Annotated in this window: 48 protein-coding genes, 2 tRNA genes and 3 pseudogenes (1 of these 53 cut by a window edge); 26 read left to right on the top strand and 27 right to left on the bottom strand. The window is 61.7% G+C overall.

Annotated features, from left to right (window positions below; translation table 11 throughout):
• Positions 1 to 1,402, bottom strand: the 5' portion of a protein-coding gene (gene nhaB, locus AB7E19_RS06645; protein WP_010674907.1) for a Na(+)/H(+) antiporter NhaB. 173 nt of this gene lie to the left of the window's left edge; the window shows 1,402 of its 1,575 coding nt (coding positions 1-1,402); the start codon lies at positions 1,400 to 1,402; its stop codon lies beyond the left edge, outside the window.
• Positions 1,403 to 1,735: 333 nt separating this feature from the next.
• On the opposite strand from nhaB, the gene fadR reads away from it, so the two are divergent.
• The gene (gene fadR, locus AB7E19_RS06640) at positions 1,736 to 2,449 is read left to right on the top strand and encodes a fatty acid metabolism transcriptional regulator FadR (protein ID WP_010674906.1); all 714 of its coding nucleotides are present in this window, start codon (positions 1,736 to 1,738) and stop codon (positions 2,447 to 2,449) included.
• 59 nt (positions 2,450 to 2,508) lie between these two features.
• On the opposite strand, the gene AB7E19_RS06635 is transcribed toward fadR, so the two are convergent.
• The 4 genes from AB7E19_RS06635 to AB7E19_RS06620 all read right to left on the bottom strand — a co-directional run bounded on the left by AB7E19_RS06635 (position 2,509) and on the right by AB7E19_RS06620 (position 9,754).
• A complete protein-coding gene (locus AB7E19_RS06635) occupies positions 2,509 to 4,029 on the bottom strand; it encodes a SpoVR family protein (RefSeq protein ID WP_316287595.1) in 1,521 nt (506 codons plus the stop codon).
• A gap of 10 nt (positions 4,030 to 4,039) precedes the next feature.
• Positions 4,040 to 5,311 carry a YeaH/YhbH family protein gene (locus AB7E19_RS06630; RefSeq protein ID WP_109422195.1) on the bottom strand — a complete coding sequence of 424 codons (1,272 nt, stop codon included), beginning with the start codon at positions 5,309 to 5,311 and terminating at the stop codon, positions 4,040 to 4,042.
• Positions 5,312 to 5,335: 24 nt separating this feature from the next.
• Positions 5,336 to 7,258 (bottom strand): PrkA family serine protein kinase, encoded by a 1,923-nt coding sequence (locus tag AB7E19_RS06625; RefSeq protein WP_010674903.1) that lies wholly within the window; start codon positions 7,256 to 7,258, stop codon positions 5,336 to 5,338.
• 573 nt (positions 7,259 to 7,831) lie between these two features.
• Positions 7,832 to 9,754 (bottom strand): RecQ family ATP-dependent DNA helicase, encoded by a 1,923-nt coding sequence (locus AB7E19_RS06620; protein WP_427934758.1) that lies wholly within the window; start codon positions 9,752 to 9,754, stop codon positions 7,832 to 7,834.
• Between the two features lie 332 nt (positions 9,755 to 10,086).
• Between AB7E19_RS06620 and sstT the strand changes: the two genes are divergently transcribed.
• A complete protein-coding gene (sstT, locus tag AB7E19_RS06615) occupies positions 10,087 to 11,337 on the top strand; it encodes a serine/threonine transporter SstT (RefSeq protein WP_151027679.1) in 1,251 nt (416 codons plus the stop codon).
• Between the two features lie 739 nt (positions 11,338 to 12,076).
• Here the strand turns inward: sstT and AB7E19_RS06610 are convergent.
• The 3 genes from AB7E19_RS06610 to pabB all read right to left on the bottom strand — a co-directional run bounded on the left by AB7E19_RS06610 (position 12,077) and on the right by pabB (position 15,571).
• Positions 12,077 to 13,375, bottom strand: a complete 1,299-nt coding sequence (locus tag AB7E19_RS06610) for a serine/threonine transporter (protein WP_029314600.1) — start codon at positions 13,373 to 13,375, stop codon at positions 12,077 to 12,079.
• A 215-nt stretch (positions 13,376 to 13,590) separates the two neighbouring features.
• On the bottom strand, positions 13,591 to 14,157 hold the full coding sequence (locus AB7E19_RS06605; RefSeq protein WP_322131747.1) for a CoA pyrophosphatase: 567 nt from the start codon (positions 14,155 to 14,157) through the stop codon (positions 13,591 to 13,593).
• A gap of 43 nt (positions 14,158 to 14,200) precedes the next feature.
• Positions 14,201 to 15,571, bottom strand: coding sequence for an aminodeoxychorismate synthase component I (gene pabB / locus AB7E19_RS06600; RefSeq protein ID WP_322131744.1), 1,371 nt, complete (start codon positions 15,569 to 15,571; stop codon positions 14,201 to 14,203).
• 210 nt (positions 15,572 to 15,781) lie between these two features.
• Here pabB and AB7E19_RS06595 point away from each other — a divergent pair, with 210 nt between their 5' ends.
• Positions 15,782 to 17,305, top strand: a complete 1,524-nt coding sequence (locus AB7E19_RS06595; protein ID WP_039040872.1) for a fumarate hydratase — start codon at positions 15,782 to 15,784, stop codon at positions 17,303 to 17,305.
• A 117-nt stretch (positions 17,306 to 17,422) separates the two neighbouring features.
• Here the strand turns inward: AB7E19_RS06595 and AB7E19_RS06590 are convergent, their stop codons facing one another.
• A complete protein-coding gene (locus AB7E19_RS06590) occupies positions 17,423 to 17,545 on the bottom strand; it encodes a hypothetical protein (protein WP_256094329.1) in 123 nt (40 codons plus the stop codon).
• A 73-nt stretch (positions 17,546 to 17,618) separates the two neighbouring features.
• The gene (locus AB7E19_RS06585) at positions 17,619 to 18,098 is read right to left on the bottom strand and encodes a cell division inhibitor (protein WP_201888295.1); all 480 of its coding nucleotides are present in this window, start codon (positions 18,096 to 18,098) and stop codon (positions 17,619 to 17,621) included.
• Positions 18,099 to 18,332: 234 nt separating this feature from the next.
• On the opposite strand from AB7E19_RS06585, the gene AB7E19_RS06580 reads away from it, so the two are divergent.
• Together AB7E19_RS06580 and AB7E19_RS06575 are read left to right on the top strand one after the other, a co-directional pair.
• Entirely contained in the window at positions 18,333 to 18,530 is a 198-nt protein-coding gene (locus tag AB7E19_RS06580) for a DUF4250 domain-containing protein (RefSeq protein ID WP_045524559.1), read from the top strand.
• Positions 18,531 to 18,923: 393 nt separating this feature from the next.
• A complete protein-coding gene (locus AB7E19_RS06575) occupies positions 18,924 to 21,398 on the top strand; it encodes a glycogen/starch/alpha-glucan phosphorylase (RefSeq protein ID WP_045524561.1) in 2,475 nt (824 codons plus the stop codon).
• A gap of 64 nt (positions 21,399 to 21,462) precedes the next feature.
• Here AB7E19_RS06575 and AB7E19_RS06570 read toward each other — a convergent pair whose 3' ends face one another.
• The 3 genes from AB7E19_RS06570 to trxC all read right to left on the bottom strand — a co-directional run bounded on the left by AB7E19_RS06570 (position 21,463) and on the right by trxC (position 24,214).
• Entirely contained in the window at positions 21,463 to 22,029 is a 567-nt protein-coding gene (locus AB7E19_RS06570) for a cytochrome b/b6 domain-containing protein (RefSeq protein WP_080770075.1), read from the bottom strand.
• Between the two features lie 201 nt (positions 22,030 to 22,230).
• Entirely contained in the window at positions 22,231 to 23,619 is a 1,389-nt protein-coding gene (locus tag AB7E19_RS06565; RefSeq protein WP_045524563.1) for an SLC13 family permease, read from the bottom strand.
• A 154-nt stretch (positions 23,620 to 23,773) separates the two neighbouring features.
• Entirely contained in the window at positions 23,774 to 24,214 is a 441-nt protein-coding gene (gene trxC, locus AB7E19_RS06560) for a thioredoxin TrxC (RefSeq protein ID WP_010674892.1), read from the bottom strand.
• Between the two features lie 153 nt (positions 24,215 to 24,367).
• Here trxC and AB7E19_RS06555 point away from each other — a divergent pair, with 153 nt between their 5' ends.
• From AB7E19_RS06555 to AB7E19_RS06545, 3 genes are all read left to right on the top strand, one after another.
• Positions 24,368 to 27,166: a response regulator gene (locus AB7E19_RS06555; RefSeq protein ID WP_427934752.1), complete on the top strand. Its 2,799-nt coding sequence runs from the start codon at positions 24,368 to 24,370 to the stop codon at positions 27,164 to 27,166.
• 139 nt (positions 27,167 to 27,305) lie between these two features.
• Entirely contained in the window at positions 27,306 to 29,042 is a 1,737-nt protein-coding gene (locus AB7E19_RS06550; RefSeq protein WP_427934750.1) for an ABC transporter transmembrane domain-containing protein, read from the top strand.
• A 109-nt stretch (positions 29,043 to 29,151) separates the two neighbouring features.
• A complete protein-coding gene (locus AB7E19_RS06545) occupies positions 29,152 to 30,903 on the top strand; it encodes an ABC transporter transmembrane domain-containing protein (protein WP_103261909.1) in 1,752 nt (583 codons plus the stop codon).
• Positions 30,904 to 30,957: 54 nt separating this feature from the next.
• On the opposite strand, the gene AB7E19_RS06540 is transcribed toward AB7E19_RS06545, so the two are convergent.
• Entirely contained in the window at positions 30,958 to 32,139 is a 1,182-nt protein-coding gene (locus AB7E19_RS06540) for a hypothetical protein (protein WP_322131746.1), read from the bottom strand.
• Positions 32,140 to 32,568: 429 nt separating this feature from the next.
• On the opposite strand from AB7E19_RS06540, the gene AB7E19_RS06535 reads away from it, so the two are divergent.
• Together AB7E19_RS06535 and AB7E19_RS06530 are read left to right on the top strand one after the other, a co-directional pair.
• Positions 32,569 to 33,042 carry a DUF4442 domain-containing protein gene (locus AB7E19_RS06535; RefSeq protein ID WP_010674883.1) on the top strand — a complete coding sequence of 158 codons (474 nt, stop codon included), beginning with the start codon at positions 32,569 to 32,571 and terminating at the stop codon, positions 33,040 to 33,042.
• 81 nt (positions 33,043 to 33,123) lie between these two features.
• Positions 33,124 to 33,246, top strand: coding sequence for a hypothetical protein (locus tag AB7E19_RS06530; RefSeq protein ID WP_427934749.1), 123 nt, complete (start codon positions 33,124 to 33,126; stop codon positions 33,244 to 33,246).
• Between the two features lie 56 nt (positions 33,247 to 33,302).
• On the opposite strand, the pseudogene AB7E19_RS06525 reads toward AB7E19_RS06530, so the two are convergent.
• The 5 genes and pseudogenes from AB7E19_RS06525 to AB7E19_RS06505 form a co-directional block, all read right to left on the bottom strand.
• Positions 33,303 to 33,377: pseudogene (locus AB7E19_RS06525) on the bottom strand (ribosome-associated protein); the annotation flags it as partial.
• Positions 33,378 to 33,413: 36 nt separating this feature from the next.
• A complete protein-coding gene (gene ybcJ / locus AB7E19_RS06520) occupies positions 33,414 to 33,647 on the bottom strand; it encodes a ribosome-associated protein YbcJ (protein ID WP_010674882.1) in 234 nt (77 codons plus the stop codon).
• Between the two features lie 165 nt (positions 33,648 to 33,812).
• The gene (locus AB7E19_RS06515) at positions 33,813 to 34,217 is read right to left on the bottom strand and encodes a MaoC family dehydratase (RefSeq protein WP_045524572.1); all 405 of its coding nucleotides are present in this window, start codon (positions 34,215 to 34,217) and stop codon (positions 33,813 to 33,815) included.
• A complete protein-coding gene (locus AB7E19_RS06510) occupies positions 34,214 to 36,001 on the bottom strand; it encodes a class I poly(R)-hydroxyalkanoic acid synthase (RefSeq protein ID WP_200163669.1) in 1,788 nt (595 codons plus the stop codon). Before AB7E19_RS06510 ends, AB7E19_RS06515 begins: the two co-directional genes overlap by 4 nt.
• A gap of 95 nt (positions 36,002 to 36,096) precedes the next feature.
• Entirely contained in the window at positions 36,097 to 36,447 is a 351-nt protein-coding gene (locus AB7E19_RS06505) for a phasin family protein (RefSeq protein WP_041211496.1), read from the bottom strand.
• A 303-nt stretch (positions 36,448 to 36,750) separates the two neighbouring features.
• Between AB7E19_RS06505 and AB7E19_RS06500 the strand changes: the two genes are divergently transcribed.
• The 3 genes from AB7E19_RS06500 (at position 36,751) to pdxY (ending at position 39,539) form a co-directional block, all read left to right on the top strand.
• Positions 36,751 to 37,314: a VC2662 family protein gene (locus tag AB7E19_RS06500; RefSeq protein WP_427934748.1), complete on the top strand. Its 564-nt coding sequence runs from the start codon at positions 36,751 to 36,753 to the stop codon at positions 37,312 to 37,314.
• Between the two features lie 77 nt (positions 37,315 to 37,391).
• Entirely contained in the window at positions 37,392 to 38,147 is a 756-nt protein-coding gene (locus AB7E19_RS06495) for a DUF429 domain-containing protein (protein WP_427934747.1), read from the top strand.
• Between the two features lie 528 nt (positions 38,148 to 38,675).
• Positions 38,676 to 39,539 carry a pyridoxal kinase PdxY gene (pdxY, locus tag AB7E19_RS06490; protein WP_214003572.1) on the top strand — a complete coding sequence of 288 codons (864 nt, stop codon included), beginning with the start codon at positions 38,676 to 38,678 and terminating at the stop codon, positions 39,537 to 39,539.
• Positions 39,540 to 39,579: 40 nt separating this feature from the next.
• Here pdxY and AB7E19_RS06485 read toward each other — a convergent pair whose 3' ends face one another.
• The 4 genes and pseudogenes from AB7E19_RS06485 to AB7E19_RS06470 all read right to left on the bottom strand — a co-directional run.
• Positions 39,580 to 39,888: an antibiotic biosynthesis monooxygenase family protein gene (locus AB7E19_RS06485; protein WP_010674876.1), complete on the bottom strand. Its 309-nt coding sequence runs from the start codon at positions 39,886 to 39,888 to the stop codon at positions 39,580 to 39,582.
• Between the two features lie 104 nt (positions 39,889 to 39,992).
• Positions 39,993 to 40,499, bottom strand: a complete 507-nt coding sequence (locus AB7E19_RS06480) for a GNAT family N-acetyltransferase (protein ID WP_010674875.1) — start codon at positions 40,497 to 40,499, stop codon at positions 39,993 to 39,995.
• Positions 40,500 to 40,600: 101 nt separating this feature from the next.
• On the bottom strand, positions 40,601 to 40,993 hold the full coding sequence (locus AB7E19_RS06475; protein ID WP_010674874.1) for an NUDIX hydrolase: 393 nt from the start codon (positions 40,991 to 40,993) through the stop codon (positions 40,601 to 40,603).
• 30 nt (positions 40,994 to 41,023) lie between these two features.
• Positions 41,024 to 41,572: pseudogene (locus AB7E19_RS06470) on the bottom strand (class IV adenylate cyclase); the annotation flags it as partial.
• 267 nt (positions 41,573 to 41,839) lie between these two features.
• Here AB7E19_RS06470 and AB7E19_RS06465 point away from each other — a divergent pair.
• The 3 genes and pseudogenes from AB7E19_RS06465 to AB7E19_RS06455 all read left to right on the top strand — a co-directional run bounded on the left by AB7E19_RS06465 (position 41,840) and on the right by AB7E19_RS06455 (position 43,761).
• Positions 41,840 to 42,685 carry a DUF5718 family protein gene (locus AB7E19_RS06465; RefSeq protein WP_069784645.1) on the top strand — a complete coding sequence of 282 codons (846 nt, stop codon included), beginning with the start codon at positions 41,840 to 41,842 and terminating at the stop codon, positions 42,683 to 42,685.
• Positions 42,686 to 42,802: 117 nt separating this feature from the next.
• Positions 42,803 to 43,287 (top strand): annotated as a pseudogene (locus AB7E19_RS06460) (GNAT family N-acetyltransferase).
• A gap of 36 nt (positions 43,288 to 43,323) precedes the next feature.
• Positions 43,324 to 43,761, top strand: coding sequence for an acetyltransferase (locus tag AB7E19_RS06455; RefSeq protein WP_010674870.1), 438 nt, complete (start codon positions 43,324 to 43,326; stop codon positions 43,759 to 43,761).
• Positions 43,762 to 43,830: 69 nt separating this feature from the next.
• Here the strand turns inward: AB7E19_RS06455 and AB7E19_RS06450 are convergent, their stop codons facing one another.
• Together AB7E19_RS06450 and AB7E19_RS06445 are read right to left on the bottom strand one after the other, a co-directional pair.
• Positions 43,831 to 45,219 carry a DEAD/DEAH box helicase gene (locus tag AB7E19_RS06450; protein ID WP_336592122.1) on the bottom strand — a complete coding sequence of 463 codons (1,389 nt, stop codon included), beginning with the start codon at positions 45,217 to 45,219 and terminating at the stop codon, positions 43,831 to 43,833.
• 250 nt (positions 45,220 to 45,469) lie between these two features.
• A complete protein-coding gene (locus tag AB7E19_RS06445) occupies positions 45,470 to 45,946 on the bottom strand; it encodes a glutathione peroxidase (RefSeq protein WP_039038588.1) in 477 nt (158 codons plus the stop codon).
• Positions 45,947 to 46,154: 208 nt separating this feature from the next.
• On the opposite strand from AB7E19_RS06445, the gene AB7E19_RS06440 reads away from it, so the two are divergent.
• The 4 genes from AB7E19_RS06440 (at position 46,155) to AB7E19_RS06425 (ending at position 50,153) form a co-directional block, all read left to right on the top strand.
• The gene (locus AB7E19_RS06440; RefSeq protein ID WP_041211488.1) at positions 46,155 to 46,763 is read left to right on the top strand and encodes a 2OG-Fe(II) oxygenase; all 609 of its coding nucleotides are present in this window, start codon (positions 46,155 to 46,157) and stop codon (positions 46,761 to 46,763) included.
• Between the two features lie 200 nt (positions 46,764 to 46,963).
• Positions 46,964 to 47,953, top strand: coding sequence for a D-alanine--D-alanine ligase (locus tag AB7E19_RS06435; RefSeq protein WP_010674866.1), 990 nt, complete (start codon positions 46,964 to 46,966; stop codon positions 47,951 to 47,953).
• A gap of 191 nt (positions 47,954 to 48,144) precedes the next feature.
• Positions 48,145 to 48,894 carry a tRNA-uridine aminocarboxypropyltransferase gene (locus tag AB7E19_RS06430; protein ID WP_322131982.1) on the top strand — a complete coding sequence of 250 codons (750 nt, stop codon included), beginning with the start codon at positions 48,145 to 48,147 and terminating at the stop codon, positions 48,892 to 48,894.
• A gap of 479 nt (positions 48,895 to 49,373) precedes the next feature.
• The gene (locus AB7E19_RS06425; RefSeq protein ID WP_102948517.1) at positions 49,374 to 50,153 is read left to right on the top strand and encodes a TSUP family transporter; all 780 of its coding nucleotides are present in this window, start codon (positions 49,374 to 49,376) and stop codon (positions 50,151 to 50,153) included.
• Between the two features lie 53 nt (positions 50,154 to 50,206).
• On the opposite strand, the gene AB7E19_RS06420 is transcribed toward AB7E19_RS06425, so the two are convergent.
• Both AB7E19_RS06420 and AB7E19_RS06415 read right to left on the bottom strand, forming a co-directional pair.
• Positions 50,207 to 51,139, bottom strand: coding sequence for a LysR family transcriptional regulator (locus AB7E19_RS06420; protein WP_102948516.1), 933 nt, complete (start codon positions 51,137 to 51,139; stop codon positions 50,207 to 50,209).
• 51 nt (positions 51,140 to 51,190) lie between these two features.
• Entirely contained in the window at positions 51,191 to 52,108 is a 918-nt protein-coding gene (locus tag AB7E19_RS06415) for a DMT family transporter (protein ID WP_041215090.1), read from the bottom strand.
• Between the two features lie 178 nt (positions 52,109 to 52,286).
• Here AB7E19_RS06415 and AB7E19_RS06410 point away from each other — a divergent pair, with 178 nt between their 5' ends.
• The 6 genes from AB7E19_RS06410 (at position 52,287) to AB7E19_RS06385 (ending at position 56,370) form a co-directional block, all read left to right on the top strand.
• On the top strand, positions 52,287 to 53,174 hold the full coding sequence (locus AB7E19_RS06410; protein WP_042016580.1) for a helix-turn-helix domain-containing protein: 888 nt from the start codon (positions 52,287 to 52,289) through the stop codon (positions 53,172 to 53,174).
• Between the two features lie 62 nt (positions 53,175 to 53,236).
• A complete protein-coding gene (locus AB7E19_RS06405; protein WP_256094327.1) occupies positions 53,237 to 53,359 on the top strand; it encodes a hypothetical protein in 123 nt (40 codons plus the stop codon).
• Between the two features lie 76 nt (positions 53,360 to 53,435).
• Positions 53,436 to 55,070: an ATP-dependent endonuclease gene (locus AB7E19_RS06400; protein ID WP_039038583.1), complete on the top strand. Its 1,635-nt coding sequence runs from the start codon at positions 53,436 to 53,438 to the stop codon at positions 55,068 to 55,070.
• 106 nt (positions 55,071 to 55,176) lie between these two features.
• Complete coding sequence (locus AB7E19_RS06395; RefSeq protein ID WP_201888306.1) at positions 55,177 to 55,896, top strand: hypothetical protein; 720 nt, start codon at positions 55,177 to 55,179, stop codon at positions 55,894 to 55,896.
• Between the two features lie 224 nt (positions 55,897 to 56,120).
• Positions 56,121 to 56,197, top strand: a tRNA-Met gene (locus tag AB7E19_RS06390).
• Between the two features lie 96 nt (positions 56,198 to 56,293).
• A tRNA-Met gene (locus tag AB7E19_RS06385) sits at positions 56,294 to 56,370 on the top strand.
• Positions 56,371 to 56,372 lie beyond the last annotated feature (2 nt).

The following is a 56,372-nucleotide window of genomic DNA, read 5'->3' as shown; positions in this document are numbered from 1 at the left end:
GCAGCAGGGGAGCGAGGGCCGAGGTGAGCATGAACAGGAATGCGGCCTGGCCATTGGGGGTGGCGACCGACGGCAGGTTGGTGCCGGTATTGATGGCCACGGCCAGCAGATCAAAATGCTCCCGGCTGATGGCGCCGTTGATCAGGGCGGTCTTCACCTCGTTGATGTAGACGGTGCCGACGAAGACGTTGTCACTGACCATGGAGAGCAGACCGTTTGCCAGGTAGAAGAGGGCAAGCTGATCCTCCGGCTTGGCCGCCAGTACCCACTGGATCACCGGCTTGAACAGCTGTTGATCGATGATGACCGCCACCACGCTGAAAAAGACGGTGAGCAGGGCGGTGAACGGCAAAGCCTCCTGGAATGCCTTGCCAAGCGCGTGTTCTTCGGTCACGCCGGTGAACGCCGTCGCGAGCACGATGACCGTCAGGCCGATTAGCCCAACAGCAGCCAGATGGAGGGCAAGACCCGTGATAAGCCAGGTGGCAATCAGCGCCTGGACGATCAGCTTGGCCTTGTCCTGCGGGGTACGTTGTGCGTCTTCGTCGCGCTCGTAGGATTCCATGATGTGACGCACGGGCTCGGGCAAGCGGGCGCCATAACCGAACCAGCGGAATTTTTCGACCAGGATGCAGGTCAGCAGGCCGCAAATGAAGACCGGAATGGTGACTGGCGCCATGCGAATGGCAAATTCACCGAAGTGCCACCCCGCCTGTTCACCGATGATGAGGTTCTGGGGTTCGCCGACCAGGGTGCAGACGCCCCCCAGGGCGGTACCGATGGCGGCGTGCATCATCAGGCTGCGCAGGAAGGCACGAAACTCGTTCAGATGCTGGCGGGAGAGCTCGTCAATCTCTTCGTCATCATGATGCAGATTGCCGGACTCATCCCGGGAGGCCACCTTGTGGTAGATGGCGTAGAAGCCGGTTGCGACGCTGATGACCACGGCGATCACGGTCAGGGCATCAAGGAACGCGGAGAGGAATGCAGACACCAGGCAGAAGGCGAGAGAAAGCAACGTCTTGGAGTGGATGCGCACCAGCATCTTGGTAAAGACGTAGAGCAGCAACTGCTTCATGAAGTAGATGCCGGCCACCATGAAGACCAGCAGCAGAAGCACTTCGATATTGGCCACCAGCTCATGTTTTATCTGGTTGGCGGAGGTCATGCCGATGAGCACGGCTTCGATGGCCAGGAGTCCGCCCGGTTGCAGCGGATAGCACTTGAGTGCCATGGCCAGGGTGAAAATAAACTCGACAACCAGCAGCCAGCCGGCCAGGAAGGGATCAACGTAGAAAATGATCGGGTTGATCAGCAGGAATAGAACGATGGCAATTTTGTACCATCGCGGAGCATTGCCCAAAAAGTTCTTTGTAAACGCGCGCCCTAGGCTGATTGGCATAATGATGGTTCTCTGTTCTGTTGTTGATATCTGCGTCTATGCAGTCGAGCCCGACCCGAGCCGAACATCCGGATATTCACCTGTATCAGATTGATTGCACATGATTTTAATCAAGGGAGCGATAACTATAAATAAGCTCGCTGAACTTGCCCAGCGAGCAAACGCTTATATCCCCATCATTTGGTGTTGGTTGACTCCCCACTTGTTGCTGTATACATATTTTTAACAAAAAGATCGGGGTAATGTGAGCAGAGGACCGACCTTCTGCTTGCCAGCATGACCGGCTTTGCTATTATTCGGGGGCCTTTTTACGCACTACAACAGAGTCATTACATGGTCATTAAAGCGCAAAGCCCTGCCGGGTTTGCCGAGGAATACATCATCGAGTCCATCTGGAACAATCGCTTTCCTCCTGGATCCATTCTGCCGGCGGAGCGCGAGCTGTCCGAATTGATCGGCGTGACTCGCACTACCTTGCGTGAAGTGTTGCAGCGCCTTGCCCGTGATGGCTGGCTCACCATCCAGCATGGCAAACCGACCAAGGTCAACAATTTCTGGGAAACCTCCGGTCTCAACATCCTGGAGACCCTGGCGCGTCTCGATCAGGACAAGGTGCCTGATCTGGTGGCACAACTGCTCTCCGCCCGGACCAACATCTGCACCATCTTCATCCGTGGCGCCATTCGCAACAACCCGGAACAGGCCGCCGAGATCTTGCGTGGTGCCGATGATGTGGAGAACACGGCCGAGGCCTATGCGGACTTCGACTATCGTTTGCATCACCAGCTTTCGTTTGCCTCTGGCAACCCCATCTATGCCTTGATCCTCAACGGTTTCAAGGGCTTGTACAGCCGGGTTGGCCGCTACTACTTCTCGGACAAGCAGGCGCGGGAAACCGCAGATGCCTACTACAAGACGCTGCGCAAGCTGGCCGAAACCAAGGATCACGAAGCCGTGTTCATGACGGTACGCCAGTACGGTATCGAGTCTGGCAAGCTTTGGACCCGTCTGCGTCAGGACATGCCAAGCAACCTGTGTGACAATTGATTGCCCTGATCCAAGAAAAACGCGCCTGATGGCGCGTTTTTTTATGCCCGGCACTGACGTCAGGTCATGCTCTTGCGGTCCGGACAACGGCCGATGATATCTGCGGATAGCTCGCCATTGTCCTGCTCCAGCACCACATCGAAGCCCCACAGCTGATGAAGATGCTTTAGCACCTCGTGGCGTGACTCGCCAAGGGGGATGCGGTTGTGGGGAACATAGCGCAGGGTCAGGGAGCGATCGCCTTTCACTGCCACGTTGTAGACCTGAATGTTGGGCTCCAGGTTGCTCAGGTTGTATTGAGCGGACAGGGTGCTACGCACCAGCCGGTAGCCCTCTTCATTGTGAATGGCGGACACCTTGAGGTAGTTCTTCAGATCGTCGTCATCGATGGCAAAGAGCTTCATGTCTCGCATCACCTTGGGACTGAGGAACTGGCTGATGAAGCTTTCGTCCTTGAAGTTCTGCATGGCGAAATGCAATGTCTCGACCCAGTTGGTGCCAGCGTAATCGGGGAACCAGTATCTGTCCTCCTCGGTCGGGTGTTCGCAGATGCGACGCAGGTCCGTGAACATGGCAAAGCCAAGGGCGTAGGGGTTGATCCCCGAGTAATACCGGCTGTTGTAGGGGGGCTGATAGACCACGTTGGTGTGGCTGTGCAGCACCTCCAGCATGAAGCGATCGCTGATTTTTCCCTCGTCATAGAGGTGGTTGAGAATGGTGTAGTGCCAGAAGGTGGCCCAGCCCTCGTTCATCACCTGCGTCTGCTTCTGCGGGTAGAAGTACTGACTGATCTTGCGCACGATACGTACCACCTCGCGCTGCCAGGGCTCGAGCAGGGGGGCATTCTTTTCGATGAAATAGAGGATGTTCTCCTGAGGCTCGGCAGGATAGCGCCTGTCTTCCACCCCGGCAATCTTGTGCTGCTTGGGCAGGGTACGCCACAGCTCATTGACCTGGGTTTGCAGATAATCTTCCCGCGCCTTCTGGCGTCGCTTCTCCTCGGCCAGAGAAATCTTCTGGGGCCGCTTGTAACGATCCACCCCGAAGTTCATCAGGGCATGGCAGGAGTCGAGCAGTTTCTCCACCGCATCGATGCCGTGTTTTTCCTCGCACTCGGTGATGTAGTTCTTGGCAAACAACAGGTAGTCGATGATGGAGGAGGCATCGGTCCAGGCCTTGAACAGATAGTTGTTCTTGAAGAAGGAGTTGTGACCATAGCAAGCGTGGGCCATGACCAGCGCCTGCATCGGCATGGTGTTCTCTTCCATCAGATAGGCGATGCAGGGGTCCGAGTTGATGACGATCTCGTAGGCCAGTCCCATTTGGCCGCGCTTGTAGTTGCGTTCGGTGTGGATAAAGCGCTTGCCGAATGACCAGTGTTGATAACCGATGGGCATGCCCACGCTGGAGTAGGCATCCATCATCTGCTCTGCAGTGATCACCTCGATCTGGTTGGGATAGGTGTCGAGCTGATAGAATTTGGCGACCCGGGCTATCTCCTGGTGATAAAGCTCCAGCAGATCGAAGTTCCAGTCAGGACCATCGTCCAGCGGCGCTATCTTTCTTGCGGTTTCTACCATATGTGATCCCTCAAGCCGCTTGCTTCTTGAACAATTCCCGGAACACCGGATAAATGTCCTCGACCTTGCGAATGTGCTCCATGGCGAAGTGTGCGTATTGCTCTGCCACCGCCTCATATTCGTGCCACAGGGTCTGGTGGGCGCGGGTAGTGATCTCGATGTAGGAGTAGTAACGCACCCGCGGCATGATGTCGCGCATCAGGATCTCCCTGCACTGGGGTGAGTCATCGGCCCAGTTGTCACCATCAGAGGCCTGCGCCGCGTAGATGTTCCACTGGTTGGCGGGATAACGTTCGTTGATGATGTCGTTCATCATCTTGAGCGCACTGGAGACGATGGTGCCGCCGGTCTCCTGGGAGTAGAAGAACTCGTGCTCGTCCACCTCCTTGGCCTGGGTGTGGTGGCGAATGTAGACCACCTCGACATTCTTGTAAGTCCGGCTCAGGAATAGATAAAGCAGGATATAGAAACGCTTGGCCATCTCCTTGGTAGCCTGATCCATGGAACCGGAGACGTCCATCAGGCAGAACATCACCGCCTGGCTCGAGGGGACGGGCCGTTTGACAAAGTTGTTGAATTTGAGGTCGAAGGTGTCGATAAAGGGGACCGCATCGATCCGCCGTTTCAGCTCCCTGATCTCTTTTTCAAGTTGCGCCATTTCGGCGAAATGGTCGTTGGGCTCGCAGGCCAGCCGGGCCAGGCGCTCCTCCAGTTCACGCAACTGACGCTTCTTGCCTGCCTGCAGCGCCATGCGCCGCGCCAGCGAATTTTGCAGGGAGCGCACCACGTTGATGTTGGCAGGCACCCCGTTGGAGGTGTAGCCGGCCCGGTAGGTCTTCATCTCCATCAGCTGGTTGAGCTGGGTCTTTTGCAGCCGCGGCAGTTCCAGATCCTCGAACAACAAGTCCAGATACTCGTCTTTGGAGATCTGGAAGACGAAATCATCGACGCCCTCTCCTTGATCCGAGGCCTGGCCCTCGCCACTCCCCTGGCCGCCGCCACCCCCTTTGGGCCGGTCAATCTTGTCACCGGAGACAAACTGGTCGTTGCCCGGATGCACCATCTCCCGTTTGCCGCCATGACCCTGATGAAAATGGGGTTCCCCGATGTCCTTGGTCGGGATGCTGATGCTCTCGCCCTTGTCCACGTCCTGAATGCTGCGCTTGGAGACAGCATCCGAGACCGCTTGTTTTATCTGCTTCTTGTAGCGGCGGATGAAGCGCTGCCGATTGACAGCGCTTTTGTTTTTGCCGTTGAGCCTGCGGTCGATAAAATGCGCCATAACTCCCCCTTGAACACGGCAGGGTCAGGATGACTTGCGTACCCTGAGATACCACTCGGAGAGCAGCCGCACCTGTTTACGTGTGTAGCCTTTCTCCATCATCCGTTCGACAAAGTTATCGTGCTTCTTCTGCTCCTCAGCCGAGGTTTTGCTGTTGAAGGAGATAACCGGCAGCAGCTCTTCCGTGTTGGAGAACATCTTCTTCTCGATCACGGTGCGCAGCTTCTCGTAACTGGTCCAGTTGGGGTTACGGCCTGCATTGTTGGCCCGGGCACGCAGCACGAAGTTGACGATTTCGTTGCGGAAATCTTTCGGGTTGCTGATCCCGGCAGGTTTTTCAATTTTCTCCAGCTCGCTGTTGAGAGACGCTCTGTCAAACAGCTGGCCGGTTTCTGGGTCACGATACTCCTGATCCTGGATCCAGAAGTCGGCGTAGGTGACGTAGCGATCGAAGATGTTCTGACCGTACTCTGAATACGACTCGAGGTAGGCGGTCTGGATCTCCTTGCCGATGAACTCGACGTAGCGCGGAGTCAGGTAACCCTTGATGAACTCCAGATAGCGATCGTGCAGCTCTTGCGGGAACTGCTCGCGCTCTATCTGCTGCTCCAGCACGTAGAAGAGGTGCACCGGGTTGGCAGCCACTTCCGCGTGGTCGAAGTTGAAGACGCGGGAGAGGATCTTGAACGCGAATCGGGTGGAGAGGCCGTTCATGCCCTCGTCGACACCGGCATAGTCGCGATACTCCTGGTAGCTCTTCGCCTTGGGATCCGTGTCCTTGAGACTCTCGCCGTCATAGACCCGCATCTTGGAATAGAGGCTGGAGTTTTCCGGCTCTTTGAGTCGCGACAGCACCGAGAACTGGCCCAGCAGCTCCAGAGTACCCGGTGCGCATTTGGCCTCGGTCAGCTCGCTGTTGAACAGCAGTTTTTCATAGATCTTCACCTCTTCCGACACCCGCAGGCAGTAGGGCACCTTGACGATGTAAACCCGGTCGAGGAAGGCTTCGTTGTTCTTGTTGTTGCGGAACTGCTGCCACTCGGATTCGTTGGAGTGGGCCAGCAGGATACCGTCGAAGGGGAGGGCGGAGAGCCCCTCGGTACCGTTGTAGTTCCCCTCTTGCGTCGCCGTCAGCAGCGGGTGCAGCACCTTGATGGGGGCCTTGAACATCTCGACGAACTCCATCATCCCCTGGTTTGCCTTGCATAGCGCACCGGAGTAGGAGTAAGCATCGGCATCATCCTGGGCGAAGTGTTCCAGCATGCGGATATCGACCTTGCCAACCAGGGAGGAGATGTCCTGGTTGTTGTCGTCCCCCGGTTCGGTCTTGGCGATGGCGATCTGATCGAGGATGGAGGGGTTTACCTTCTCCACCTTGAATTTGGTGATGTCGCCGCCAAACTCGTGAAGGCGCTTGGCGACCCAGGGAGACATGATGGGGCGCAGATAACGGCGAGGGATGCCGTACTCCTTCTCGAGGATTTCGCCATCTTCGTCGATGTCAAACAGGCAGAAGGGGTGATCGTTCACCGGTGAGCCCTTGATGCGATAGATGGGCACTTTTTGCATCAGGGATTTGAGTTTCTCTGCCAGCGAGGATTTACCGCCGCCAACCGGTCCGAGCAGATAGAGGATCTGTTTCTTCTCTTCCAGGCCCTGAGCGGAATGTTTGAGGTAGGAGACAATCTGTTCGATGGCTTCTTCCATGCCATAGAAGTCTTTGAAAGCGGGATAACGCGCGACGACGCGGTTGGAAAAGAGACGGCTGAGACGTGGATTGGTCGAGGTGTCGATCATTTCCGGCTCGCCGATGGCGGTCAGCAGACGTTCGGCGGCAGAGGCGTAGCAGGATTTGTCCTGTTTGCACATATCCAGAAACTCCTGGATGCTGTACTCCTCCTCTCTGGCCTTCTCATACCGCTGTTGATAGTGCTCGAAGATGCCCATAACTTAGCCCTCGTTATAGTCGCTTGCCCTGAAAAAGAGTGGATCACTACTTTTGTTCTGTTTACCTCTTAAGCCTAGTCAACAGCCCCCAGTAATCCATCGCCATCATTGGTTTAAGTTTGTGCGGGAGCTTCCCGATCCTCGTGCGGGAAGAAGCAGTAAGTGACATACCTATGTTACTGACTGTTAAATTATTTTTGCCACGACAGTGATGCAAATGTCAAAGACATAAAAAATAAATCTTTGTGTGCCAGAGGGAGAAAATGGTGACGCTCTGTTTTGTCAGGGGGCGGTGCCAGCAAGGGCAAGGGCGGCAGGGAATAGAGGGTGAAAAGACGTGTCGCTTACGTCAACGTAATGCTATTTGTTTGGTGTTTTTGCTCTAATTTTTACATTGACGCTACATTCTGGCTGCTCTAGATTGAGCCCTGTGTCGAGCAGTCATCGCTTTAGCAAGAGAGTGGGTGATTGTGCAGATACTAAGCTCTGTTTAAGCACGTTTCCGTTGGCTTGACCCTCGCATCCGCGAGGGTCTTATTTTTTCAGCGCCTGAACGGCGCCAAACCTGCAAGCTCAGGATTCGGCGGGATAGAGGGCTGACACCGCCGCCAGCACCTCGGCGAAGGGATGGTTCGCCAACTGGCCAAAACCGGCCAGATCCCTGGCCTTGAGACGGGTGGTCAGCGGGGTGGCGATGCCACACAGGAAACGGGCCAGGATCCTGGGATGGCGCTGATGGCACAGGACGATCAGCGGATCGCACCAGGCGCGCAAACCGTGCTCGTTGGGTAAGCCCGGTGATGGCAACGGCGGCAACACTGCGATCTCTCCCCGGCAGATGGAACAGTGCCCGCACCGCTCGGGGGCCGCGTCGTCGGCAAAATAGCGGGCAAGCTCATGGCTGAGGCAGGTGGTCGAGGTGAAAAAGGCCAGCAGCGCCTGAAGGCGGGCCAGCTCGCTCTGCTCTTTCTTTTCAAACAATCCATGCAGCTCTTCGGCCAGGGTCGCGGTATCGATTTGTTGGCTCAGCACCCGATAGACCTCGGTCATCTGCTTGCTTTCAAGCTCGATCCAACCCTGCTGCTGCAGGTAGTCCAGCGCCGTCGCGGCGCGCTGGCGTTCCCCCTGGTATCCCTGCCACAGCGCTTCGAAGTCCATGGTGCACCAGGTGCGCGCCTGTGGCGCGCAGGCAAAGACCTGCTCCAGGAACTGGCGGCGTTCGGAATTGAAACGAGCGAGGATCGCCTGTTTTTCCAGTACGAACCTGAAACGGTACTCGGCAAAGTAGCTGTAGGCCGGTGCAATGACCCCCGCCATCTCCAGATAGACCAGCAGGGTCTTGAGGGGCAGTTGGCGAATGTTGGTCTCGTTGGAGAGGCGCAGCAGGCTGAATTCCCACTCGGCGCCGCTCTGGCGCACGATATCGAGCAAGTGCGCGATGGCATCCCTGTCCGGCGTATCCCCATAGACGAAGTTTTCCAGTACCGGCAACTGGGCGCGGCTCGCCAGCACGGTGCAGCGGGAGGGAAGCCCGTCACGTCCGGCGCGACCTATCTCCTGGCTGTAGTTCTCGATGGATTTGGGTAGGTCGTAGTGAATGACCCGGCGAATGTCGGCCTTGTCGATGCCCATGCCAAAGGCGATGGTGGCCACGATGCAGTCGAGTTTGCCAGCCATGAAGTCATGCTGGATCTGGCTGCGCAGGGCGGGATCGAGCCCCGCATGGTAAGCGCATGCCCGGATGCCGCTGGCCTGTAGCTGCGCGGCGCACTGTTCTGCGCTGTGTTGCAGAGTCACGTAGACGATGGTGGGGGCGGCCGGATCCCGGTGCAGCTCCTCGCGCAGCCAGCCATCGCGGGCCGTGCCGGCCAGCGGGATGACGGCGAGATCCAGATTGGGGCGATAGAAACCGGTCACCACCAGATCCTCTTTTTCTATGCCGAACTTGGCCTGCATGTCTGCCATCACCGCCGGGGTGGCGGTGGCGGTGAGCAGCAGCACCTGGGGAATGGCCAGATCGCGGCGATGGTCCGGCAGCTTCAGGTAGTCGGGCCGAAAGTTGTGGCCCCACTCCGAGATGCAGTGCGCCTCGTCCACCACCAGCAGGGAGAGCGGCACCTGGGCGATAAAGCGGCGGAAGCGTTCGTTCTTGAGGCGCTCCACCGAGATCATCAGGATCTTGAGCTGGCCGTCGCTGGCCTGCTGCATCACCTGCCGACTCTCCTCGGGGGTCTGGCTGGAGTCCAGGGTGGCGGCGGCGATCCCCTTGCTGCGCAAAAAGGCGAGCTGATCGTGCATCAGGGCCAGCAGGGGAGAGATGACCAGGGTCAGGTGGGGCAGTGCGAGGGCGGGCAATTGATAACAGAGGGATTTCCCCGCGCCAGTCGGGAAGATGGCTGCGGCGCTCTTGCCGGCCAGCAGACGACTGATCACTGCTTCCTGCCCGGGCCGCAAGCGATCAAAGCCGAAGTGTCGGGTCAATAAAGAGGTGATCATGGCAAGGCTCCCTGAAAAAGGGCGTCATCATATCACTTCTGGCCCAGTGGTGGCCGATGATCGGACTGGTTTGGTGACATTTTGACCGTGGTTGATATTGTGTTATCACATTGTTGTAGATTTTTTGTGAGGTAACCCTGATATTTTTCAGTGATTATGTGGAAAAAAACCATGGCAGATGGGATATTCCTGTCCGCAACCCCACGCGAACGGGACAGATCCACCAGAAGAGCTGCCCACGGCGTCACCGTCAACGGACCGGTGCCAATGCGCGGGGCTGGTTGCCAACAGGACTAATGATTCACGCACCATGAGTGCACAGGGACTACTTGATGACACAACAACACCCCCTCATTCGACTGGTCAACAGCACCAGTCTGGTTAGCCAGATCCTGGTCGGTCTGGTATTCGGTATCCTTCTTGCGATGTTCATGCCCGAGTGGGCCAAGGCGGCGGGTCTGCTCGGCAGTCTGTTCGTCGGCGCCCTGAAGGCCGTGGCGCCGCTGCTGGTCTTCGTGCTGGTGATGTCGGCGATCATCGGCCACAAGCACGGCCAGAAGACCAACATGAAACCGATCCTGCTGCTCTATGTGCTGGGTACCTTCCTGGCGGCTGCCGTGGCAGTGGTGGCGAGCTTCCTCTTCCCCTCCAACCTGCATCTGGTGGCCGGCGCTACCGAGATCACGCCGCCGGGGGGCATCACGGAAGTGCTGCAGACCCTGCTGTTCAACGTGGTGACCAACCCGGTGAAAGCACTGCTGGAAGCCAACTATATCGGCATCCTGGCCTGGGCCATCGGCCTTGGTATCGCCATGCGTCACGCCAATGAGAGCACCAAATCACTGATTTCCGATGTGTCTCACGGGGTTTCCGCCATCGTCAAGGCCGTGATCCGTTGCGCTCCGCTCGGCATCCTGGGTCTGGTTGCCTCCACCCTGGCTGAAACCGGCTTCGATGCGCTGTTTGGCTATGCCCAGCTGCTGGTGGTACTGATCGGCTGCATGCTGTTCATCGCCTTCGTGGTCAATCCGCTCATCGTCTTCTGGAAGATCAAGCGCAACCCCTATCCCCTGGTGCTGACCTGCCTGAAAGAGAGCGGTGTGACCGCCTTCTTCACCCGCAGTTCCGCCGCCAACATTCCGGTCAATATGGCCCTGGCCGAGAGGCTGCGCCTGCCGGAAGACACCTATGCGGTCTCCATCCCGCTGGGGGCCACCATCAACATGGCCGGCGCCGCCATCACCATTACCGTGCTCTCCATGGCGGCGGTGCATACCCTGGGGATGGAAGTGGACATGGCGACCGCCATTCTGCTCTCCGTCGTCGCCACCATCAGTGCCTGTGGCGCTTCCGGTGTGGCGGGCGGCTCCCTGCTGCTGATCCCGCTGGCGTGCAGCCTGTTCGGTATCAGCAACGATATCGCCATGCAGGTGGTGGCCGTTGGCTTCATCATCGGGGTGTTGCAGGATTCCGCCGAGACGGCCCTCAACAGCTCCACCGACGTGCTGTTCACTGCGGCCGCCTGCATGGCCGAGGATGAGAGCCTGCTGGATGCCGCCCCGGTCCCCAGCCGCGAAGCCTGATCCCCTCAGACGTTCCGCTCTGCACAGGCGCCCTCTTCGGAGGGCGCTTTTTATTTGCGCGGGCGTCAGGCGCCCTGCACCTTCTCGCCGTGTCATGGCATTGACAGTGCTCGGATCCCCCTGTGTGATTTCCCGGGAGGGGCCCGTTGGCCGCCTTCGTGTTCTCGCCACCGCCAACACGCCATTCCCTGTACCAACGTGCCCGGCGCTGCATTCGGCCGGGCATATCGGGCTGTTTGTGCTGTCAGCATGGCGGCTTGTGGCATCCCCTCTGGTGACCGAAGGGGTCATCTGTTCTTCGGTCGCTGCACGAGAATCCCGGTCAAGGCCCTCTCGGCGGTTTGCCTGCGCCCTGTGGCCGGTACTTTCCCTGAGTGCCTTGAAGAAAGGCTCCATTGGGTGGGGGTGTCGGCTCTCTGGGCTAAACCCCGAAGAGCGGGCGTTCCTGGCAAGGACAAGGGCTCTAGTGTTCTGCCTGGCAAGGCCGATGGCGAGCAGCAGATGACGGGATAACACAGTACGTCTTGGTCGTGTGTCATGGGCGAAGGAATATGAGCGGCAAGCTGTCACCAAGGGGAAAGAGAGTGGGTGAAAGGGCTGTCTCTGATTTGAGGGCAGGGGGCTCTGATCATCTGAGCCCAGTGCCTGATGATCATAACGAACACAGCCCGGCAGAGGAGATCTGCCGGGCTGTGGGAGGCGCCGGGCCTATGCTGGCCCGACGGTATCGCAGGAAGGCTTAGCCGACCAGTTGATAAAGGATGGCGGAGATGGCGATAAGGCCCATGGTCGCCACGAAGACGTTGCTGATCTGGCCCTGGTATTTCGCCATGGCCGGAACGCGCTTGATGGCGTACATGGGCATGAGGAACAGGATGGTGGCGATGATGGGGCCACCCAGGGATTCGATCATCCCGAGGATGGAGGGGTTGATCACAGCAACGCCCCACAGGGTCAGGATGAAGAAGGCGATGATGAACAGCTCCACTTTCTTGTGGTTCGGTGCCTTGCCGGAGCTGCGCATGTTCTGGACGATCATCCCTTTCAGACCTTCACGGGCACCCAGATAGTGGCCGAAGAAGGAGGAGACGATGGCCACGAAGGCAACCAGCGGACCGAAGTAGGAGATGATGGGGCTCGCATGCTGGTTGGCCAGGTAGGAGAGCACGGCGATGTTCTGGGACTTGGCTTCTGCCAGCTGGGCCGGCGTCAGGCTCATCACGCAGGAGAAGACGAAGAACATCACGAAGCCCAGCAGAATGATGGCGGTGCGTTTGAGGATGGCGTCGGACTTGGCGACGGCATGCTCACCGTGATCACGGCGCTGAGCCAGGGCGAAGCTGGAGATGGCCGGGCTGTGGTTGAAGGAGAAGACCAGCACCGGGATGGTCAGCCACAGGGTGGTGGCGAAATCCTTGGTGCTCGGCATTTCATTCAGGGCCGCACCGGTCCAGTCCGGGATCAGGTACAGGGAGATGCCCGCCAGAATGGCGATGAGCGGATAGACCAGGAACTCGGTCACTTTCAGCATCAGCTTCTCGCCAGCCAGCATCACGGACATCATGGCCATGATGAGCACGATGGAGAGGATCCAGCGCGGAGGCGGCGTCATCTGCAACTGGTTGACAAGGAAGCTTTCAACCGTGTTGGTGATGCCCACGCCGTAGATCAGCACGATGGGGTAGATGGCAAAGAAGTAGAGCAGGGTGATCAATTTACCGGCACCCACGCCGAAGTGCTCTTCCACCACCTGGGTGATGTCGGCATTGGGCTGCTTGGAGGAAAGCACGAAGCGCGCCAGACCACGGTGGGCCAGGTAGGTCATGGGGCCGACCAGCAGCGCCATCACCACCAGCGGCCAGAAGCCACCCATGCCAGCGTTGATGGGCAGGAACAGGATGCCTGCACCGACGGCGGTACCGAACAGGCTGATCACCCAGGTGGTGTCTTGTTTACTCCAACCGCGAGATTGGACCGAGCTGATTCCTTGCTCCTGTGCGGCTGCAACATCCTGTGCGCCAGTGACAGTATTGGACATGTGTCTCACCCCGAATGTGTGGTTTTAATTAGTCGGCGCAAGAATACTTTCTTTTTAATCAAAAATGTTGATCAAATTCACCTTTGTGCGGCTGAAACCCGTACTTTCTTGTAGAAATGTGATCAAAAGAATAAAAAATCAAAATTTATTTATCAAATGCAGTGTTATTTGAATGTTAACTGGATAATTTCCCACCTCATCATGTTGTCGAAATGTTATGTCGAGATGTGCTGGGCAAGCTGGCGGATCATGCTGGCAGTGGCTCCCCAGATGAAAGATTGCTCCCAAGGGATCCAATAGATGGTGTGACGACCGTCCGCTCTTGGCAGGCTCAGGGCTATGTGCTGCCCCGGATCCAGCACGTGAGCGAGGGGGACTTCGAAGGCCTGGGCCACCTCGCCCTGGCTCAGGGTCAGCCCGTAGCCCGGGTCGAGCATGGCGAGGACCGGCAGCACATCGTAGCGCGAGACGGTATTGAGAGGGGTGAGGCTGCCGATGATCCGGATCTGGGAGGGGGGAATGCCAAGCTCCTCCTCGGTTTCCCTGAGCGCGGTGTGAATGAGGTCCCGGTCTTCCGGGTCCTGACGCCCGCCGGGAAAGCTGATCTGTCCCGGGTGGTGGCGCAGGGCGGTGCTGCGGCGCGTCAGCAGCAGATACAGGCCCTCGGGGCGCTCCACCAGGGGGATCAACACGGCGGCAGGTTTGAGCCCGGCCAGTGCCAGGCGATGGGCGGGGGCGGGGCGCTGCAGCAAAAAGCGGGTCAGCAGCTCGGCACTCGTCATCTCCATGGGTCTCCTTGTGTCGGCCCCGCAGGGCCGGATGGGGTCAAAGGGCATCGAGCAGTGGCAGGATGCGGGCCACCTTGTCGTAGGTCTCCTGATATTCGGCGTCGGGATCGGAGTCGGCGATGATGCCGCCCCCCGCCCAGCAGTGCAGCTGACCGGCTTCGGCGATCAGGGTACGGATGCAGATGCTGGTATCCATCCTTCCGTGCTGACTCAGATAACCGATGCTGCCGCAGTAGGCATTGCGCCGCACCGGCTCCAGCTCCTCGATGATCTCCATCGCCCGGATCTTGGGAGCCCCTGTGATGGAGCCGCCGGGGAAGCAGGCCCGCAGCAGATCCACTTCTTGCCAGCGCGCATCCAGTTCTCCGTGAATGGTGGAAACCAGATGATGCACCGCCGGGAAGGATTCCACGGCAAAGAGGTGCGGGACCGTGACCGACCCCGGCCGGCTCACCCGGCCGATGTCGTTGCGCAGCAGATCGACGATCATCAGGTTCTCCGATCTGTCCTTGTCGGCGCTGGCGAGCGACTCGGCCACCCTGGCATCCTGGGCGGGATCAGGGTGGCGAGGCCGGGTGCCCTTGATGGGCTTGGTCTCGATATGGCGCTTGTCGAGCAGCAGGAAACGCTCCGGGGAGAGGCTCAGAATGGCGCTGTGCGGCAGGCGGACAAAGGCGGAGAACGGCGCCTTGTTGGCGGCGCTCAGGGCGAGATAGGCGGACCATTCATCCCCCTGATAAGGGGCGCTGAAGCGCTGGGTCAGGTTGATCTGGTAACAATCCCCCGCCGCCAGATAGGCCTGGATACGGGTAAACTTGTCTCCGTATTCGGCCCGCGTCATGTTGCTCTGCCAGGGGCCGGTCAGGCGAAGGGGGAGGGTGGTTCGTTCGCGCTGCGCCATCAGCCAGTCGAGCCTGCGGGCGAGGCCGGCTTCATCACCCCAGTGGGCCAGTTGCCAGTGTCCCGTCGCGACATTTCGCAGCAGCGCCCAGTCGTAGATCCCGACCGCCATGTCGGGCACGTGGATGTCCTGTTGCGCCACTGCGGGCAGACGCTCGAATCGTCGGCCCAGATCGTAGCCAAAGAGTCCCAGGGCTCCCCCGATAAACGGCAATCCCGAGTCATCCTCAACGCGCTCCCCAAGCAGGGCTTGCTGGGTCTTGGCGAGCAGGGCGAGGGGATCGCCGTCATGATGGTGCTGGTGGTTATCCCGGGTGAGGCAGGTGCTGGTACCCCGGGTTTCCAGGGTGGCAAGCGGATCGGCGCTGATGATGTCAAAACCGTTGTCAGCCCCCAGGGGGCCGGCGGATTCCAGCAGGATGGCCCAGGGTTGGTGTTGCAGGCAGGCAAACCAGGTGTGGAGCGAGGCCTGCGGGTCGAAATGGTGGATATGCAGTCTTGGTTTCATTTTTTGTTACATAGGCAACAGTTTGCGCCCGGCTCCCTAGCCGGTTCGGGTGGTCAAGCGTATCATGGCCGCCGGCATTTTTAAGAAAAACACCGTTATAAAAACACGCCGCAGTCTGCCGGCTCCAGGTGCATTTGCCACCTGCCGAAGGCCCGGCTCATATGGAAGCCCTTGCTCGCGCAAGCGATAACAAGGACCAGTGAGGATGATATGAGCATCATTAGAAAACAGGACTTTATCGATTCCATTGCTGACGCCCTGCAGTACATCTCCTTCTACCACCCCCTCGATTTCGTGCAGGCCGCCAAGGCCGCCTATGACCGCGAGATCAACCCGGCCGCCAAGGATGCCCTGGCCCAGATCCTGATCAACTCCCGCATGTCTGCCGAAGGTCATCGCCCGCTCTGTCAGGATACCGGTATCGTCACCTGCTTCGTCAAGATCGGCATGCAGGTACAGTGGGACAGCGACATGACGGTCCAGGAGATGGTGGATGAGGGCACCCGCCGCGCCTATACCAATCCGGACAACCCGCTGCGCGCCTCCGTGCTGGCGGATCCGGCCGGCAGCCGCAAGAACACCAAAGACAATGCCCCCGCTGTCGTGCACATCGACATGATCCCCGGCGACAAGGTGGAAGTGAGTATCGCGGCCAAGGGGGGCGGCTCCGAAAACAAATCGAAGATGGTGATGCTCAACCCCTCCGACGACATCGTGGAGTGGGTGCTCAAGACGGTGCCGACCATGGGGGCTGGCTGGTGCCCGCCCGGCATGCTCGGCATCGGCATCGGCGGCACTGCCGAGAAAGCGGCGGTGCTCGCCAAGGAAGCCCTGATGGAGCACATCGACATCCAGGAGCTGATTGCCCGTGGTCCCGAGACCACCGAAGAGAAGCTGAGGGTCGAGCTCTATGACAAGGTCAACAAGCTCGGGATCGGTGCCCAGGGGCTGGGCGGCCTGACCACGGTGCTGGATGTGAAGGTGAAATCCGCACCGACCCACGCCGCCTCCAAGCCGGTGGTGATGATCCCCAACTGCGCCGCCACCCGTCACGTGCATTTCGAACTCGATGGCTCCGGCCCGGCGGAGCTGACACCCCCCAGGCTGGAAGACTGGCCGGAGATCACCCGTGAGTCCGGTGGCAATGTGCGCCGGGTCAACGTGGATGGCATCACCAAGGCAGAGCTTGCCAGCTGGAAGAGCGGCGATACCGTGCTGCTCTCCGGCAAGATCCTGACCGGCCGCGACGCCGCCCACAAGCGCATCGCCGACATGCTGAAAAAAGGTGAAGGACTGCCGGAAGGGGTCGATTTCACCAACCGCTTCATCTATTACGTGGGCCCGGTCGATGCGGTGCGTGACGAGGTGGTCGGCCCGGCTGGCCCCACCACGTCCACCCGGATGGACAAATTCACCGACATGATGCTGGGAGAAACCGGCCTCATCGGCATGATCGGCAAGTCCGAGCGCGGCCCCAAGACGGTCGAGAGCATCAAGCAGCACCAGGCTGTCTACCTGATGGCGGTGGGCGGCGCCGCTTACCTGGTGGCGAAAGCCATCAAGAAGGCGCGCGTGGTGGCCTTTGCCGATCTGGGGATGGAGGCCATCTACGAGTTCGAGGTGGAAGACATGCCGGTCACCGTGGCGGTCGACTCCCAGGGCAACAACATCCACGAAACCGGCCCGGCCTACTGGTCCGCCAAGATTGCCGAGCTGGAGACCAAGCTGGCTTGATCAATCGGACTTCGATGCAAACGCAGAGCGATTAGCCCCGTACAGCAGCATGTTGAAAGGCGACCCTCGGGTCGCCTTTTTTGCGGGCCCCATTTGACTGTCTGGGCCTGAGCAAATTTACTGCTGCTGTGCTGCTGTGCTGCTGTGCTGCTGTGCTGCTGTGCTGCTGTGCTGCTGTGCTGCTGTGCTGCTGTGCTGCTGTGCTGCTGTGCTGCTGTGCTGCTTTGTCTTTGTCGCCATGGCATCCCGGGTCGGAAGCCTGGATAACCCGGTGGGCAATGCCGGCGCATTGGCTGTCACGCCGAAGGGGCGATCAGTGGTTCAGGTAGACATCCTGGCCGCCGTAACTCAGTGCCCCACCCAGAGGGGTTGAGGGCTCGAAGAAGCGGGTCAGGACACCGGCTCGCTGGCCCAGGGTGCTCAATGTGCTCCGGTCCAGGGCAACCTGTTCGGGCAGCCAGGTCAGCACGGCGGCGCAGTGACCATTGATCAGGCTCTGCTCCAGCAGGCGCTGCCAATTCTTGATCTTGGGGGCGTGCACGACAAGCACCCTGGCAGGATTGATCCCTCTGGCCTGCAATTGCGCGGCGGCGGGCAGACCGGGCGGGGCGACGAGCAGGATCCAGCCACTGTCAGACTGACTCAGTTGCCCCAGGGCATCCAGCAGCGGCGCTTCCTGATGGAGAGGGCCGCGCCGCTGCTCTTGTCCCATCTTGCTCTGATGGCGAGTGGGCCAGGTGGTGATCAGACCGGCAGAGGAGGAGGGGGGGCAAAGATTCAGGGGCTGGCTCATATGTCGTTCCTGTATGAATAACCATGCTGTATGTGTATACAGTAGTTCTGTTCGCAAGGAGTGACAAGTCATTTGTGGCTAAAAGTGTGAGCCGATTAACAGGGGATGATTTTAACTACATGATTAAAAAGGATATTTATATCTTCCTTATACAGGGTGTTTTTTAACCTGTAGACAAACTTCGGGTCGGCGCTCATGGTTATACAGTCCTGTATAGGGAGAGGAGGGAGCGAGATGGACGTCAGTACCTTGCAACAACTGGATGCGAACATTCTGCTCGGGATCATCAACGAGAAGCTGCGGCTGGAGTGTGATGGTCTGGAAGAGCTGCTGGCTTACTACGACATGACAGAAGATCAGCTGGCTACCCGTCTGCAACAGATCGGGTATCACTACGACCCTATGAGCAATCAGTTCAAGGCACATGGTTAATTGAAATCAAAGGGTGCTCCGATGGGGGCATCCTTTTTATTACCTGACGAGGAGGTGTGAATTGAAAACGCTTTCAATTTCTCCCGTGTTGACGGTTATTTTCACGTATTTTCAGTCACAGGCAATCATTGAAAACCTATTCATGAAACTATCTTTTTTGTTTTCTTGTATCACTATGATTTAAAACGAAATTTATATTTCATTCAGGCGGACTAAAGGAAAGGGTTTTCATGGTGAAACTGTCATTTTTATGCGTTAAAGTGTGACTCACGTTAACTTTTAAACCCTTGGCTTTAGCTAGTATGCCCCCGCCGGAGCATATTCTGAGATAACAACAGCGCCGGCCCCCCCGATGGGATGACATTTTTTATTTGTAACGAAGGAAAATGGTTTATGGCTACCAAGAAGAAGACAGACCAGGATCTCCAACTGGATAAAGATCAGCTCAAGGCGAGTATCGTGCGTCACCTGCGTTCTACCTTGGGTACAAGCGAACAGAAAGCCTCTCCGGATGCCTGGTGGAAAGCGACCGCTGCCGCCGTCAATGAACAGGTGTACGAGCGCCTGACCCGTACTCAGCAGACTCACTTCAAGAAAGATACTCGTGCGATTCACTATCTCTCTGCTGAATTTTTGATGGGGCGTTTGACCTCCAACAACCTGCACAACCTCTCCCTCTACAAAGTCTGTGAAGAGGCGCTGGGTGAACTCGGTCTGGAACTGACCGATCTTTGTGAACAAGAACCTGACATGGCCCTTGGCAACGGCGGCCTGGGTCGTCTGGCTGCCTGCTTCATCGATTCCCTGGCAACCTTGAACTACCCGGCGGTGGGCTATGGCATCCACTACGAGCACGGCCTGTTCCGTCAGGAGATCCAGGATGGTCGCCAGATCGAGCGTCCGGACTCCTGGCGCGAATATGGCAACCCCTGGGAGATCTGCCGCCCGGAATCGGTGCAGGAGATCCCGCTCTACGGCTACGTGGAGACCGTCTTTGGTGACAAGGGTGGCCTGAAGAAGGTGTGGCACGCCGGTCGCAAGATCAAAGGGGTGCCCTGGGACATTCCGGTGGTCGGCTTCGGTGGTCACACCGTCAACATCCTGCGTCTGTGGGAATCCCGCGCCTCCGAGTTCTTCGACTGGGACGTGTTCAACGCCGGTGGTTATATCGACTCCCAGGCCGAGAAGGCCCAGGCCGAGACCATCTCCAAGGTGCTCTACCCGAACGATGAGACCGACGCCGGCAAGGAGCTGCGCCTGATCCAGCAGTACTTCTTCTGCGCCTGCTCCATCAAGGACATCATGCGCCGCTACAAGCGGGTGCATGGCAGTGACTTCAGCAACTTTGCCGCGCAAATCGCCATCCAGCTCAACGATACCCACCCCACCGTGGCCATCCCCGAGCTGATGCGCGTGCTGGTGGATGAAGAGGGGCTGAACTGGGATACCGCCTGGGGCATCTGCTATCAGGTCTTCTCCTACACCAACCACACCCTGCTGCCGGAAGCGCTGGAGAAGTGGTCCGTCAGCCTGTTCGAGAAGGTACTGCCCCGTCACCTCGAGATCATTTATGAAATCAACGCCCGCTTCCTGAACGAGCTGGTGGAGCCCAAGTGGCCGGGCAACGATGCCATCAAGGCCAAGCTCTCCATCATCGAAGAGGGTGACGTGCGCAAGGTGCGCATGGGCAACCTGTGCGTCATCGGCTCCTCCAAGGTGAACGGCGTGGCCGAGATCCACTCCAAGCTGGTAAAGGAAGATCTCTTCCCCGAGTATGCCGAGCTGTGGCCCGAGAAGATGTGCAACGTCACCAACGGCGTGACTCCCCGTCGCTGGCTGCTGGCCTGCAACCCGGAACTGGCCGAACTCTACAACGAGGTGGTGGGCAAGGAGTGGCCGCTGCAACTGGACAAGCTGCGCAGCGTGGTGAAGTTTGCCGACGACAAGGCGTTCCAGCAGCAGTTCATGACCATCAAGCGCCACAACAAGGAGAAGCTGGTCAAGGTCATCAAGGCGGAAACCGGCATCGACGTGAGCGCGGAGGCGATCTTCGACGTCCAGATCAAGCGTCTGCACGAGTACAAGCGCCAGCAGCTAAACCTTATCCACATCATGGCGCTCTACCGTCGCCTGCTGGCGAACCCGGACTATGACATGCATCCGCGGGTGTTCATCTTCGGCTCCAAGGCGGCGCCCGGCTACAAGCTGGCCAAGGACATCATCTACGCCATCAACAAGCTGGCGGAGCGGGTCAACAACGACGCCCGTATTCAGGGCAAGCTGAAAGTGGTGTTCATGCCGAACTACCGCGTGAGCCTTGCCGAGAAGCTGATCCCGGCGGCGGATGTCTCCGAGCAGATCTCCACCGCAGGTTACGAAGCATCCGGTACCGGCAACATGAAGATGGCGCTGAACGGTGCCATCACCATCGGGACGCTGGATGGAGCCAACATCGAGATCGCCGAAGAGGCGGGTGCCGAGAACTGCGCCATCTTCGGTCTGAATGTGGACGAGGTGAAGTCCCTGAAGGCGCGCGGCTACAACCCGTATGACTTCTACTACGCCAACTCCGAACTGAAAGCCGTGCTGGACTGGTTTGATACCGACTACTTCACGCCGGGTCGTCCGGGTGAGCTGGCCTCCATCAAGCGCTCCTTGCTGGAAGGGGGAGACCCTTACCTGACCCTGGCGGATTTCGAGTCCTACTCCGAGGCGCACAAGCTGATCGACGCTTGGTACCGGGATCCGGCCCTGTGGGCGAAGAAAGCCATCATCAACTCTGCCACCATGGGCAAGTTCAACTCCGACCGCTCCATCCAGGATTACGTAGACCGGATCTGGAAACTGACGAGCTGCAGCGTCGGCTGATGTCTGCTCCTGTGAAAAACCCCGCGATGCGGGGTTTTTTTTCATCTGTCGGGTTGAGAGAGGCTCAGGGCCTGTCGACCACCCGGGTGTCCGCCGGCACCCGTTTCTTGCCGGTGATCATCGCCCTGACGAGATCGCCCCGTACCAGACGATCCAGGGCGATGACGGCCAGTACATGGACGAAGATGGCCACCTGCAGCCCCTTGGCAAAGAACTCGTGGATCTCTTCCATGCGATGGGTGCCGGAGAGAGGCCCGTATTCGGTCATGATCCCGCTGGCGGCGGTGCCGACAAGGCAGGTCAACAGCAGCAGTATCATCAAGGACCCCAAAGGATTGTGACCGGCGTAGTAGGGGTGGCGCCCCTTGATCGTCTCCTTGAGATAGGTGATGACGCCGGCCGGTGTCGGCAACCACTGGGCGAAGCGGGCATGATAGGAGCCGATGAAACCCCATACGATGCGCAGTACCAGCAGTCCTGCCAGCGCATATCCCGCATAGCGGTGGTTGCGCGCTCCCTCTTCAAGGATGAAGAGATTCAGCACGCACAACAGCACAGTGGCCCAGTGAAATCCCCTGACCACCGGATCCCATACCTTGATTTCACGGTTGTTCTGCATCGTCTTTCCCATGAGGTGATCCCCTTGTCGTGATGTCCATGATCATCGCCATCGTCAGCCATGGCTGCGTGATGGCCGTTGTCAGCATCATGGAGGTGATTTCTTAAGTGCGAGTTAACGTCGTCGTGATGTCACGGGTAGGGAGTGCGGTGGTTTCGGGGCGAGAAAAAGCCCCGGCGATGCGGGGCTTGGAGGGGCATTAGGGGGCGAACCTCAGTGGAGGATATCCCCCATGAAATAGGCCAGCATGGTCAGGATGACGGTGAACACCAGGTTCAGTACCAGGCCGGCCCGCATCATCTCCCGTTGCTGGATATGGCCGCTGGCGAAGACGATGGCGTTGGGGGGCGTGGCCACCGGCAGCATGAAGGCACAGGAGGCGCCGACGGCGATCAGCACGGAGACCACGATGGGGGAGACCCCCAGTGCCTCGGCCACCCCGGCGAACAGCGGCACCAGCAGCGCGGCAGTGGCAGTGTTGGAGACCAGCTCGGTGAGGAACACCACGAAGGCGGCCAGGCAGAGCAGGATCACGAAGATGGGCATGGAGGAGAGGCCGCTGGAGAGGTGCTCCGCCAGGAAGGCGTTGGCCCCGGTCTGCTTGAGGATGGCGCTCAAGGTGAGACCACCCCCGAACAGCAGCAGCACGCCCCAGTCGGTGTTCTGGTTGATGTCATCCCAGCTGGCGACGCGGCTGATGGCGATGGCCAGGATGGCGCCCATGGCGATCAGGGTATCGAACTGGGGAATGCCGCCCAGCGCCTTGGCAAGAGGCTGGGATCCAATCCACAGCAGCACTGTGGTCAGGAAGATGGCCAGGGTCACTTTGCGCTGACCTGTCCACTCGATGGTGACCTGCTCGGTGCTGACCTGGTGGGAGAGATTGGGACGGGTCACCCAGTAGAGCAGGCCGATGCCTACCGGCATGAAGATGATCACCACGGGGATGCCGAACTCCAGCCAGTCGGTGAAGCCCAAGCCCATCTGGGCGGCGGCGATGGCATTGGGGGGGCTGCCCACCAGTGTGCCGATGCCACCGATGCTGGCGCTATAGGCGACGCCAAGCAGCACGAAGACCAGGGTGCGGCGCTCCTTGTGAACGTCCAGCCCTTTCAGCATGCCGAGGGCCAGCGGCATCATCATGGCCGCGGTTGCGGTGTTGCTGATCCACATGGAGAGGGCGGCCGTGATGGTGAAGAGCACGATGGAAGCCCAGCCCAGGTGTCCCTTGGCTAGCTGCATCACCTTGCCGGCGATCTGGGTGTCGAGTCCCTGCTTGGAGAGGGCTGCCGCGAGGGCAAAGCCGCCAAAGAAGAGGAACAGGACGGGGTTGGCAAAGTCGGTCAGCGACTTGCTCATGTCGAACACCCCGAGCAGGGTGGCGAGCACCGGGATGGAGATGGCAGTGATGGTGATGTTCACCGCCTCGGTCAGCCAGAGGATGGCGATGAAGATCAGGATGGCCAGCCCCTTGTTGACCATGGGGTCAAACGGGAGCCATGCCAGCATGGCGCAGAGCAGGAGCAGATCCAGGATGACGATCCCGGACTTGATGTCCAGCCAGCGTGAGGGGGGAGTCGGAGGTACAGCCGATGTGTGCATAACGTTCTCTCGGTTAATTTATGGTTGTTGTTGTGATGCCGAGGTTACATATATCCCCCTGTTTGAAACAGGGGGATATGGTCAAATCATGTGGCGACTCACAGAGTCAAGTGAAAATGGATCTTCAATCAAACAGAAATGAAACATTTTATTTTCATTTGACGGGGGAGGTGAAGGAGAGCAGCCACTCCTTGAACAGGCTCTTGGGCAGGGAGCCGCTGCGCTGTGCCAGGATCTCCCCCCGCTGGAAGACCATCAGGGTAGGAATGCTGCGAATGCCATAGCGACCTGCGATGGCGGCCTCCTGCTCGGTATCGAGTTTCACGAAGCGAAGGCGGGGCTCAAGCTCCCGGGCGACCTCCTGAAAGACGGGGGCAAACTGCAGGCAGGGGCCACACCAGCTTGCCCAAAAGTCCACCACCACCGGGATGTCGGACTGGATCAGGGCATCGAAGCTGGCCTGACGCCCCGCCACCGGGGTTTGTTCGAAGAGGGCGTGACGGCAGCGGCCGCACTTCGCGTTTGAGTCTGCTTTTTCGACAGGCAGGCGGTTGCGGGTAAAGCATTGGCTACAATAGGTGGTGACAAGTGACATAATTGCTTCCTTATTTCATGGCCCGGCAACATCTTTATTGCAATCAGAGCGCCGACTAACGGTAACATAGCACTCAGTGGTTTTTCACAGTTGGCCTCCGGCCGTGACCTGATGTCACCGGATGGCCGACCATGACATGAGAATCGAGACGGGATGAAGAGTGTTGCACGGGCCAATCGTGTTGTCTTTGGCCTTATCATCGTATCGCTGGTGGGCTTTTCTGCCTATTGCTGGCAGTTGCTCAGCCAGCAGCAGCGTGCCTTCGATTTGAGCGTGGCGGCTGAGATGGTGCTCAATCGGGTCAATACCGATACCGTCTATCTGCTGGGGCGCGAGAAGGCCAGCGATGGCAGCGTACAGCAACGCCTGAGCCTGCTTTCCAGTCACCTGGACAGGTTCGTCAGGCTGGTGCACGAGGATCCGGAGTCGGTGGACGACCCCGGCTCCCAGGCGTTGCAGCGGGACATCGACGGTTATCTGCTGGATCTCGCCAGGCTTTACACCATGGAGATGACCATCGAGTATCTGGCTCCCCGCTTCCAGGGCCAGCTCAAGGCGTTGCAAGGCACCCTGCCGGTCGGTGAGGCGCAGTACCGCGACCTGACCGAACTCATGCGCCTGCACCACTACCTCCGACGTAGCTGGGATCAGAACGAGCAGCGGCAACTGTTGCAACTCCAGCAGCACCTGCTTGACCGCTATGGCGAGCAGCCGAGGGTCGCGGCCCTCGTCCGGCTGGGCCAGGAGTTCAATCAGCAGGTGATGGAGTACCATCGCCTGCGCAATCAGGTGGTGGAGATGAAGGGGCTGAGCTCACTGCCCGCCTGGAAGCAGAGCAAGCTGGAGCGGGCCTCCTCCCTCAAGAGCCGCTTCTACCTGATGGTGCTGGGGGGGGCGCTGCTCTGCTTCTCGCTGGTGGCCGCGACCCTGTGGCGTCGCAACCAGAAGCTGAGCGAGCTCTCTCGCCATGCCGCGCTGCTGGCCCAGGCCAAGAGCGACTTCCTGGCCAACATGAGCCACGAGATCCGCACCCCCATGAATGCCATCATCGGCTTCAGCGCCCTGGCACTGCAAACCAGTCTGGATCCCCAGCAGCGGGACTATCTCAACAAGATCAAATCCTCGTCGGACACCTTGCTGCTGCTCATCAACGACATTCTGGATCTCACCAAGGTGGAGTCCGGCAAGTTGACCCTGGAGGAGATCGACTTCGATCTCAGCGAGCAGCTCGACTCCCTCGCCGCCATGTTCGCGGATCTGGCGGAGCGCAAGCACATCGAGGTCATCATCAACAAGTCTCCCGCCGTGCCCGACTTTCTGCGCGGGGATCCGCTGCGCCTCGGTCAGGTGCTGGTCAACCTGGTGAACAATGCCATCAAGTTCACCGAGCGGGGCGAGGTGGAGGTGGCCATTACGCTCACCAGCCAGCATCCCATGCGGGTCTGCTTCAGCGTGCGGGATACCGGCATCGGCATCGCCCCGGAGAAACAGGCCCAGCTGTTCCAGCCCTTTACCCAGCTGGAGGCGGGCAATACCCGCAAATATGGCGGCTCCGGGCTTGGCCTCAACATCTCCCAGCGACTGGTGGGGCTGATGGGCGGGGAGATCACCGTGCAGAGCAAGCCCGGGGTAGGCTCCACCTTCCTGTTCGAGATCCCCATCTCCCAGGCGGTGTACGGGGTCTCGGGGCGCCGGGTCTTCTTCGATCACCAGCCCCTGATCCTGATGATGGATGACAACGAGCTGGTGCTGGAACTGGCCAAGGACATCCTGGGGCGGGCGGGGGCGTCCGTCATCACGGTCAACAGCCTCTCCCGCGCCCGTCAGGTGCTGCGGGAAGAGGGGCATCACATCCGCCTCGCCATCCTCGACTGGCGCATGGGTCAGGAGGATGGCCTGGACTTGGCCCTCGAGATGTACCAGCACAGCCAGTGGCGGCGCCTGCCTGTCCTGATGACCAGCGCCTGGTCCAGGGAGGGGCTGCACGGGCGGATGGAGAGCATGGGACTGACCCATTTCCTGGCCAAGCCCATGACCGAAAACGCCTTGCTGGCCAAGGTGGACGAACTGCTCAACGGCAGCTCCCATGACAGCAAGGTCCGCCAGGCGGAGGCCCAGGGGGATCAGCAGCAGTTCCGGGAGCTGCTGCGCGGTACCCGGGTGCTGCTGGCCGAGGACAACCGGGTCAACCAGCAGCTCATTCTGGAGTACCTGCGCCGGGTGGAGGCCAAGGTCACCGTGGTGGACAACGGCCGCGAGGCGGTGGAGCAGGTGGCGGAGCAGCCGTTCGACGTCATCCTGATGGATCTGCAGATGCCGGTGCTGGACGGGCTGGATGCCACCCGCCAGATCCGCAAGATGGTGGACAAGCACGATGTGCCCATCATCGCCCTCACCGCCAGCGCCATGCCGGGGGACAGGGAGCGCTGCCTTGGCGTCGGCATGAACGGCTATGTCACCAAGCCGGTGAGCAAGCTCGATCTCTACAACAACCTGCTGCAATGGGTGAAGAGCAGCGGCGGGGAGCCCAAGGTGCCCATCGAGGTCAAGCCGCCGGCCCTCATGGGCGTGCTGGATCTGGAGGATGCCCTGCGCCGGCTGGAGCATGACAGGGAGGCGCTGCAGATCCTCTTCAAGCTGTTCCTCTCCGAGCACAAGGACGATCTGTGGGACATCCGCACCGCCCTGCGTCGCCAGCAGCCCGAAGTGGCGTGCCGCTTGCTGCATACCCTGAAGGGGGTGTCGGCCAACATCTCCGCTTCCCGCCTGCAACTGCTGGCCGGGGAGATGGAGTGGCGGCTGCGGCTGCAGGAGGAGCTGAGCGAGGGGGAGCTCAACCAGTTGCAGCAGGTCTTTACCCAGACCCGGGAGGAGGTCTCCCACTTCCTGCTCACCGGGGAGCAGCAGGAGTCGGTCGCCTTCCCGTTCTCGCCCCCCGACAAGCGGCTCTGAGGGAGGGCAAGATAGCAATCGTTCTCAAGTCACCCGCTTCAGGCTATGATGACCCACTCGTTCGCCCCCGCCAGGGGGCGATTGTATTGAGCTTCTCTTCACGATCACGCGGCAGCGCGCCGCGACCAAGGACTTCTCTGTGAGCGTATTTTTGCGGCTTGGCTGGTTTTTCAAGGATCAGTGGCGGCGTTATCTGGTGGCCATCTCCCTGCTGATGCTGGTGGCCCTGTTGACCGTGATCCCCCCCAAGGTGGTGGGCTGGGTGGTGGATGGCATCGCCAAGGGTGACCTGGACAGCGGCACCCTGACCGGCTATCTGGTGGGGCTTTTTGGCCTGGGACTGCTTATCTACCTGCTGCGCTATGTGTGGCGGGTCATGCTGTTCGGTGCCTCCTACCGGCTCGCCTACGTGCTGCGCAACCGGCTGTTCAGCCACTTCACCCGCATGAGCCCGGATTTCTACCAGCGCCACCGTACCGGTGATCTGATGGCCCACGCCACCAACGACATCCAGGCGGTGGAGATGACCGCAGGGGAAGGGGTGCTGACTCTGGTGGACTCCTTCATCGTCGGCATCCTGGTGCTCTCCATCATGTGCAGCCAGTACTCCTGGCAGCTGACCCTGCTCTCCCTGCTGCCCCTGCCGGTGATGGCCTTCTTCATGAACCGCTTCGGGACCCAGATCTACAAGGAGTTCAAGGCGGCGCAGGGGGCCTTCTCCCGCCTCAACAACAAGACCCAGGAGGCCCTCTCCGGGGTGCGGGTGCTCAAATCCTACGCGGTCGAATCCTTGGAGGACGAGGGCTTTGCCGAGCTGACCCGTCAGGCGGGGGAGCGCAACATGGCGGTGGCCCGCATCGACGCCAAGTTCGACCCCGTGATTTACCTGTGCATCGGCTGCTCCTATTTTCTGGCGGTCGCAGGGGGCAGCGCCCTGGTGCTGCAAGACAAGCTGACTCTGGGGGAGCTCACCAGCTTCACCATGTACCTCGGCCAGCTCATCTGGCCCATGTTCGCCATCGCCTGGCTGTTCAACATCATCGAGCGGGGCAGCGCCGCCTATTCGCGCATCGAAAGCCTGCTGGGGGAGCGCAGCGACATCGAGGAGCCAGCCCATCCCGTGGCGCTGGCCTCGGCCTTTCCCCTGGGGGTGCAGGGGCTGGGCTACCGGCTGGAGCAGCGCACCCTGTTGCAGGGGGTGGATGTCACCCTGCAGGCTGGCGCCATGCTGGGGATAGTGGGACGCACCGGGGCAGGCAAGAGCTCCCTGCTCAAGCTGCTGATGCGCCTGGCCAACCCCACGGCCGGGGAGATCCGCATGGGGGAGGTGCCCATCTCGCAACTGTCGCTGGGTGAGCTGCGCAGCCAGTTTGCCTATGTGCCCCAGGAGCCGTTTCTGTTCTCCACCACCATCGCGGCCAACATCGCCCTGGGCCGCCCCGAGGCGAGCCGGGAGGAGATTGAGCGGGTGGCGCGCATCGCCTGCGTGCACGACGACATCAGCCGCTTCCCCAAAGGGTATGAAACCGAGGTGGGGGAGAAGGGGGTGACCCTCTCCGGCGGTCAGAAGCAGCGTCTGGCCATCGCCCGCGCCCTGCTGCTGGATGCCCCTATCCTGGTGCTGGATGACGCCCTCTCGGCGGTGGATGCCCACACCGAGCAGCAGATCCTGCTGGCCCTCAAGGTCCACAAGCGCACCCTGGTGCTGGTGAGCCACCGCATGACGGCGGTGGAGCAGGCGGACGAGATCCTGGTGCTGGAGCAGGGAGCGATCAGCGAGCGGGGCCGTCACGAGGCCCTGATGGCCAGGAACGGCTGGTACGCGGACATGGTCCGCTACCAGCGCCTGGAGCAGGACGTGGAGGAGAGCCTGTGAACAGGATGACAAGACCCCTGGTTTCCTTCACCCCCCGCCCGGCTCCCGCGAGCGGAGAGGGGAGCAAAGAGAGTCAATTCCCGTGGAACGTTGCGCTGGAGGCAAGTCTGTGAATCCAACCATCAAACGGCTGCTCGCCTACTGCGCCAGCTACCCTCGCTGGCTGGTGCAGGCGGGCATCTGCCTGCTGCTCGCCACCGGCGCCGAGGTGGCGGGCCCCTTGCTCATCAAGCTCTTCATCGATGACTACCTGGCGCCGCGCCGGCTGGAGTGGGGCATCATCGCCGCCCTTGCCGCCGGTTATCTGGGGTTGCAGGTGTTGTCGGCGGCCGGCTTTTACCTGCAATCCCTGCGCTTCAACCGCATCGCCCAGGCGGTGGTGCAGCGTCTGCGCGAGCAGGTGTTCGCCACCGCCATCCGCCTGCCTGCCCGCTATTTCGACAAGCACCGCTCGGGATCCCTCATCTCCCGCATCACCAACGACACTGAGGCGATCATGAACCTCTATGTCCAGGTGATAGGGCTCCTGGTGCAAAAAGTGGTGCTCCTGTGCGGCATCCTGCTCTCCATGGCGCTGCTGGATCTGCGCCTGATGCTGGTGTGCGCCACCCTGCTGCCGGCGGTGGGAGCCGTGATGTGGCTCTATCAGAAACTGAGCGTGCCCGTGGTGCGGGCGACCCGATCCTTGCTCTCCGACATCAACAGCCGTCTCAACGAGTCGTTGCAGGGGATGCCGGTGATCCAGGCCATGGTGCAGGAGCGCCACTTCGCCAACGCCTTTGCCGGGGTGAACCAGCAGCACTGGCAGGCACGGATCAAGAGCCTCAAGATCAACGGCATCCTGCTGCGCCCCCTCATCGATCTCTTCTACATGATGGTGCTCATCGGTCTGCTGGCCCTGTTCGCCCACGAGGGGCTGAGCACGGCGGGGGCCATCCAGGTGGGTGTGCTTTACGCCTTCATCAGCTATCTGGGGCGGATGATCGAGCCCCTCATCGAGATGACCAACCAGCTCAACCAGTTGCAGCAGGCCATGGTGGCGGGGGAGCGGGTGTTCGCCCTGCTCGATGAAACCCGCGAGAGCACCGACGGGGAGGTGCGCCCCCTGGAGGGGCGGGTACGCTTCGATGGGGTGGGCTTCTCCTACGACGGGGAGCAGCAGGTGCTGCAAGATGTGAGCTTTGCCACCCGGCCGGGCCAGATGCTGGCGCTGGTGGGCCACACCGGCAGCGGCAAGTCCACCATCATCAGCCTGCTGATGGGTTTCTACCCCCTGGATCGGGGGAGCATCCACTTTGATGATCACCCCATGAACGGCCTGGCCCTCTCGGCGGTGCGCCGCAGCATCGGCCTGGTGCAGCAGGATCCTTTCATCTTCGTCGGCACCCTGGCCGAGAACCTGCGCCTTGGGCGTGACGGCATCGAGGATGGGCGGCTCTGGCAGGCCCTGGAGGAGGTGCAGCTGGCCGATTTCGTGCGCCGCCTGCCCGATGGCCTGACCACCCTGATGGAGGAGGGGGGCAAGAACCTCTCCGCTGGCCAGCGCCAGCTGCTCTCCTTTGCCCGCGCCCTGGTGGGGGATCCGCGCATCCTCATCCTGGACGAGGCGACCGCGAGCGTGGACTCCCAGACCGAGCTCGCCCTCTCCCAGGCGCTCTCGGCGGCGCGCCGTGGCCGCACCACCATCGCCATCGCTCACCGCCTCTCCACCATTGTGGATGCCGATGAAATCCTGCTGCTCTCCCGCGGGTGGGTGAGCGAGCGCGGCACCCACGGCGAGTTGATGGCACTGGGGGGGCATTATGCCCAGCTGTTCGAGATGCAGAGCCAGGGGGCCTGGCTTGAAGAGAAACGGGCCTGAGGCCCACCTAAAAAAACAGCCGGCATCTGCCGGCTGTTTTTTTGACTGGCGGGGTTACACCGTGGCCTTGCTGCGGCTGACCTGTTTGGGCTCCAGGGGCGGGAAGTCATCGTTGAAGAAGGTATCCGCTTCTTCAATTTGTGCCTTGCGCTGCTTCTGGATGAAGTTGTCGAAGTCGCGCTTGATCTCGGGGTCCTTGAGGGCCTCGTAGTCGAACACGTTGGCGGCATAGAGGTAGTTGAAGTAGATGTCGACGAACTCGGCGCTGGCACAGGCGGAGGTGAACTTGCTGTTCTGGCGGTCGAAGTTGACGCGGTACTGCTTGATCTTCGGCACATAGACCAGCTCGTTGCCCACCTTGAACACTTCCACCGTGACCCCCACCGTGATGGTCTTGTAGAAGTCCTTGTTGTTCTCCACCCCGAAGCGGATGGCATCCCCCTGCTTTTGCAGGAACTTGTTGAAGCTGGCCAGCGCCGTGGTGCCCTGGCTCACCACCACGTCCATGATGAAGTTGATGAAGTCGGTGGCGATGCTGAGCCCCTTGATGTGGCGGCTGTAGCTCTGCTGATCGATCTTGCTCGGCCCCATCAGGGGGATCTTGGAGAGGGCCCTGGCCCAGAGATCCGCGTCCGTCTTGTACTGCTCGCCATAGGCTTCGGCGTAACGGTTGATGTAGGCGGTGACCACGGAGGTGATGGCGATGAGGTAGGCCTTCTGTTCCGCCAGCTTGGCCATGACGGCGGGATCGTCCAGCAGCTCGTTGGCCACGATGAACTCCACCAGACCGTCCTTGTCGGCATAGGGATCATTGCCCACCGCCCGGGCGGTGTCGGGCAGATTGACGTCGTTGAAGAAGGCCTCGGCCTCGGCGAACTGATCATGGTTGCTCAGGCGGTTGGCCGGTGCCTCGCGCACCAGCTGGCAGAGCACCAGCTCGGCCTCGTAGTCCGACTCGCGCCACAGGGGGGCCTGCAACTGGTTGCCGAAGGTCTTCTTGTAGGCGAGGTTGAAGTCAAACAGCACCGAACTGCAGCCGCAATCCATGGCGAAGTCGACGGTGTAGCTCAGCGGCCCGGTGGGCAGGGGCTTGCTCATCTTCCCCTTGGCGCTGAGGTTGGCATAGCACTTGAGGTACTCCCGGCCAAACAGCTCGTAGGCACGGTTGTTGTTGAAGTTGAGCTGGAAAGTACCGGCGCTCTCGCCCCCGTTGAACAACTGTTGCACGTGACTCATCTCTCTATCCTTATGGTGAGATTGGTAGACGGGTTGACCCGGTGCCGAGTGGCTACTTCCGGGCCAGCAACAGCCTAGCGAGGGAGAGGGGGTTTGGTTACTGCGAATAATCCCAGTGGCGGGGGCGGGATCCTGGGCTAGCCCCCTGACGGGGAGTATTTCTCGTTGTGTTTCATTCGGATATGGCTGTCATGGTCCCGTCATCCGGGGCGGGACCTTGAAAAAAATCGGAAAAAGGGGAAAGAGAGGGGCGACCCGGGGTCAGGAAAGGCCGGTTTTATCATTTGCCAGGCAAATAGAACCTGACCATTGCATGAATTTTGCAAATACCCTTTGGGGGCCCGCTCACAGGGATGGCACGGGAGGCTTGTCTATCGGGAAGCAGGCTGGCAACATTTGCGTCACATTCACTCATCGGATCAGTTTGCAATGGACCTGCAACGCCTCAAAGCCAACCTCGCCCTTCGCCTGTTCGCCTGGCGCTACATTCCCGTCATTGGTTTTTGTGCCCCCGTCATCGAGCAGATGGACGCCAGGGCGCTGCGCATCCGCATTCCGCTGGGCTGGCGCACCCGCAACCACCTGGGCAGCATGTATTTCGGGGCGCTCGCCACCGGTGCCGACCTGGTGGGAGGGCTCCTGGTCATGGAGAAGGGGCGGGCGCGGCGCAAGAAGGTGCATTTTGCCTTCAAGGATGTGCAGGGGGAGTTTTTGAAGCGCCCGGAGGGGGACGTGCAGTTTGATTGCGCGGCGGGGGAGCTTATCGACGCCATGATCGACGAGTCCCTGGCGAGCGGCCAGCGCATCAACCGCCCCATCCAGGTGGTGGCCACCTGCCCGTCGCGCAACGGCGACGAGGCCATGGCCCGCTTCGTGCTGACCCTCTCCATCAAGGCCAGCTGAAGGCCAGAGGGCGCTTGGCGCCCTTGTTCAAGCCGGGATCAGAGGATCTCGGGGCTGACGCCTTCTTTCACGACTACCTTCATGCCGTTGAAGTTAACCGCCCGCTCGGCCACTGTGCTGGGAAGCGCTTGCGTGGCAGGGCGTCAGGATCAGGGGATCTCGGGACTGACGCCTTCCTTCACCACGACCTTCATGCCGTTGTAGTTGACCACCCGCTCGGCCACTGTGCTGGGTAGCGCTGGCGTGGCAGGGCGTCATGATCAGAGGATCTCGGGGCTGACGCCTTCCTTCACCACGACCTTCATGCCGTTGAAGTTGACCACCTGCTCGGCGACTGTGCTGGGTAGCGCTTGCGTGGCAGGGCGTCAGGATCAGAGGATCTCGGGGCTGACGCCTTCTTTCACGACTACCTTCATGCCGTTGAAGTTGACCACCTGCTCGGCGACTATCTTGCAGCGTTTGCGGGTCTCGACCTGACCGTCCACTTCCACCAGGCCCTCGGCGACCAGCGCCTTGGCGGCACCGCCACAATCGGCCCAACCCTGATGCTTGATCAGGTCACACAAGGCAACGAAGGGGTGACCTTCGAGCAGAAACGTCTCCATGGGAAATCCTCTAGCTGGATGAATGGCTGAAACAGCGGGGGCTCATTCTAGGCAGTTAGGCGGGGCAGGGAAAGGGCCCGGGCCGAATTGCCCCGAAAAAGGGGCGAGCACAGGCAAAAAAACCAGCCCGACCGGGCTGGTTGTGTCTCTGGGGGCCACTGGCGCTCAAGGGAGTTTCACCACCGCTTCCCCCGTCACGGCGAGGGCGCCGCCCTGGGTGAAGATGCGGGTGGCCAGGGTGGCGATGGGCTTGTCGCTTCGAAGGGCAATCACCTCCACCTCCGCTGTTACCTCGTCCCCCACGAACACCGGGAGCGTGAAGGAGAGGCTCTGGCCCAGGTAGATGCTCCCTTTCCCGGGCAGTTGCTGCCCGAGCAGCCCGGAGAAGAGGCTCGCCAGCAGCATGCCGTGGACGATGGGGCGCTCGAACACCGTCGTGGCGGCGAAGTCCGGGTCCAGGTGCAGGGGATTGAAATCCTCCGAGAGGCCGGCGAAGGCCGCCACCTCGGCCGGGCCGAAGCGCTTGGTCAGGCTGGCTTTCATGCCCACGGCAAAGGGTTGTGTACTCATGCGGGTTCCTCTTCTTGCTTCCTGACGCCGGCAAACACCGGATTGAGCCGTACCTTGACGTAGCTGCCGGGGGCCGCCTCCAACCCCTCGGCAGGCTGCCGGGCAGGGACGGGCTCTGCCTCGTCACGGTCTTTGATAAAGCGCATCATCTCGGGCCACCAGGAGCCGCTCTGGTGGGTCGCCCCCGCCAGCCACTGCGCCGGGCTGTCAGCCTCGGCCTCGCTCTGCCAGAAGCCGTATTTGTTGGCATCCGGCGGATTGATGATGCCGGCGATGTGCCCGGATTCGGCCAGAATGAAGCGCCGCTCGCCCCCGAACAGCGCCATGCCCTGCCAGGTCCCCTGCCAGAGGGCGATGTGATCGTCCACGGCGGACACCAGCAGCACCGGGGTCTTCACCTTGGCGAGATCGATGCGGGTGTGGCGGATCTTGAGCTCCCCCTTCACCAGCTGGTTTTCCAGGTAGAGTCGGCGCAGCAGGCTGTTGTGGGTCTTGCCCGCCACGTTGGTGCTGTCGCTGTTCCAGTGCAGCAGATCGAACGCCACCGGGCTCTGACCCTTGAGGTAGCTGTCGATGTAGTAGTTCCAGTAGAGGCTGTTCTCCCGCAGCAGACTGAAGGAGACCGCCAGCTGGCGCCCGTCCATGATGCCCCTGGCCTCGTTCTGCGCCTCGAGCGCTGCGATGATGGGCTCGTGGATGAAGATGCCAAGCTCCCCGGGCTGGGAGAAGTCCAGCAGGGTGGTGAACAGGGTGGCGCTACGCACCCGCTGCTTCTGGCGCCGCGCCGCCAGCCAGCCCATGGCGAGTGACAATGCAGTGCCGCCGATGCAGTAGCCGATGCCGTGCACCTCCCGCTCGCCGGTGGCCGCCTCCACGGCGTCCAGGGCGGCGATGACCCCGTCCACCACGTAGTCGTCGAGATCGACCTGCCCCTGTGCCACCCCCGGGTTGCGCCAGGAGATCATGAAGACCGTCTGCCCCTGGGCGACCAGCCAGGCCACCAGGGAGTTCTGGGGGCGCATGTCCATGATGTAGTACTTGTTGATGAAGGGGGGCACGACCAGCACCGGGGTCTTGCCCACCGTCGCCGTGGTCGGGCTGTACTGGATGAGCTCAAAGAGCTCGGTGCGCAGCACTACCCGGCCCGGGGTGGTCGCCAGATCCCGGCCGAGCTCGAAGGCGGACTCGTCGGTCAGGCGGATGTTGAGGTGATCGGCGCTGCGCTCCAGATCTTCGGCCAGGAGCGCAAGGCCGCGCACCAGATTCTGGCCGTCGGACTCCAGGGTGAGCTTGAGCAGCTCCGGGTTGGTGGCCAGGAAGTTGCTGGGAGCCATGGCGTTGACGTACTGGCGGGTGAAAAAGCGCAGTCGCTCCCGGCTCTTCTCGGGCACGCCCTCCAGGGCATCCACCGCCGCCAGCAGGTGTCTTGCGGTCAGCAGATAGGATTGCTTGAGGTAGTCATAGAGGGGTTGCTCGCTCCAGGCCTCAGCCTTGAAGCGGCGATCGCTGCGATCCGGGGTGATCACCGGCTCGCTCGGCTGGCCTGCACTCTTGAGCAGGGTGTGCTGCATCAGCTTGAGCTGATCCTGCCACCAGTTCATCTGGGACTGGATCAGCTGCCAGGGCTGCTGGCTGCCCTGCTCCAGCACCTTGCCCAGATCGTCCAGACTGGTCTGCAGCAGGGCCTGGGCCGTGCGCTCGGTCTGGGCTCTGGCCATGGCCAGCAGCTTGTCGTTGTAGTGGGCCAGGGCCTCGAACAGCGGGCCGTAAGATGATTGGCTCATGTGTTCTCCTTCACCCACGCCCGGGGCGGGCACTTGCCCGTTCTGTCGAGTCGTGGGGAGATGTGGCTGCCCGCAAGACGGGCAGCCAGGGGTTGTCAGGCCTTGCCCGTGCTCTTCTTAATGCCATCTGCGGTCAGGGCATCCAGTTCTTCCTTGAACTGCTGGCCGAGGGTGCTGAGCTTCTGGATGTCATCCAGCATCTGGCGGGAGAGCTGGCTGGCGCTCTCCAGCTGCACGGTGCCGAGGGCCGCCAGGCTCTGGGCATCCTGTACCTTGCCGACGGCCTGCAACTGGTTGAGCCCCAGTTCGGCGTAGGCATTGGCGGACGCCAGTTGCAACCGGGTCAGCTGTTCGATGTTGCTGGCCAGCAGCTGGTTGTAGCGGGTGAGGGGAGCGGCAAAGCCTTGCATCTGCTCGGTAAAGCTCTTGATCACGTCCATATTCATCATGGGTCTCCGGTTCGGCAGAACACTGTTTTTGCGGGTCAATCGACCCTTCTTGCGGGTACAGCACGTCATCCCTGTGTTACGTGTTGTTTGCTCTGTTCAAACACACGTTTGAGCATTCTGCAACCAATCCACCTTTGGTGTAAATGACATAAATGTTAGTTTCTGTTTGAATTTTCCAATCCGCCGAGAGAGCCATCCCCGGATTCAGACGAGAGGTGACGCAGGGCAGGGGGCGGGGTCTCGTTCCCTGGGGCCTGCGCTGGTACCCTTGAGCCACACCCTCTTCACAAGGAATCCCCGATGAAACCGTTCACCCTGCTGCTCGGCTGTGGTGCCCTGACCCTCGCCGGTGTCGCTCAGGCCAGCACGCCGGTCCAGATCTCCCTGCCCGGTATCAACCTGCCCTCGTCCAATCAGGTGGAAGGAGCACGGGCTTCCTTCCTCTACGGCCGCACCGGCCAGGTGAAGGGGATCGATCTGCCGGTGTTCGCCCTCTCCGATGTGGATCAGTTCACCGGCCTGCAGCTTGGTGTGTTCTTTGGCGCGAGCCGGGTGCGCCACCAGTTTGGCGGGGTCGCCATCAACGCCGTCAACTGGCACGAAGGGCAGGATACCGGCCTCAATCTGGGCTTCGTCAACCTGACCAACAATGTGAAGGGGCTCAACTGGGGGGCGGTCAACATCGCCCAGGGCAATGCCCTGGCCAACGTCGGCTTCGTCAACTATGCCGAACGCACCACGTTCCAGCTGGGATTCGTCAATGCCACCAAGCACCTGGACGGCTTGCAGATTGGCCTGGCCAACTACGCCGAGAACGGCATCTTCCCCATTCTGCCCCTGATCAACTTCAAGAAATCCTTCTAGGGACCAACTTGCCCTTGCTTTAGGAGGGGCAGCCATTACCCTGTGCTCCATCAAGGCTGCACAGAGGTAACAGGGGCATGACAACGGAACACATGGACGCCATCGGCATCGGCTGGGATGTGAGGGGCTGGCAGGGCAATGCCCAGGCGGTGGCGGTGGTGGGTTGGCAGGCCCGGGAGTCGCGTCTGCACTGGCTCGGGATCTCCCCCCTGTTTCGCCTGAGCTCCCGGGTCGCGCCGGATCTGGATGCCCTGCTGCGCCCGGCCCTGCAAGACGAGGTGGCGCTGATGCAGGTGCTGGCCTGCCCGTGCCTTGCTCTCGGCATCGATGCGCCCCTGGCCTTTCCCCGCGCCCTCGCCGATCTGCTGGCGGGGCGGGGGAGCGGCTTTCCCGTGCCCCAGCGGGAGATTGACAACCCTTACGCCTACCGGGATTGCGAGCGCTGGCTCCATCAGCACTATGGCAAGAAGCCCCTCTCCGCCACCTTCGACAGGTTCGGCAACAACGCCACCCTGGCCCTCTCCATGCTGCCGCGTCTCGGGGATCTGCAACTGGTGCCAAAACAGGCGAGGGCTGCCGGGCGCGCGGTGCTGGAGGTCTATCCCGCCCTGGCCAAAATGGGGGGCAAAGCCTCTGCTGTGCGGCCCGAGCTGCAACCCCACCTGCCGGCGTCCCTCATCCCTGGAACGGATCCCTATGATGCCGCGCTCTGCGCCCTGATGGCCCTGCAATATGCGGCCGAAGGGGCCGTCACCTCGCTGCCTGCTCTGGTGGACCTGCCGGAGGAGATGGCACCGGACGAAGGCTGGGTCTACCACTTCGCCCGGGATTGAGACGCCCAAGGGCACCGCGCTCCCTCTGACGACTGCTGGCGACTCGCTGTAGTCACGGCACTGGTGACGTGACTTGCTGTCGCCACTGCGTATGGCTTGCCGTTGCCACGGTGTCAGGCAAGGGTAGGCCGTGTTCGTCCTGTGATCTTCCGACGCCTCCTTGACCCTTGCCCTTGTTGCCTTATTTTGCGACTGCCGACTGCCGACTGCCGACTGCCGACTGCCGACTGCCGACTGCCTACTGGCGTCTTTCCATCGGACCTCATCCTTGATCCCGACTGTTTATGGTTGGTTGAAAAATCACCTTGTATGCCATCAGACAAGAGGCGTCCAGGTACATTTATCACCCCGCAGCAGCGGGGGAGATGGTTCCAGGGTTGTGCAGAAACAGAGTTGTGGCGGTCAAATATGCGGCAGGTTAGGCCTGCAGAAGCATAAATAGGGAGTCATGGCGTTAATTGCTGGAAGAGCCGTCTCTTCATCCGATATATTGCCTCTTTTCCTCAGGCTTCTTGTGCGGTGGTGTCGATGAAACGCATTCTCTCTATCCAGTCCCACGTGGTGTTTGGCTGTGCCGGCAACAGTGCCGCCGTGTTCCCCATGCGTCGTCTCGGCATAGAGGTGTGGCCCATCAATACGGTACAGTTCTCCAACCACACCCAGTACGAGGCGGGTTGGCAGGGAATGGCGATGCCGGCGGGCCACATTGCCGCCTTGTGCCAGGGGCTTTGCAATATCGAGGTGCTGGCGCGCTGCGATGCGGTGCTGAGCGGCTATCTGGGCTCGGCGGAGCAGGGGGACGAGATCCTGGCGGTGGTGGCGGCGGTGAAGCGAGCCAATCCGGCGGCCCTCTATTTCTGCGATCCCGTGATGGGGCATCCGGAGAAGGGGTGCATCGTCGCCCCGGGCGTCACCCGCTTTCTCACCGAGCAGGCCCTGCCGGTGGCGGACATCATGGCCCCCAATCTGCTGGAGCTGGAGACCCTGTGCGATGTCCATCTGACAACCCTGGCCCAGACCCGGGTCGCCGCACGCCAGTTGCTGGAGAAGGGGGTGAAGATGGTGCTGGTCAAGCACCTGGGTCGCGCCGCCAGCGTCCCCGGCCGCTTCGAGATGCTGCTTGCCACCCCCGAGGGAGACTATCTGATCGCCCGTCCCCTTTACGATTTCGCGCGCCAACCGGTGGGCGTGGGGGATCTCATCAGTGCCCTGATGCTGGCCAACCTGCAGGCGGGATATGATGGGGTGAGCGCCTTCGAGCGCACCAACGCCGCGGTGGATGCGGTGCTGCGACAGACCTGGGAGGCGAATGCCTACGAGCTGCAGCTCATCACGGCCCAGAGCGCCTTTGCCGATCCGCAGATTGCCCACAGGGCCGAGCGACTGGCCTGACGCCATTGATCAGCCCGTGACGGGACTGGCTGATCAAGGTTCAGCTTGCGGCACTGATCGGTGTTGCATCCTGAAAATGTTCGACCCTGGGGAAGGGGTCGTAGAAGTGGTGCAGCAGGGCCTTCCACTCCTGGTACCGGGGGGAGCCCCTGAACCCCCGGGTGTGATCTTCCAGCCGCGCCCACTGCACCAGCAGCAGGTAGTGATGGGGATCGTCCAGGGCACGCTGCAACTGGTGGCCCAGGTAGCCGGGCATGGCGCTGATGATGTGCTGGGCCCGGGCGAAGGCCTGCTCGAAGTCAGTTGCCTTGCCGGGAATGATCTGCAGATGGGCGACTTCCAATATCATGATGGCTCCTTGCCGATGAGTCTGATTGAACCAAAAACCTATGTGCGCCGAGCCTTGGAGGGGACAAAACCGGCACGCTGTCCGGTCTTGCCAGGCCGTCTGCCTCAGAGCTGCTTGTAGAAGAACTGGGTGGCGGCGAGGGTGCCGTCCCCATTGCGGGCGAAGTCCGGGATCTGGCCGGCCTCCTGATAGCCGAGCTGGCGATAGAGGCTGGAGGCCACGTCGCCGACCCGGGTATCCAGCACCAGCAAGGTACGCCTGGCGTCCCGGGCCCCTTGCTCCATGGCGTTCATCAGGGCGCGACCCACCCCCTTGCCACGGGCCTGGCTGTGGACCATCAGCTTTTCCACTTCGGCCCTGTGGCCCCCGTTGGCCTTGGTGCACAGGGAGAGCTGCAGGGCGCCCACCAGATGGTGCTGATCAAACGCCACCCAGAGCTTGCGCACTCCATCCGCCAGCTCCCCCTCGATGCCTTGCCAGTACGCCAGCCCCTGCTCTTCCTGCAGGGGGGGCAGAAAGCCCACCGAGGCACCGCTGGCCACGCAATCTTGCAGCAGGGCGATCAGCGCCGGTTTGATGCCTCTGGTGCTCTCGACCTCAAGGATCTCCATTGAATGTCCTCATCTTCTCTCTTGGCCCACGTGGGGGATTAACGTCTCGGGCGCGGACTCTCCTGCCGGTGCCATTATCATCCGGTCAGGTGCGCCGTCTCTTAATGGATCAGTCCCTGCGCTGCCAGCCACTGGAACAGCAGGCGGGAGACGGGGGAAACTTCGGCCAGGTGGCGGCTGTCCAGCCAGCGCAGCTCGGCGATCTCCGCCGAGGCGACGGGCGTGCCGTCGGCGTCCCCCGTGTAGCAACGCAGATTGACATTCACTCCTTGCGGCTTGCCGTCCGCCTGGGCGCTGAACTCGCAGGCGAACGCCAGGGTGTCGGGTTTCAGGATGACCGCGAGCTCTTCCTCGATTTCACGAACGAGGGCCGCCTCGTCGCTCTCGCCCGGCTCGCGCTTGCCCCCCGGAATGTAGTAGATGTCCTTGCCGTGGGAGCGGGCGCACAGCAGTTGTCCCTCCTTGAAGGTCAGCCAGGCGAGTTTGTCGATCATGGGCAGATTCCTCTTGTTGCCGCTTGTCAAAGGGGGGGCTCGCTGCTCGCACAGGGTGCGATAGGGGCGGGTTTCCCGCATCTCGGGCGCCAGTCCCAGCCGGCTAGCCAGCGCCAGCAACTGCGCGCGGTAGGCGGGCAGGGCGGTCTCGTCGTCAGTCATGATGGCGAGCTCGGCAAAATCACCGACGCCTGCCAGGTGATCCACCGTGACGTGGAAGGCCCCCAGAAAATAGATGCTGCGCCGCTTGTCGATGGTCAGCACCGGCTGGTAGCCCAGGGTGCGCACCATGCTGGCCGCCTTGCCCGCATCGGGGATGTTGACCGCCTCGCAGCGATCGGGTCCGGGCCCTTTGACTATCCAGAGCCGGATGCCGCTGGGGGCCATGGTGCGGATGATCAGGCTCTTCTCCTCCCGGGCCAGGGCGCCATCTGCCGTGTCGAAGTAGCAGTCCTGCTCATGATTGTCCGCCACCATCACCTCGGGGCCGAGGGCCGTGAGGGTATGCACAAAGGCGGTGCTGTCCGTCAGGCGGTATTTGAACTCCACCTCGAAGCGCCCCTGAAAGTGGGTGGTCATGGCCTTGCGACGGCTCCCGAACGGCAAATGAATAGGGCAGCCTAGCAAAAGTGCCGGGCTCTCCCAAGCATCGGGATCACAGCTTCGCATCGACTGCCGACTTTATGACCAGATGGTGAGGGAAAATCCGCCCTGGTGCACAGCTTGTGGCCCGGTGGCTGGGCGCCGTACGGGGGCTGTGCTCTAATAAGCTCCCTCTTTGGCGGTATTTCCGCCCTGAACAACGACAACGAGGCGGCGGCCCCGGCCGCGCCAGTGGAGCCACAGATGCAGATCACCTCACAGACCCCCTTTATCGGACTGGGCGTGGCGGGCAACTTCGCCGGTCACCTGGAGCAGGCAGGGGAGGCGGCGGACTTCGTCGCCGTCAAGGTTGACGACAAGGTCGCCCCTAAGGCGCTGTTCCCCTTCTATGTGCCGAACCATCCCGGCCAGCTCGGGGTCTTTCCCCTGAGCGGCGATGCCATCTTCCTGCCGGAGGCGGCGGTGAGCGGGGACGAGAAGGTGCAGATTGAACCCGAGGTGGCACTGTGGTGCGAGCTGGAGTACGCGGGGGAGCAGGTGGTGGCCATCCATCCCAAGGCGTTTGGCGCCTACAACGACTGCTCCATCCGTCGCCCCAATGCCAAAAAGATCAGCGAGAAGAAGAACTGGGGTGAAGAGAGCAAGGGGCTGGCCGCGAACCTGCTGCCCCTGACCCACTTTGCCGCAGGATGCGAGCTCGATGACTACCGCATCGCCTGCTATCTGGAGCGGGACGGGGAGCTGCACCCCTACGGGATCGACAGCGCGGCGGTGGACTACAGCTACTTCCACGGTCAGTTGCTGGCGTGGGCCATCGACAAGTTCAACCATCAGCAGGACGAAGGCCCGGCCGAGCATATCCAGGGGCTGCTGGCCCAGGCGGGGCGCCCGGCCCATGCGCTCATCAGCATTGGCGCCACCCGCTACACCCCCTTTGGCGAGACCCACTTCCTCGCTCCCGGTGACACCGCCTGCGTGGTGGTCTACCCCGCCAGTCGCTACAGCGAGAGCGACATTCGCGAAGCCATCGCGACCCGCCGCGTTGGCGCCGATGTCTCTGTCCTGCTCCAGGCGGTCAAGACCCGTTGATCGCGATGCCTTCCCAACCTGGGGAGGCATCTTCTTTCTCTATTATGCCTGCGCACACTCCATGCTGGCGTCATGCATGATCAGCCGAAAGAGGAGTGGCAGATCAGGTGGGTTGCCATGGTGGTGATCAGAGAGTGCAGGGAGCAGGATCTGGCGGCTTGCTCAGCCTTTACGCCGAGCTCAGACCACGGGATCCCGTGATGCCGCTTTCCATGGCGAGGGAGACGCTCGCGAGCCTGCTGGCCAGGCCCGAGGTGCGGATCATCGCGGCGAAGGTGGGCGGTGAGCTCGCCGCCACCTGCCAGCTCGGGGTGATCCCGACCCTGAGCAACGGCGGCAGGCCCTTTGGCATCATAGAGCACGTGGTAACGGCCTCTGCGTTCCGACGCCAGGGGCTGAGCCAGAAGGTGCTTGAACAGGCGCTCTCCCTGGCCTGGGGGCTGGATGGCTACAAGGTGATGCTGCTCTCGGGGGAAGGGCGCGATGAAGCCCATCGCCTCTATGAGAAGCTGGGCTTCAAGGCGGGCATCGAGAAGGGGTTTGTCATCAAGCAGGCAGAGGCCCAGGGCTGCACCTTGACGAGGTTCGGCCCCAAGGCTTAGCATCGGCGCTTTTGCCATAAATTGAGCCAGCAATTCATGAAGATAGAACCAGCACAAACCGAGGATTACCCGGCCCTGATCGCTCTCTGGGAGGCCTCGGTACGCGCTACCCATCACTTCCTGCAAGAGGAAGACATCGCCACCCTCAAGCCTCTCATCCTCGAACACTATTTCGATGCCGTGCGCCTTTATTGCGCCAGGCAGGATGGCGTGATCGTCGGTTTTATCGGGGTGGCTGAGGGCAATATCGAGATGCTGTTCATCGCTCCCGAGGCGAGAGGGGGCGGGGTCGGCCGCCAGCTGGTGGACCACGCCATCCGTTGTCTGGGGGCGACTCGCGTGGACGTCAACGAACAGAATGCCCAGGCTGTCGGCTTCTACCAGCACCTGGGCTTCGAGGTGACGGGGCGCTCCCCCCTGGATGGCCAGGGCAAGCCCTATCCGCTGCTGCACATGGCCTTGGCCGCCGGTTAAGGGCGCCAGAGCATAAAAAACCGCCCGAGGGCGGTTTTTTGTTGTTCAGGAGGTTTGGCTCGCGCCTCCTCACTCCTCGCTGGAGTTGTCCTGATAGTCGCCCCGCTGGGCCTTGGGGAGACGGCGCATAGGGGCGAAACCGATGTCCTCGCCCACCACTTCCCGCTTGCGGGACTTGTTTTGCGCAGGCTGGGCAGGCTTCTTGGCGCCATCCCCTTTGCCTTTCCCGGCGGCGGGCTTGCCCTTGGCGTTGGCATGGCCACGGGCGCGGGGCGGGTTTTGCACCGGCTTGCTGCCCGGCAGGGTCTGGCGGCTCGGCTTGCCGCTCGGCTCGTATCCTTCCAGGATCTCCACGGTCAGGGATTGGCCGATCAGCGCCTCGATCTCCTTGAGCTGACCCAGCTCGTCCTGGCTCACCAGAGAGATGGCCTCGCCGCCACGCCCGGCGCGGCCGGTGCGGCCAATGCGGTGGATGTAATCCTCCGCCATCTGGGGCAGCTCGAAGTTGATCACGTGGGGCAGCTGATCGATGTCCAGGCCGCGAGCGGCGATGTCGGTGGCAACCAGCACCCGCACCTTGCCTTCACGAAAATCCGCCAGCGCCCGGTTGCGGGCCCCCTGGCTCTTGTCACCGTGGATGGCGACCGTATCCAGGCCATCTTTCTGCATTTGCTGGGCGAGCCTGTCGGCAATCTGCTTGGTGCGCACGAACACCAGCACCCGCTGCCAGTTGCCACGGCCAATCATGTGGGAGAGCATCTCCCGGCGGCGCTCCCGATCGACCTGGATGATGCGTTGGCTTACCTGCTCTGCGGCGGTGTTGCTGGGATCCACCTCGATGAGGGTGGGATCCTTGAGCAGATCGTCCGCCAGCGCCTTGATGTCATTGGAGAAGGTGGCGGAGAAGAGCAGGGTCTGACGCTCCTCCGGCAGGGCCTTCATGATGCGGCGAATGTCGGTGATGAACCCCATGTCGAGCATTCTGTCCGCTTCATCCAGCACCAGTACCTCGAGGGCGCTCAGGGTCAGGGCGCCCTGGGTCAGCAGATCCAGCAGGCGGCCCGGGGTGGCGACCAGGATGTCGACCCCGAGCTTGATGGCGTCCAGGTTCGGCTTGATGCTGACGCCGCCATAGGCGATCAGGGTACGAAACGGCAGGTGGTGGGCATATTTGATGATGCTCTCGCCCACCTGGGCGGCCAGCTCCCGGGTCGGGGTCAGCACCAGGGCTCGCACCTGGCGACGACCGCCACGACCGTGGTTGGCCAGCAGTCGATGAAGCATGGGCAGGGTGAAACCGGCCGTCTTGCCCGTGCCTGTCTGGGCGCCGCCCAGCACGTCCTGCCCGGCCAGGATGGCGGGAATGGCTTGCTGCTGGATGGGGGTGGGTTGTGCGTAACCCAGCTCCTTGACGGCCCGCAGGATGTGCGGTGACAGACCCAGTTCATTGAATGACATGTTCGAGGGACACTCCGAGCCTTGGGCTCAACGGGTGACGGCAGCCTTGGTCCGTCACGACATGGAAAATAGGGTGGGTCGCCATCGAGGCTGGGCCTGAGCCCGGCAAGGCGACCGCACAAGAGAACAGTGGGCGCGTAATATAGCAGATGCGAGTCGCACGCGCAGCAGCCGTGTCGCAAGCGGGGTACCCCGGCAGGGAAAGGCCAGAGGCTGCGAAGGGGGCCGGGTTCGCCTCGGCGCACGCCCGTCAGAGCAGTCCCTCGATGGCCTGCACCAGATCCTCCGGCCTGGTCTGGGGGGCGAAGCGGTCCACCACCCGGCCTTCACGGTCAATCAGGAACTTGGTGAAGTTCCACTTGATGGCCTCGCTGCCAAGGAGCCCGGGCTTTTGCTCCTTGAGCCAGCGATAGAGGGGGTGGGCCCCGGCGCCGTTGACCTCGCATTTGGCCATCAGGGGGAAGCTGACCGGGTAGTCGAGAGAGCAGAAGCGGGCGATCTCCTCGGCATCGCCCGGCTCCTGATGGCCAAACTGATCGCAGGGAAAGCCCAGGATCTCGAAGCCTTGGGGGCCGAACTGGCGATAGAGGGCCTCAAGCCCGGTGTATTGGGGGGTAAAACCGCAGCGGCTTGCCACGTTGACCACCAGCACGACACGGCCCTGCAGATCGGCGGTGGACCAGGCCGTGCCATCGAGTCGTTGCAGGGGGATGAGGGGCAGGGGCATGGTTTCTCCTGATGCAAGAGGGGCGACAAGGCGCCCGGGGGACAATCCTTGCACGTTAACGGGCCGAGGGCCGGGGAGCAAGGGGGAGGGCGTCTGTGCCCCCCAGACTCCTATTGATGGCGGGACTTCTCAAGAGAAGCAATCCGGTTTGTGCCGATGGTCCGAAGTCGCTACAAAGCGCACTCTCTCCCCTCGCTGTGAGCCTATCTTGGACTATCAAGCCGTCATGGATGCCATCTACACCCGGGGTTGGGTGATAGTGGATGATTTTTTAACCGCCGCCGAGGTGGATGCCCTCAAGGCTTGCCTGCCGGACGAGTGGCGACCGGCGGGGATCGGGCGCGAGACCCTGCATCAGGACAACCGCGATATCCGTCGGGATCAGATCCACTGGCTCGACGCCTCCCTCGGCGCGCCGGTGGCCGACTATCTGGCCCGGATGGAGTCCCTGCGTCTGGCCGCCAATCGCAGCCTGATGCTGGGGCTGTTCGACTACGAGGCCCACTTTGCCCGCTACCGTCAGGGGGACTTCTACGCCACCCATCGCGACGCCTTCGCCGGGCGATCCAACCGCCGGCTCACCTCGGTGTTCTACCTGAACAACGACTGGCAGCCAGAGGCGGGGGGAATATTGCGGGTCTATGACGACAGCGAGCAGTTTCTGATGGATGTCTCCCCCCGGGGCGGGCGGCTGGTGCTCTTCCTGTCTGAAGAGTTTCCCCACGAGGTGCTGCCCGCAAGCCGGGAGCGCTACAGCATTGCCGGCTGGTTTCGGGTCAACGGCAATGGCGCCGGGCGGGTCGATCCCCCCCGCTGAGCGCATTTCATCCTGTTTCTGACACAGGAAGAGACTTTTATCTGCCCGGGCAGGGGGAGGTGCGCCCCATCGGCTGACAAGGCTTCCCCTCCCTTGCTACACTGCCCGCACTTATGTTCGTTTCTGGCTTCGTCCGGTTTTCATGCGGTTGGGTTTGACATGGTGATGACGAAGCCGCTTCTCCCAAGGGATCACATCTAATGAAGAACATGCATGTCTTGCTGCTGTGCGGCGGTGGCGGCTCCGAGCACGAAGTCTCGCTGCGCAGCGCCAATTTCCTCGAAAAACAGCTTGGGCTCCTGCCCGGTATCGAAGTGACCCGGGTCGAGATGTTTGCCGACCGCTGGCTCTCCGCCGACGGTCGCGAGTGCAAGCTGGGGCTGGACAAGCTGCTCTCGTTCGACAGCGTGGCCCGTCCGGTGGACTACGTGGTGCCCTGCATCCACGGCTATCCCGGTGAGACCGGCGATCTGCAATCCTTCCTCGAGCTGGCCGGCCTGCCTTATCTGGGTTGTGACGCCGAGGCGAGCAAGGTGTGCTTCAACAAGATCACCACCAAGCTGTGGCTCACCGCCATCGGCATCCCCAATACCCCCTACCTGTTCCTGACCGAGCAGGGCGAGGCGAGCCTGATCGAGGCGAAAGCGGCGCTGGCCAAGTGGGGCAAGGTCTTCATCAAGGCGGCCTCCCAGGGCTCTTCCGTGGGTTGCTACTCCGCCAGCAACGAGGCAGACCTGGTGAAGGGCATTGCCGATGCCTTCGGTTACTCCGAGCAGGTATTGATCGAAAAAGCGGTCAAGCCCCGCGAGCTGGAAGTGGCGGTCTACCAGTATGGTGACGAGCTGGTGGCCACCTATCCGGGGGAGATCTGCGTACCCCAGGACAAGTTCTACACCTATGAAGAGAAGTACAGCAGTGCCAGTCACACCGAGACCGCGCTCAAGGCCGAGGGACTGACTCAGGCGCAGGCTGACGCCATTCACGAGTACGCGCTCAAGGCGTTCCGTCAGCTCAAGCTGACCCACCTGTCGCGCATCGACTTCTTCCTGACCGAAGAGGGGGAGATTTTGCTCAACGAGATCAACACCTTCCCGGGCATGACCTCCATCTCCATGTTCCCGAAACTGCTGGAGCACCACGGCCACAGCTTCGCGCACTATCTGGAGCAGATCCTGCGAAAGGCGGTCTGACGTCGCCAGACCCGGTTGCAACGGATGGTGAGTAGGGGCCTCAGGGCCCCTTTTTTCATGGGGGCGAGGCGGGCAGAACGCGGGGAGGGAAGGGGGCAGGGCGCCGCCTGGCAAGCCTTGCCGCCAGGAGGGCGCGCCGTTACAATCAGCCCCCTTTTGTCCCGCCACAGGCACCGTCAGAGCCGCGTTCCATGAAGCCCATCCCCGATCACGCCGTCAACCGCCTGCGCATCTGGCGCAAGAGCGTCTCGACCCGACCCTTTCTTGCCCGTGGCGGCAGCGTGCCACGCTGCGATGCCTGCCAGCTGCGCCACGACTGGTGTGCCTGCGACTGGCGCCCGGCGCTCAAGGCCGAGGCCGGTTTCTGCCTCATGATGTATGACAGCGAGCCCATGAAGCCCTCCAACACCGGGCGCCTCATCGCCGACGTGCTGCCGGATTCCACTTGGGCCTTTCTCTGGTCGCGTACCGAACCCCATCCCGAGCTGCTGGCCCTGCTGGCGGATCCCGCCTGGCAGCCCTACGTGGTCTTTCCCGCCTGCGAAAAAGCGCCCGACCGCCTGACCGGCGAGGTGGTACTGGCCCCCGGCAAGAAGCCGCTGTTCATCCTGCTGGACGGCACCTGGCCCGAGGCGCGCAAGATGTTCAACAAGAGTCCCTATCTGGACAGCTTCCCTGTGCTCGCCATCAAGCCGGACGCGCTCTCTACCTACGGTATGCGCGTCGCCCACAGCGACGAGCACCTGTGCACCGCCGAGGTGGCCGCCTGCGTGCTGGAAGTGGCCGGGGAGCTACGGGTGGGGCAGGCGCTGCAGCTCTGGTTCAATCTCTTTAGCAGCCGCTACATGGCTGGCCGGGTAAGCCGTGCGCCCGGTGCGGATGAAGCGCCCCTGCTGGAGGGGCTGGAGGCCATCAAGGGCCAGAGCCGCGCTCTGGATTAATTCTCAGCAGCCGCTACATGGCTGGCCGGGAAAGCCGTGCTCCCGGCGCTGATGAAGCACCCCTGCTGCAGGGGCTGGAGGCCATCAAGGGCCAGAGCCGTGCTCTGGATTAATCCTCATCAGCAGCCGCTACATGGCTGGCCGGGTAAGCCGTGCTCCCGGTGCGGATGAAGCGCCCGTGCTGGAGGGGCTGGCGGTTATCAAAGCCCAGAGCTGCGCTCTGGATTAATCCTCATCAGCAGCCGCTACATGGCTGGCCGGGTAAGCCGTGCGCCCGGCGCTGATGAAGCGCCCCTGTTGCAGGGGGTGGCGGTTATCAAAGCACAGACCCTCTCGCACGCTGATTGATGAAAATAAGGAATTAGTTGGCTGCCATTGTTTCGTTGGCTTCATGAGCCTGCCCTCGCTAGGATAGCGACCTGTTGACTCCTTCAGGCTCCAGGCCATGCCGGGCGCCGCCAATCACACGAGGTCTATGGATGGAACTGGAACTGCTCACCCTGGTCGCCCTGTTCGGGGTGGCCCTCATCGCCGGCTTTATCGATGCCATCGCCGGGGGCGGGGGACTCTTGACGGTGCCGGCCCTGCTGGCCACCGGCATGCCGCCAGCCCTGGTGCTTGGCACCAACAAGTTGCAGAGCAGTTTCGGTTCTTTCTCCGCCACCTGGTTCTATGCCCGCAAGGGGCTCCTTGAGTGGGCCATCATCTGGCCGGCGGTCATCTGCACCTTCATCGGGGCGGCCATCGGCACCCTGGCGGTGCAGACCATCGATGCCGCCATCCTGGAGCGGCTGCTCCCCTTCCTGCTGATGGCGTTTGCCTGCTACTTCTACTTCTCCCCCAGGGTGAGCGATGCGGAGAGCCAGCGCCGCCTCACCCCCATGGCGTTCGCCCTGCTGGTGGGCGGGGGCGTGGGCTTTTATGACGGCTTCTTCGGGCCGGGCACGGGGTCGTTTTTTGCCATCGGTTTCGTGGCCCTGGCGGGCTTTGGCATGGCGCGGGCCACCGCCCACACCAAGCTGCTCAACTTCACCTCCAACATCGCTTCCCTGCTCTTCTTCACCCTGGGGGGCAAGGTGGTGTGGAGCGTGGGGCTGTGCATGGCGCTGGGGCAGTTCATCGGGGCGCGCATGGGCTCCAAGCTGGTGCTCAAAAAAGGGGTGAAGCTCATCAAGCCGCTGCTGGTGACCGTCTCCCTGGTGATGTCCGCCAAGCTGGTGTGGAGCCAGTACCCCGAGCTCTTTGCCTGGTTGGACTGAGCCGGTCCCCCCCCATGACGAGGGCCCGATCGCAGATCGGGCCCTCTTGCGTTTCAGCCCTGTGCCGTCAGTTGCCGGAAATGGGCTTGCAGCGCCTGCACCAGGCGGGCGATGCGATCGCGCTTGAGGCTGTTTGGCCGATAGACCAGGTGGAGCGGGCGGCCCAGCCCCGGCAGGGGGCGTGCCTGTGTCCCCTGCTCACCCACCAGCGCCAGCAGGCCGGCGGGCAGGAGCACGGGGCCAATGCCTGCCTTGGCCAGTTCGATCAGCGCCAGGTAGGAATCGAGCTCCATGGCGGGGATAAGCCCGAGGGCGGCCAGGGGCTCGCGCAGATAGCGGTTGGAGGGGTTCTCCAGATCCATGGTCAGGATCTTGCGCACCTTGCCCTGCATCCCCTTACTCACGTCGCCTTCAGCCAGTTGCTTGCTGGTCACAGTTTCTTGCAAGGTGCCCTGGTGATCCGGCTGCGCCGCCTCATCCAGAGCGTCCCCCACCAGATAGAAGGGCTCCTCCAGCAGCCGTTCAGCACACAGCCCATGGCCCGGCGGCAGGCGACCGGCGCAGATCCCGAGCAGGGCATCCCCGCCGCGCACCCGGGCCAGAATGACCGGGGTGTGGTGGGTAGAGAGGGCAATGTGGGGATCCCGTTCAAGGTAGGCGTGCATGAAGCGGGCGAGGTAGCCCGCCAGCAGGGTTTCGGAGCAGGCGATGGACAGAGGGGTCTGATCCGTGAGGATCTGGCTGTCCGCCAGCACCCCCTTCATTTCGGCGAGGCTCGGGGCTACCCGGGCGAGCAGTTCACGGGCCTGGGGAGTGAGGCGGATATGACGGCCATCCGGCTCGATGAGCTTCTTGCCAAGGCGCTGCTCCAGCTGGGCGATGCGCTTGCTGACCGCCGACTGACTGATATAGAGGCGGCTTGCAACCTTGGCCATGGTGCCCTCGCTTGCCAGCAGGCAGAGTGTCTCCAGCCCTTCCAGTAACATGCGTCCTCCCTCCTCGTGTGTTGGACGCGGTTACCTTAGGGGCTGGTGGCATCAGGGGCAAGTACCGTTTGCGGCCCTTGATAGCGGCCAGCGCCACGCCTTGACGGGGGGCGCGAAGATCACCAGGTTGCCGATGAGGCTCACCACCACGCCGACGATGGAGACCGTTTGCCAGACAAAGCCTTCATAGAAGGTGGAGAGGGTGAGGGCCACCAGGGGGAAGAGCACGGTGGCGTAGGCCGCCTTGCTGGCACCGATGCGCCCCACCAGGGTGAGGTAGGCGGTGAAGGCGATGACGGAGCCGAAGATGGCCAGATAGACCATGGCGGCGAGGTAGCGCGGGTCGGTGGGCAGGGTGAGTGACTGACCGAGTACAGTGACCCAGCCCAGCAGCAGCGCCACGCCGTAGACCATGCCCCAGGGTACCATCTGCAATACGTGATAGCCCTGGCGCTGTCCCCGGGCAGAGACCAGGTTGCCCAGGGAGAAGCAGAGGGTGCCGGCGCAGGCAAAGAGCAAGCCCTTCCAGCCGTTTGCACCCAGTTGCGCATCCGCCAGCACCGGCCAGAAGAGCAGCAGGGTGCCAAGCAGCCCCAGCAACGATCCTTGCAGCCAGCGCAGGCCCGGTCGTTTACCCTCGAACAGCCAGAGATTGAGGCCGTTGAAGATGCTGGCGCTGGCGAAAATCACCGCCGACAGACCGCTCGGGATATAGAGGGTGGCGTGGTAGAAACAGAGGAAGTTGGTGGAAAAGAGCAACGCGCCGAGCAGGGCAGCATAACGCTGGCCCGCCCAGGGCAGTCGCGGAAACTTGCCGCTCACCGTGAGCAGGGCGAACAGGGCCAGGGCCGCCAGGGCGAAACGATAGAGCACCGAGACCTCGATGGGGATGGGGCCGAGCTGCCAGGCGATGGCAATCCAGGTGCTGCCCCAGATGAGGACGGTGGAAACATAGAGCATCAGATTCATGGTGTGATCCCATCAAGAGAAGATGATGTGATCAGCATGAACCGTGAGGCGGGGTGCCGGCTTGCACCATCTTGCGGTTTTTTCAACGGAGGCGCAGCCTTTGACCATGAGGCGCGATAAGATGGCGACAGGAAAGGGGCGGCAAGTGCCAGAGAGGGAGGCAAGCGTGCAGCATGCCATGCAGCAGACAAGACAGGCGGGGGTCTTTGATGCCCTGGTGAGCACCGGTGCCAGACTGGAGGACTCCTGCTGGCTGGAGCCCGGGCTCGGGGTGGCGAGCTGGTGCAACCGCTACGATCAGACCCGCTACCACAAGCCGGGCAACCACACCATCAGTGTTTACCTGCAGGGGGGCGAGCAGACCGAGCGGCTGGACGGCCCCGGTGGCCATGGCGGTGCGGGCAAGGTGTGCATCATGCCGGATCACCACAGGTCCGAGTGGCTGGTGCGCGAGGAGTTTCGCTTCTTCCACCTCTACTTTACCCCCGCCCACTTCACCCGTATCGCCGAACAGGCGTGCGACAAGGAGGGGCGTCATCTGCAACTGGAAGACAAGACCTTCATCGACGATCCCCAGGCGGCGGCCCTGGTGCAGGGGCAATTGATGAAGCTGGACTGGCAGCACGGCATCGATCGCATGGCGCTCTCCCACGGCGCCTGGATGCTGATGCTGCACGCCTATCGCCATCACACCCGCGAGGCCCCGGCGCTGCCGGAGGTGCGCGGCGGCCTGGCCCCCGCCGTGGTGCGCCGTGTACAGGAGTATCTGCAGGCTCACCTGGCCGAGCCTGTCACCCTGGGAGAGCTCGCGCGGGAGGCGGGTCTGAGCGAATACCACTTCGCCCGGATGTTCGGGCAGAGCCTGGGCTGTCCGCCCCACCGCTACCTGCTCGGGCTGCGGCTCAAGCGGGCCAAGCAGTTGCTGGCGGGAAGCGAGCCCCTGGCCAGCATCGCCGCCCAGTGCGGCTTCTCCTCCCAGGCCCATTTTGGCAACCGCTTTCGGGAGGCGTTCGGCCTGAGCCCGGGCCAGTGGCGAGCCCAGTTGTCATTCTCCTGTCACAGATAACCCTGAGACTCTGGGCAAAAGAGGTGTACCCTCTGTCTCTTGTCCATTGAAAGGAATGCCCATTGAATCATCGCAAACGTCAGACTCGTACTCGCCATCTCTGGTTCAACCACTGGAATGCCCCCCTCTATCGCGCCACCCAGCCGACGCCGCCCGAACCGCTCGTTCCTCACAGTTCCCGCTGAAAACGCCCTAACCCGATAGGATTTTTCCGGCAACTTTGCCACTATTGCGCCATCAGGATGGACTGGATATGGCCGCATGTTTCTGGAACGCATTGAAGTCAAAGGTTTTCGCGGAATAAATCGCCTCTCCCTCGGGCTGGACAACACCACTGTGCTCATCGGCGAAAACGCCTGGGGCAAATCCAGCCTGCTGCGGGCCCTCTGGTGCCTGCTGGGGGATGCCGAGCCCTATCAATTTGGTCAGGATGATTTTCACCGGCCCGAAGATCCCGAGCTCGAACCCTCGCGCACGCTGCAACTGGTGCTCACCTTCAGCGAGTATCGTCCCCAGATGTGCCAGCACTCCCGCCGTCTGGCCCGCCTCGGGGCGGCCTGGATCCCCCACAAGGACAAGTTCCACCGGGTGCATTATCGTGCCAGTGCCGAGTTGCAGGACGATGGCAGCGTGCTCACCACCCACGACTTTCTCGACGGCATCGGCAAGAGCCTGGCCATCGACAACAACGAGGCGCTGGTGCGTCTGCTCATTACCATGAACCCGGTGTTCAGGCTGCGGGATGCCCGTACCGCCCGGGAGGGCATCGAGCGGCTGCCCTGGGGGGATCTGTGCGAGCAGCGGCTGGACGAGCTGGCCGGCAAGCTCACCGACGAGCCCCAGCGCATCGGCGAGCCTGAACTTAAGGAGGCGCTGCAGGCGGTGCAGCAGTTGATGGAGCACTACTTCAGCGCTTTGGCTCCCATCAAGCACAAGCCTCGCAGCCAGCGGGATATCGTCAATCGCCCCATGACCCTGCGCAATCCCGGCAACCTGCAGGTGCTGCTGCGCAATGCGGACAACCGGGCGCTGCAACTGGCCATGGCGGGCATGGCGGCCATGCTGCTCCACGCCCGGGGCAACCGGGAGCTGGAGGAGGGGGCCAGACCCATACTGATGCTGGAAGACCCCGAGAGCCGCCTGCATCCCACCATGCTGGCCCTGGCCTGGGGTCTGCTGGAGCAGTTGCCCGGCCAGAAGCTGCTCACCACCAACTCGGGGGACCTGCTCTCCTCCTTGCCCCTCAATCAGGTGCGCCGTCTGGTGCGCCGCCAGCAGGACATCCTCTGCCATCAGTTGGGAGGGGAGCGCTACAGCAGCGACGACCTGCGCAAGATTGCCTTCCATGTGCGCATCAACAGGCCCATGTCGATGTTTGCCCGCTGCTGGTTGCTGGTGGAAGGGGAGACCGAGATCTGGCTGCTCTCGGAGCTGGCCCAGATCTGCGGCTACAGCCTGCGGGCGGAGGGGGTGCGCATCATCGAGTTCGCCCAGTGCGGCCAGGCTCCTCTCATCAAGGTGGCCCGGGACTTCGGCATAGAGTGGCACCTGCTCACCGACGGTGACGAGGCGGGCGCCAAATATGCGAGCTCCGCCCGCTCCCTGCTCAAGGGGGAGCGCGAGCGGGATCGGCTGACCCAGTTGCCGGCGGCAGACATAGAGCACTACCTCTACCAGAACGGGTTCGAGGGGGTGTTCCGGCGCGAGGCGGGGGTCGGGGGGCGCTCCACCCTCAACGCCGGGCGCATCATCGCCAAGGCGATCCACCATCGCAGCAAGCCAGGCATGGCCCTGGCGGTGGTGGAGGAGGCGGAGCGCCTCGGCAGCGAGCACATTCCCCCTGTGCTCAAGCAGATGTTTGCCCGGGTGGTCGCCCTTGCCCGGGGACAAAGCTGACCGGCGACGTTGGGAAGACGGGGGGAGTTTGGATATACTCCCTGCCTCTTGTCCTTCCTTACCCTGTGACGGGTGCACCCGCACCCGGACTGCTGCCGGAGACCCTATGTTCGTCCAACTTCCTTTTTGGCTCTTTCCCCTGACCGGTCTGATGGCCCTGGGGGCCCTGATCGCCGTGGGACTCGTCCTGTGGCGCGGGGATCTCTGCCCGGGCCAGCGCTCGCGGATCACTACCCAGCTCTTCTCGGTCTGGGTGATCACCGGGCTCTCTCTGATGCTGGCGGTGGAGGCCAAGGTTGCGGGCTGGCTCATCTGGAGTGGGGGGGCCGCCCTGGTGCTCGGTATCGTGCTCTCCCTGCTTCAGTCTCGCCTGGAGGGCAAGCGCGCCATCCCCGCCACCCTGCTGTGGTTGCCCGCCATGCCGCTCGCCCTCTACGGACTGGGTCTGATGCAGATCCAGGGCTGGCTCGGCGGCCTGCTGCAGATGGTGCTGCTGGGGTCGGCCTTTGCCCACCTGATGCTGCTGCGTGCCCGCCACCGCCTGCAAGCCTTCAATCTGCTGCTGCCCCTGGCGGGGCTGGTCTCCGCCATCCTGAGTCTTATCTGGCTGGCGGTGCTGGTGGGTTGGCAGGGGAGCAGCGCCGGGCTCGACCCGCTGATCCCCGGGGTAGTGACCCAGGCCGGCCTGCTGGTCGCAGCCCTGCTGCTCTGGTTCAGCCCCATCTACCGTCAGCAGGAGACGGCCCCCGTGGTGGTCTCCGTGACCCTGTGCGGCCTCATCATCGCCCAGATTGCGGCGACCAGCGTGTTGCACCAGCTGGCCTGATCCCGGCGCATCCTTCCGCCCGCACCTTGTCGCGCGGGCTTTTTTTATGGCAAAGAGGGGCAAGGCGGGGAGGGGCCTGAGGGGGAAGAGATCGTTAGCTGCCTGAAAAAACTGCGATTTGTTGCAAAAGAGCGCAGTATGTGACGGTTTAATCCCCGAATAAACTTTTTTTAGGATATTTACTTGCAATCTCAGCGTTGGCGCCTATTATGGGCGACCTCGGACGCGGGGTGGAGCAGCTCGGTAGCTCGTCGGGCTCATAACCCGAAGGTCGTCGGTTCAAATCCGGCCCCCGCAACCAACCATTTGTGTCCATGGCAAGCGCATAGCGCAGCGGTGGAGACGAAGACAGCAAGAAGCAACTGCTCTGCTTTTTGTGGTGGCAATACAATTCGGACGCGGGGTGGAGCAGCTCGGTAGCTCGTCGGGCTCATAACCCGAAGGTCGTCGGTTCAAATCCGGCCCCCGCAACCAAC

Origin of the sequence: Aeromonas sp., assembly GCF_050252055.1 — a bacterium.
Lineage (GTDB): Bacteria > Pseudomonadota > Gammaproteobacteria > Enterobacterales > Aeromonadaceae > Aeromonas > Aeromonas caviae.
The sequence above is the reverse complement of the archived record's forward strand: the minus strand, read 5'-3'. Positions and strand labels throughout refer to the sequence as shown.

Excerpts from the sequence above, each read along its gene's own strand:
- fadR (WP_010674906.1), top strand. The coding sequence starts at position 1,736 with ATGGTCATTAAAGCGCAAAGCCCTGCCGGGTTTGCCGAGGAATACATC.
- AB7E19_RS06635 (WP_316287595.1), bottom strand. The coding sequence starts at position 4,029 with ATGGTAGAAACCGCAAGAAAGATAGCGCCGCTGGACGATGGTCCTGAC.
- AB7E19_RS06630 (WP_109422195.1), bottom strand. The coding sequence starts at position 5,311 with ATGGCGCATTTTATCGACCGCAGGCTCAACGGCAAAAACAAAAGCGCT.
- AB7E19_RS06625 (WP_010674903.1), bottom strand. The coding sequence starts at position 7,258 with ATGGGCATCTTCGAGCACTATCAACAGCGGTATGAGAAGGCCAGAGAG.
- AB7E19_RS06620 (WP_427934758.1), bottom strand. The coding sequence starts at position 9,754 with ATGATCACCTCTTTATTGACCCGACACTTCGGCTTTGATCGCTTGCGG.
- sstT (WP_151027679.1), top strand. The coding sequence starts at position 10,087 with ATGACACAACAACACCCCCTCATTCGACTGGTCAACAGCACCAGTCTG.
- AB7E19_RS06610 (WP_029314600.1), bottom strand. The coding sequence starts at position 13,375 with ATGTCCAATACTGTCACTGGCGCACAGGATGTTGCAGCCGCACAGGAG.
- AB7E19_RS06605 (WP_322131747.1), bottom strand. The coding sequence starts at position 14,157 with ATGACGAGTGCCGAGCTGCTGACCCGCTTTTTGCTGCAGCGCCCCGCC.
- pabB (WP_322131744.1), bottom strand. The coding sequence starts at position 15,571 with ATGAAACCAAGACTGCATATCCACCATTTCGACCCGCAGGCCTCGCTC.
- AB7E19_RS06595 (WP_039040872.1), top strand. The coding sequence starts at position 15,782 with ATGAGCATCATTAGAAAACAGGACTTTATCGATTCCATTGCTGACGCC.
- AB7E19_RS06590 (WP_256094329.1), bottom strand. The coding sequence starts at position 17,545 with ATGGCGACAAAGACAAAGCAGCACAGCAGCACAGCAGCACAGCAGCAC.
- AB7E19_RS06585 (WP_201888295.1), bottom strand. The coding sequence starts at position 18,098 with ATGAGCCAGCCCCTGAATCTTTGCCCCCCCTCCTCCTCTGCCGGTCTG.
- AB7E19_RS06580 (WP_045524559.1), top strand. The coding sequence starts at position 18,333 with ATGGACGTCAGTACCTTGCAACAACTGGATGCGAACATTCTGCTCGGG.
- AB7E19_RS06575 (WP_045524561.1), top strand. The coding sequence starts at position 18,924 with ATGGCTACCAAGAAGAAGACAGACCAGGATCTCCAACTGGATAAAGAT.
- AB7E19_RS06570 (WP_080770075.1), bottom strand. The coding sequence starts at position 22,029 with ATGGGAAAGACGATGCAGAACAACCGTGAAATCAAGGTATGGGATCCG.
- AB7E19_RS06565 (WP_045524563.1), bottom strand. The coding sequence starts at position 23,619 with ATGCACACATCGGCTGTACCTCCGACTCCCCCCTCACGCTGGCTGGAC.
- trxC (WP_010674892.1), bottom strand. The coding sequence starts at position 24,214 with ATGTCACTTGTCACCACCTATTGTAGCCAATGCTTTACCCGCAACCGC.
- AB7E19_RS06555 (WP_427934752.1), top strand. The coding sequence starts at position 24,368 with ATGAAGAGTGTTGCACGGGCCAATCGTGTTGTCTTTGGCCTTATCATC.
- AB7E19_RS06540 (WP_322131746.1), bottom strand. The coding sequence starts at position 32,139 with ATGAGTCACGTGCAACAGTTGTTCAACGGGGGCGAGAGCGCCGGTACT.
- AB7E19_RS06535 (WP_010674883.1), top strand. The coding sequence starts at position 32,569 with ATGGACCTGCAACGCCTCAAAGCCAACCTCGCCCTTCGCCTGTTCGCC.
- AB7E19_RS06530 (WP_427934749.1), top strand. The coding sequence starts at position 33,124 with ATGCCGTTGAAGTTAACCGCCCGCTCGGCCACTGTGCTGGGAAGCGCT.
- ybcJ (WP_010674882.1), bottom strand. The coding sequence starts at position 33,647 with ATGGAGACGTTTCTGCTCGAAGGTCACCCCTTCGTTGCCTTGTGTGAC.
- AB7E19_RS06515 (WP_045524572.1), bottom strand. The coding sequence starts at position 34,217 with ATGAGTACACAACCCTTTGCCGTGGGCATGAAAGCCAGCCTGACCAAG.
- AB7E19_RS06510 (WP_200163669.1), bottom strand. The coding sequence starts at position 36,001 with ATGAGCCAATCATCTTACGGCCCGCTGTTCGAGGCCCTGGCCCACTAC.
- AB7E19_RS06505 (WP_041211496.1), bottom strand. The coding sequence starts at position 36,447 with ATGAATATGGACGTGATCAAGAGCTTTACCGAGCAGATGCAAGGCTTT.
- AB7E19_RS06500 (WP_427934748.1), top strand. The coding sequence starts at position 36,751 with ATGAAACCGTTCACCCTGCTGCTCGGCTGTGGTGCCCTGACCCTCGCC.
- AB7E19_RS06495 (WP_427934747.1), top strand. The coding sequence starts at position 37,392 with ATGACAACGGAACACATGGACGCCATCGGCATCGGCTGGGATGTGAGG.
- pdxY (WP_214003572.1), top strand. The coding sequence starts at position 38,676 with ATGAAACGCATTCTCTCTATCCAGTCCCACGTGGTGTTTGGCTGTGCC.
- AB7E19_RS06485 (WP_010674876.1), bottom strand. The coding sequence starts at position 39,888 with ATGATATTGGAAGTCGCCCATCTGCAGATCATTCCCGGCAAGGCAACT.
- AB7E19_RS06480 (WP_010674875.1), bottom strand. The coding sequence starts at position 40,499 with ATGGAGATCCTTGAGGTCGAGAGCACCAGAGGCATCAAACCGGCGCTG.
- AB7E19_RS06475 (WP_010674874.1), bottom strand. The coding sequence starts at position 40,993 with ATGATCGACAAACTCGCCTGGCTGACCTTCAAGGAGGGACAACTGCTG.
- AB7E19_RS06465 (WP_069784645.1), top strand. The coding sequence starts at position 41,840 with ATGCAGATCACCTCACAGACCCCCTTTATCGGACTGGGCGTGGCGGGC.
- AB7E19_RS06455 (WP_010674870.1), top strand. The coding sequence starts at position 43,324 with ATGAAGATAGAACCAGCACAAACCGAGGATTACCCGGCCCTGATCGCT.
- AB7E19_RS06450 (WP_336592122.1), bottom strand. The coding sequence starts at position 45,219 with ATGTCATTCAATGAACTGGGTCTGTCACCGCACATCCTGCGGGCCGTC.
- AB7E19_RS06445 (WP_039038588.1), bottom strand. The coding sequence starts at position 45,946 with ATGCCCCTGCCCCTCATCCCCCTGCAACGACTCGATGGCACGGCCTGG.
- AB7E19_RS06435 (WP_010674866.1), top strand. The coding sequence starts at position 46,964 with ATGAAGAACATGCATGTCTTGCTGCTGTGCGGCGGTGGCGGCTCCGAG.
- AB7E19_RS06430 (WP_322131982.1), top strand. The coding sequence starts at position 48,145 with ATGAAGCCCATCCCCGATCACGCCGTCAACCGCCTGCGCATCTGGCGC.
- AB7E19_RS06425 (WP_102948517.1), top strand. The coding sequence starts at position 49,374 with ATGGAACTGGAACTGCTCACCCTGGTCGCCCTGTTCGGGGTGGCCCTC.
- AB7E19_RS06420 (WP_102948516.1), bottom strand. The coding sequence starts at position 51,139 with ATGTTACTGGAAGGGCTGGAGACACTCTGCCTGCTGGCAAGCGAGGGC.
- AB7E19_RS06415 (WP_041215090.1), bottom strand. The coding sequence starts at position 52,108 with ATGAATCTGATGCTCTATGTTTCCACCGTCCTCATCTGGGGCAGCACC.
- AB7E19_RS06410 (WP_042016580.1), top strand. The coding sequence starts at position 52,287 with ATGCAGCAGACAAGACAGGCGGGGGTCTTTGATGCCCTGGTGAGCACC.
- AB7E19_RS06400 (WP_039038583.1), top strand. The coding sequence starts at position 53,436 with ATGTTTCTGGAACGCATTGAAGTCAAAGGTTTTCGCGGAATAAATCGC.
- AB7E19_RS06395 (WP_201888306.1), top strand. The coding sequence starts at position 55,177 with ATGTTCGTCCAACTTCCTTTTTGGCTCTTTCCCCTGACCGGTCTGATG.